At 36.8% G+C, this 57671-nt stretch carries 48 protein-coding genes, 5 tRNA genes and 1 rRNA gene (1 of these 54 running past the window's edge); 7 read left to right on the top strand and 47 right to left on the bottom strand.

Annotated features, from left to right (window positions below; genetic code table 11):
• From purB to SBH76_RS10570, 23 genes are all read right to left on the bottom strand, one after another.
• A protein-coding gene (purB, locus tag SBH76_RS10680) for an adenylosuccinate lyase (RefSeq protein WP_317977795.1) crosses the window boundary here: on the bottom strand, positions 1 to 50 show its 5' end (the start). The gene continues 1381 nt to the left of window position 1, outside the view; only the first 50 of its 1431 coding nucleotides appear in the window; its start codon is at positions 48 to 50; its stop codon lies off the left edge, out of view.
• Positions 51 to 59: 9 nt separating this feature from the next.
• A complete protein-coding gene (gene purC / locus SBH76_RS10675) occupies positions 60 to 767 on the bottom strand; it encodes a phosphoribosylaminoimidazolesuccinocarboxamide synthase (RefSeq protein WP_007591028.1) in 708 nt (235 codons plus the stop codon).
• Positions 768 to 946: 179 nt separating this feature from the next.
• Positions 947 to 1543, bottom strand: coding sequence for an ECF transporter S component (locus SBH76_RS10670; RefSeq protein WP_007591025.1), 597 nt, complete (start codon positions 1541 to 1543; stop codon positions 947 to 949).
• Between the two features lie 133 nt (positions 1544 to 1676).
• Positions 1677 to 2516, bottom strand: coding sequence for a hypothetical protein (locus tag SBH76_RS10665; protein ID WP_317977794.1), 840 nt, complete (start codon positions 2514 to 2516; stop codon positions 1677 to 1679).
• Positions 2506 to 3207, bottom strand: coding sequence for an ATP-binding cassette domain-containing protein (locus SBH76_RS10660; RefSeq protein ID WP_317977793.1), 702 nt, complete (start codon positions 3205 to 3207; stop codon positions 2506 to 2508). The genes SBH76_RS10665 and SBH76_RS10660 overlap by 11 nt, the downstream gene beginning before the upstream one ends.
• Positions 3200 to 3571: a GntR family transcriptional regulator gene (locus SBH76_RS10655; RefSeq protein WP_317977792.1), complete on the bottom strand. Its 372-nt coding sequence runs from the start codon at positions 3569 to 3571 to the stop codon at positions 3200 to 3202. The genes SBH76_RS10660 and SBH76_RS10655 overlap by 8 nt, the downstream gene beginning before the upstream one ends.
• 95 nt (positions 3572 to 3666) lie before the next feature.
• The gene (locus SBH76_RS10650; protein WP_317977791.1) at positions 3667 to 4533 is read right to left on the bottom strand and encodes a hypothetical protein; all 867 of its coding nucleotides are present in this window, start codon (positions 4531 to 4533) and stop codon (positions 3667 to 3669) included.
• Between the two features lie 104 nt (positions 4534 to 4637).
• The gene (locus SBH76_RS10645) at positions 4638 to 5288 is read right to left on the bottom strand and encodes a thiamine diphosphokinase (RefSeq protein ID WP_317977790.1); all 651 of its coding nucleotides are present in this window, start codon (positions 5286 to 5288) and stop codon (positions 4638 to 4640) included.
• A gap of 9 nt (positions 5289 to 5297) precedes the next feature.
• Positions 5298 to 5957, bottom strand: a complete 660-nt coding sequence (gene rpe / locus SBH76_RS10640) for a ribulose-phosphate 3-epimerase (RefSeq protein WP_007591010.1) — start codon at positions 5955 to 5957, stop codon at positions 5298 to 5300.
• Positions 5954 to 6856, bottom strand: coding sequence for a ribosome small subunit-dependent GTPase A (gene rsgA / locus SBH76_RS10635; RefSeq protein ID WP_007591009.1), 903 nt, complete (start codon positions 6854 to 6856; stop codon positions 5954 to 5956). The genes rpe and rsgA overlap by 4 nt, the downstream gene beginning before the upstream one ends.
• A 7-nt stretch (positions 6857 to 6863) precedes the next feature.
• On the bottom strand, positions 6864 to 8969 hold the full coding sequence (pknB, locus tag SBH76_RS10630) for a Stk1 family PASTA domain-containing Ser/Thr kinase (protein ID WP_317977789.1): 2106 nt from the start codon (positions 8967 to 8969) through the stop codon (positions 6864 to 6866).
• Positions 8970 to 8973: 4 nt separating this feature from the next.
• Positions 8974 to 9702: a Stp1/IreP family PP2C-type Ser/Thr phosphatase gene (locus SBH76_RS10625; protein ID WP_317977788.1), complete on the bottom strand. Its 729-nt coding sequence runs from the start codon at positions 9700 to 9702 to the stop codon at positions 8974 to 8976.
• A gap of 16 nt (positions 9703 to 9718) precedes the next feature.
• Complete coding sequence (gene rlmN / locus SBH76_RS10620) at positions 9719 to 10759, bottom strand: dual-specificity RNA methyltransferase RlmN (RefSeq protein WP_034211556.1); 1041 nt, start codon at positions 10757 to 10759, stop codon at positions 9719 to 9721.
• The gene (rsmB, locus tag SBH76_RS10615) at positions 10752 to 12086 is read right to left on the bottom strand and encodes a 16S rRNA (cytosine(967)-C(5))-methyltransferase RsmB (RefSeq protein WP_317977787.1); all 1335 of its coding nucleotides are present in this window, start codon (positions 12084 to 12086) and stop codon (positions 10752 to 10754) included. Before rsmB ends, rlmN begins: the two co-directional genes overlap by 8 nt.
• A 2-nt stretch (positions 12087 to 12088) precedes the next feature.
• On the bottom strand, positions 12089 to 12796 hold the full coding sequence (locus tag SBH76_RS10610) for a zinc metallopeptidase (protein ID WP_007590995.1): 708 nt from the start codon (positions 12794 to 12796) through the stop codon (positions 12089 to 12091).
• A gap of 26 nt (positions 12797 to 12822) precedes the next feature.
• Positions 12823 to 13761, bottom strand: coding sequence for a methionyl-tRNA formyltransferase (fmt, locus tag SBH76_RS10605; protein WP_317977786.1), 939 nt, complete (start codon positions 13759 to 13761; stop codon positions 12823 to 12825).
• Positions 13758 to 14258 (bottom strand): peptide deformylase, encoded by a 501-nt coding sequence (def, locus tag SBH76_RS10600; protein ID WP_007590987.1) that lies wholly within the window; start codon positions 14256 to 14258, stop codon positions 13758 to 13760. Before def ends, fmt begins: the two co-directional genes overlap by 4 nt.
• Before the next feature lie 11 nt (positions 14259 to 14269).
• The gene (gene priA / locus SBH76_RS10595) at positions 14270 to 16501 is read right to left on the bottom strand and encodes a replication restart helicase PriA (protein WP_317977785.1); all 2232 of its coding nucleotides are present in this window, start codon (positions 16499 to 16501) and stop codon (positions 14270 to 14272) included.
• Entirely contained in the window at positions 16482 to 17861 is a 1380-nt protein-coding gene (locus SBH76_RS10590; protein ID WP_317977784.1) for a UDP-N-acetylmuramoyl-tripeptide--D-alanyl-D-alanine ligase, read from the bottom strand. Before SBH76_RS10590 ends, priA begins: the two co-directional genes overlap by 20 nt.
• Positions 17858 to 19345, bottom strand: a complete 1488-nt coding sequence (locus tag SBH76_RS10585; protein ID WP_317977783.1) for a UDP-N-acetylmuramoyl-L-alanyl-D-glutamate--2,6-diaminopimelate ligase — start codon at positions 19343 to 19345, stop codon at positions 17858 to 17860. The genes SBH76_RS10590 and SBH76_RS10585 overlap by 4 nt, the downstream gene beginning before the upstream one ends.
• Positions 19346 to 19382: 37 nt before the next feature.
• Positions 19383 to 21053, bottom strand: a complete 1671-nt coding sequence (locus SBH76_RS10580) for a formate--tetrahydrofolate ligase (RefSeq protein ID WP_317977782.1) — start codon at positions 21051 to 21053, stop codon at positions 19383 to 19385.
• 30 nt (positions 21054 to 21083) lie between these two features.
• Positions 21084 to 24125 carry a DNA translocase FtsK 4TM domain-containing protein gene (locus SBH76_RS10575; RefSeq protein WP_317977781.1) on the bottom strand — a complete coding sequence of 1014 codons (3042 nt, stop codon included), beginning with the start codon at positions 24123 to 24125 and terminating at the stop codon, positions 21084 to 21086.
• Positions 24126 to 24196: 71 nt separating this feature from the next.
• Positions 24197 to 25348 (bottom strand): NAD(P)H-hydrate epimerase, encoded by a 1152-nt coding sequence (locus SBH76_RS10570; protein ID WP_317977780.1) that lies wholly within the window; start codon positions 25346 to 25348, stop codon positions 24197 to 24199.
• Between the two features lie 242 nt (positions 25349 to 25590).
• Between SBH76_RS10570 and SBH76_RS10565 the strand changes: the two genes are divergently transcribed.
• A complete protein-coding gene (locus SBH76_RS10565; RefSeq protein WP_315037058.1) occupies positions 25591 to 25977 on the top strand; it encodes a hypothetical protein in 387 nt (128 codons plus the stop codon).
• A 53-nt stretch (positions 25978 to 26030) separates the two neighbouring features.
• Here SBH76_RS10565 and proC read toward each other — a convergent pair whose 3' ends face one another.
• The 7 genes from proC to SBH76_RS10530 form a co-directional block, all read right to left on the bottom strand.
• On the bottom strand, positions 26031 to 26816 hold the full coding sequence (gene proC / locus SBH76_RS10560; protein ID WP_317977779.1) for a pyrroline-5-carboxylate reductase: 786 nt from the start codon (positions 26814 to 26816) through the stop codon (positions 26031 to 26033).
• Between the two features lie 8 nt (positions 26817 to 26824).
• Positions 26825 to 27736 carry a LysR family transcriptional regulator gene (locus tag SBH76_RS10555; RefSeq protein WP_007590976.1) on the bottom strand — a complete coding sequence of 304 codons (912 nt, stop codon included), beginning with the start codon at positions 27734 to 27736 and terminating at the stop codon, positions 26825 to 26827.
• A 1-nt stretch (position 27737) separates the two neighbouring features.
• Positions 27738 to 28388 (bottom strand): SGNH/GDSL hydrolase family protein, encoded by a 651-nt coding sequence (locus SBH76_RS10550; protein ID WP_317977778.1) that lies wholly within the window; start codon positions 28386 to 28388, stop codon positions 27738 to 27740.
• A 126-nt stretch (positions 28389 to 28514) separates the two neighbouring features.
• Entirely contained in the window at positions 28515 to 31502 is a 2988-nt protein-coding gene (locus SBH76_RS10545; protein WP_317977777.1) for a hypothetical protein, read from the bottom strand.
• Positions 31468 to 33804, bottom strand: a complete 2337-nt coding sequence (locus SBH76_RS10540) for an efflux RND transporter permease subunit (RefSeq protein ID WP_317977776.1) — start codon at positions 33802 to 33804, stop codon at positions 31468 to 31470. The genes SBH76_RS10545 and SBH76_RS10540 overlap by 35 nt, the downstream gene beginning before the upstream one ends.
• A gap of 175 nt (positions 33805 to 33979) precedes the next feature.
• Complete coding sequence (gene xdh, locus SBH76_RS10535; RefSeq protein ID WP_317977775.1) at positions 33980 to 36559, bottom strand: selenium-dependent xanthine dehydrogenase; 2580 nt, start codon at positions 36557 to 36559, stop codon at positions 33980 to 33982.
• Positions 36560 to 36865: 306 nt separating this feature from the next.
• Positions 36866 to 37663 carry an AraC family transcriptional regulator gene (locus tag SBH76_RS10530; protein WP_317977774.1) on the bottom strand — a complete coding sequence of 266 codons (798 nt, stop codon included), beginning with the start codon at positions 37661 to 37663 and terminating at the stop codon, positions 36866 to 36868.
• A gap of 142 nt (positions 37664 to 37805) precedes the next feature.
• On the opposite strand from SBH76_RS10530, the gene SBH76_RS10525 reads away from it, so the two are divergent.
• Genes SBH76_RS10525 through SBH76_RS10510 form a run of 4 tightly spaced genes read left to right on the top strand, consistent with a single transcriptional unit; the run spans position 37806 to position 41322 of the window.
• Complete coding sequence (locus SBH76_RS10525; RefSeq protein WP_314098823.1) at positions 37806 to 38840, top strand: FecCD family ABC transporter permease; 1035 nt, start codon at positions 37806 to 37808, stop codon at positions 38838 to 38840.
• Positions 38840 to 39595 (top strand): ABC transporter ATP-binding protein, encoded by a 756-nt coding sequence (locus SBH76_RS10520; protein ID WP_317977773.1) that lies wholly within the window; start codon positions 38840 to 38842, stop codon positions 39593 to 39595. The genes SBH76_RS10525 and SBH76_RS10520 overlap by 1 nt, the downstream gene beginning before the upstream one ends.
• Before the next feature lie 16 nt (positions 39596 to 39611).
• Positions 39612 to 40667 (top strand): ABC transporter substrate-binding protein, encoded by a 1056-nt coding sequence (locus SBH76_RS10515; RefSeq protein WP_317977772.1) that lies wholly within the window; start codon positions 39612 to 39614, stop codon positions 40665 to 40667.
• Position 40668: 1 nt separating this feature from the next.
• Positions 40669 to 41322, top strand: coding sequence for an alpha/beta hydrolase-fold protein (locus SBH76_RS10510; RefSeq protein ID WP_317977771.1), 654 nt, complete (start codon positions 40669 to 40671; stop codon positions 41320 to 41322).
• Positions 41323 to 41367: 45 nt separating this feature from the next.
• Here the strand turns inward: SBH76_RS10510 and SBH76_RS10505 are convergent, their stop codons facing one another.
• The 4 genes from SBH76_RS10505 to SBH76_RS10490 are packed head-to-tail and all read right to left on the bottom strand — an operon-like array spanning position 41368 to position 46649.
• Positions 41368 to 43548, bottom strand: a complete 2181-nt coding sequence (locus tag SBH76_RS10505) for an alpha-galactosidase (protein WP_317977770.1) — start codon at positions 43546 to 43548, stop codon at positions 41368 to 41370.
• A gap of 16 nt (positions 43549 to 43564) precedes the next feature.
• Entirely contained in the window at positions 43565 to 44377 is an 813-nt protein-coding gene (locus tag SBH76_RS10500; RefSeq protein ID WP_128675241.1) for a carbohydrate ABC transporter permease, read from the bottom strand.
• Between the two features lie 8 nt (positions 44378 to 44385).
• On the bottom strand, positions 44386 to 45276 hold the full coding sequence (locus SBH76_RS10495) for a carbohydrate ABC transporter permease (protein WP_314757358.1): 891 nt from the start codon (positions 45274 to 45276) through the stop codon (positions 44386 to 44388).
• Between the two features lie 59 nt (positions 45277 to 45335).
• Positions 45336 to 46649: an ABC transporter substrate-binding protein gene (locus tag SBH76_RS10490; RefSeq protein ID WP_317977769.1), complete on the bottom strand. Its 1314-nt coding sequence runs from the start codon at positions 46647 to 46649 to the stop codon at positions 45336 to 45338.
• A 305-nt stretch (positions 46650 to 46954) separates the two neighbouring features.
• On the opposite strand from SBH76_RS10490, the gene SBH76_RS10485 reads away from it, so the two are divergent.
• The gene (locus SBH76_RS10485; protein ID WP_317977768.1) at positions 46955 to 47851 is read left to right on the top strand and encodes an AraC family transcriptional regulator; all 897 of its coding nucleotides are present in this window, start codon (positions 46955 to 46957) and stop codon (positions 47849 to 47851) included.
• Positions 47852 to 47899: 48 nt separating this feature from the next.
• On the opposite strand, the gene hcp is transcribed toward SBH76_RS10485, so the two are convergent.
• The 5 genes from hcp to SBH76_RS10460 form a co-directional block, all read right to left on the bottom strand.
• On the bottom strand, positions 47900 to 49750 hold the full coding sequence (hcp, locus tag SBH76_RS10480) for a hydroxylamine reductase (protein WP_317977767.1): 1851 nt from the start codon (positions 49748 to 49750) through the stop codon (positions 47900 to 47902).
• Positions 49751 to 49903: 153 nt separating this feature from the next.
• Positions 49904 to 50575 carry a Crp/Fnr family transcriptional regulator gene (locus tag SBH76_RS10475; RefSeq protein ID WP_314757356.1) on the bottom strand — a complete coding sequence of 224 codons (672 nt, stop codon included), beginning with the start codon at positions 50573 to 50575 and terminating at the stop codon, positions 49904 to 49906.
• The gene (locus SBH76_RS10470) at positions 50533 to 51567 is read right to left on the bottom strand and encodes an ATP-binding cassette domain-containing protein (protein WP_317977766.1); all 1035 of its coding nucleotides are present in this window, start codon (positions 51565 to 51567) and stop codon (positions 50533 to 50535) included. The genes SBH76_RS10475 and SBH76_RS10470 overlap by 43 nt, the downstream gene beginning before the upstream one ends.
• Positions 51564 to 52262 (bottom strand): GTP-binding protein, encoded by a 699-nt coding sequence (locus SBH76_RS10465; RefSeq protein WP_007590952.1) that lies wholly within the window; start codon positions 52260 to 52262, stop codon positions 51564 to 51566. Before SBH76_RS10465 ends, SBH76_RS10470 begins: the two co-directional genes overlap by 4 nt.
• Positions 52263 to 52276: 14 nt before the next feature.
• Positions 52277 to 53497: an ABC transporter substrate-binding protein gene (locus tag SBH76_RS10460; protein ID WP_317977765.1), complete on the bottom strand. Its 1221-nt coding sequence runs from the start codon at positions 53495 to 53497 to the stop codon at positions 52277 to 52279.
• Positions 53498 to 53751: 254 nt separating this feature from the next.
• On the opposite strand from SBH76_RS10460, the gene SBH76_RS10455 reads away from it, so the two are divergent.
• Complete coding sequence (locus tag SBH76_RS10455; protein WP_317977764.1) at positions 53752 to 54618, top strand: DMT family transporter; 867 nt, start codon at positions 53752 to 53754, stop codon at positions 54616 to 54618.
• Between the two features lie 46 nt (positions 54619 to 54664).
• Here SBH76_RS10455 and SBH76_RS10450 read toward each other — a convergent pair whose 3' ends face one another.
• The 8 genes from SBH76_RS10450 to SBH76_RS10415 form a co-directional block, all read right to left on the bottom strand.
• Complete coding sequence (locus SBH76_RS10450; RefSeq protein WP_317977763.1) at positions 54665 to 55603, bottom strand: GTP-binding protein; 939 nt, start codon at positions 55601 to 55603, stop codon at positions 54665 to 54667.
• Between the two features lie 4 nt (positions 55604 to 55607).
• Positions 55608 to 56669 (bottom strand): NAD(P)-dependent alcohol dehydrogenase, encoded by a 1062-nt coding sequence (locus SBH76_RS10445; protein ID WP_317977762.1) that lies wholly within the window; start codon positions 56667 to 56669, stop codon positions 55608 to 55610.
• Between the two features lie 341 nt (positions 56670 to 57010).
• Positions 57011 to 57096 (bottom strand) — tRNA-Leu (locus SBH76_RS10440).
• Between the two features lie 7 nt (positions 57097 to 57103).
• Positions 57104 to 57177 (bottom strand) — tRNA-Asp (locus tag SBH76_RS10435).
• A 26-nt stretch (positions 57178 to 57203) separates the two neighbouring features.
• Positions 57204 to 57276 (bottom strand) — tRNA-Asn (locus SBH76_RS10430).
• 27 nt (positions 57277 to 57303) lie between these two features.
• Positions 57304 to 57377 (bottom strand) — tRNA-Ile (locus SBH76_RS10425).
• A 19-nt stretch (positions 57378 to 57396) separates the two neighbouring features.
• Positions 57397 to 57468 (bottom strand) — tRNA-Glu (locus SBH76_RS10420).
• 118 nt (positions 57469 to 57586) lie between these two features.
• Positions 57587 to 57671, bottom strand: a 23S ribosomal RNA gene (locus SBH76_RS10415); the annotation flags it as partial.

Below are 57671 nucleotides of genomic sequence, written 5' to 3'. Positions count from 1 at the left end.
TTTGCACTTGCATATCTTTCTGAAAGCGGACTAATATATCTATCTTTCAAGCCTTCCTCCTATTGTATACCAAGTCTTTTAAATACTTCGGCGTAGGCATCTTCCACTCCGCCCAAATCTCTTCTGAATCTGTCCTTATCCAGTTTTTCATGGGTTTGTTTATCCCATAATCTGCAGGTATCAGGTGATATCTCATCAGCAAGGATAATATCTCCCTTATATCTGCCGAATTCTATTTTAAAATCTATCAGGTCTATTCCAAGACCGTCAAAATAATCAATCAGTGTTTCATTTACTTTGAAAGCGTATGAGGCAATCTTGTCAATCTCATCCTGAGTTGCAAGATCAAGCGCCAATGCATAATAACCGTTTATAAAAGGATCTCCAAGATCGTCATCTTTATAGGAGAATTCCAGAGTAGGAGTTTTTAGCTTGATTCCCTCTTCCATACCGAGCTTTTTGGCAAAGCTTCCTGCAGAGTAATTTCTCACTATTACCTCAAGCGGTACTATCTTTACAGCTTTTACAGCAGTCTCTCTGTCGTTAAGCTCTTCGATATAATGAGTAGGAACTCCCTTCTTTTCCAATAGTTTAAACAAATGATTTGTCATACGATTATTAATCGCACCTTTTCCCACTATTGTTCCTTTTTTCTCTCCGTTAAATGCTGTGGCATCATCTTTATAAGAAACTATGAGCACATCAGGGTCCGCAGTCTTAAATACTTTCTTGGCTTTTCCTTCATACAGTTGCTCCAACTTCTCCATTGTACACCTCCATTTGCTTTCAAAATCTACAATATCCCTCTGTCCACCGATAAAACAAAGCGGGCAGATACCACGGTTGTATTATATACCACTATAAAGGATGTGGCAATATATTAGAAAAAAAAGGATATCTCTATTCACCCGAGAGCAAATAGAAATATCCTCTAAAACGGAGTATGCTATTTTATTTTAAGGAATAATCCCGACTTAATAAGCACCGGTCTGAGTGCAGCATAAAGTATTACTATCAATACGGTACTTACTATTGCATTTATAAGAGTTGTACCTGCCGCCCATGTAGCCATGATCTTTGCGGCATCCGCCTGAACTCCCAAAATATATACCTTATACAAATATCCCACTATAGGATCGAATATAACATTAAATCCTAATCCACAGATTGAAGATATTGCAGTCCACTTCATAATGTATTTTGTATCATGATTTTCTGTAATATGAGCAATTTTATGTGCCACAAAGCCTGCGATAAGTCCGATGCAAAGCTTTAATATAAATGTTTTAGGTGCGGAAGTAATATATACCGGATCTAAAATATCGGCTATGGTCATTCCAAGGCTTCCCGCTATACCGCCATATACTCCTCCAAGCAATATCGCCGCAATAACACAAAAAGCGTTTCCGATATGTAATGCCGTCATATCGCCTGATATTGTAGGAATCGGTATCTTTAAATATGTGAAGCTCACATAACATAATGCCGCCATAAGTGCTGTTGCTACAAGTTTAAAAACCGTACTGTCTTTTGTTCTTTCCATGATCTTTCCTCCATCATTTTGGGCTGATATCAGTATATAAAAATAGTGGTATGATTAAAATATCCAGTTTAAATAGTTTTAATCATACCACTTATATTATTTGAATATATTTTTAATTTTTTTATTTTAATTATTATTCCAAATTCAGTTTGTATCTGAGTATGCGATAGCTTATTAAATAGGCAATTACAGCTATTATTATATTCTTTGTACTGATTAAAATCATTGTAATAACACTATATATACTTGGACTATGTATAAAAGGCCCGTATACAATTGCTTTTGTTATCACTTCTATTATTGCGTCAACAGCATTAAATACTCTGTTCATAACTATAAATATTATTACACTCATCAGGATTTTATTTGAATTAAACAGCTGCCCGATTGAAACTGCTAAAAATAAAAGCAATGTATTGAAAACTGTTTGTATAATTGCAAACAAACAGCCAAAGACTATTCCAAGTACAATTCCCATACCGGTTAACATTGTAAAATCACCCAGTACTGCACCTTTAAATCTTGCTATATAAAGCATCAAATCTCCAAATCCGTCTGTTACCAATATATATCCACCCAATATGATACTTGCTGATACAACAACCATCAGCGTTACAATTGTTTGTACTACTACCGCCGGTATTACCTTACCCAAAATAATCTCATGTTTCTTTAAAGGCAATGTATTTGTAAAATATCCTACACCTGAATACATGGTTTTATAAAACCTGACTCCTATATATATATTCATACCTATTCCTGTGACAATCAATATAACTACGTATAAAATAAAAGTTATATACGCCAAAAAAATCGATAATATACCTTCCGCCGAGTCATTAATTCCGAAAACCAACATCGGAACTATTACTACACAGAAAATTATTCCCGTAATAACCGCAAGTGCTATTGCTGTGAGTAAAAGTGCAGATTTCAATTGCTTAAATTCATATTTTATCAATTTACGAGACATTAAATACCTCCCTGAAATATTCATCTATAGAACAGCCTTTTTCATTTCTTATCTTTTCCGCCGCATCATATAGTACGATTTCTCCGTCTTTTATAAATACGACTTCATCAATTATCCTTTCCACCTCGGGAGTAAGAATTGTAGATATCAAAACAGTAGCATTCCTATTGTAGTTGCTTAAAATTATTTTCAATATATAATCCCTTGCATCATTGTCTACATCTAAGAAAGGTTCGTCCAAAACGTAGAGCTTTGCATTTCTACTCATAATAAGTATAGCTTGCAACTTTCTTCTGTTTTCTTTTGACAAAGCTTTTATCTTGAATTTATCCGGAATCTTTAAATCATTAAACATTTCGTAGGCTTTGTCTTTGGAGAAATCCTCATAAAAATCGGCATGCATAGATATTGTATCTTTTATAGTCATATTTTCCTCAAGAAAAATTTTATCCGGAAGATACGCAACATAGGATTTTGTTATTTCATTCGGTTCAACTCCGTCAATACTCACTACGCCCTCAGTCTGATTTAATACGCCTGTAATTATCTTTATTAAGGTAGTTCTGCCTCCACCCTTCGGACCGAACAGTCCGACAATTTTTCCGGCCGGTATATTCAGGTTTATATTATTCAGTGCCTGTTTAATTCCATATTTTTTACTGACAGCCTTTAAACTAAGTAAATCAAGCATTTTTATCATCCTCCATCTTCTGTATATTCTTAAGTATTTCCTCTTTTGAAAATCCCATATTAACCATATTTAAAAAATATTCCGTGGTATATTCTTTTGCCAGTTCTTCTTTGCTTTGCTTAATTATTTCTAAATTAGTTGTAACTTCACGGCCTGTATTTCTTATAGTGTCTACCAGTCCCTCTCTTTCAAGCTCCGCATACGCCCTTTGGACAGTATTGGGATTTACATTCAATACATTTGAAAGCTCTCTTACGCTCAAAAGCTTATCTCCACATCCTATCTCACCTGAAAATATCTGCATTCTTATATAATCAATAATCTGCAAATACACGGCTCTGTCGGATTTCACCTTCCATTCCATATACTCCCCTTCCGTTTATTGTACTGCCTCTTTAATACACTATAAGAATAACCAAATTTTTAATATTTGTAAATGAACTTTTTATTAATAATGATTTACATTAATTCTTTGGCCAAATTATCCTGCTCCTTTTTCCTTTTTAGTCCTATTTTTACAATGATATAGCTTAGAATGTAATATATTATTATCAATACGGTATTTTTTAATATTGATGCCGTTGTTCGTACATAGCATGTAATCTCACCTAGTCTAATATCCCTCAGCTCTTTCGGGTAACTGCGAATTACTCTCATAATCAAAGGTTCTGTAAACGACTCGGCAAAAAGCAAAAAACATATAGCCGGAAAAAGAATTAACGCAATCACACCACCTCTTTTTTTAAATAACTTTCCTATAGAAACACATAACCACAAAAGCAATGTAGTGGCAAAAATTGCGACAAGTTTGGCCATAAAAATCTCAAATGCAAGACTCCCCGTTCCGTAACTTCCATTATAAATATCCAAAAAAGCAATCTCTGAATAACCCACTATATCACCAAAAGAAATTCCATATCCATAGCCATATCTTATTGCATCGAGTCCACCCATTATTCTTTCTGTCGCTACAAGCAATGCAACTCTTATCAATATCTGAAATATTGCCATAGGAATAAATTTACTTAAAATAAGTTTATTTGCAGATACCACATTTGCAGAATACATATTTCTGTAAAAAATATCGCCTCCCAGTATATACAAACATAATGCTGCTAAAGGGTATAGAAACTGCAAAAACATATTAATAATACCGGTGATAAAATGCCATAGTACAATTGCTCCGGTGCTCTTTACTCCTATAATTAAAAATATAAGATGCGTAATAAAGCAAATGATTCCTGTAATTATAGCTATTGATAACAATGTATATTTTAACGGTCCCATTAATTGCTTAAATTCACTCTTTATCATCTCGGTAAACATAGTATTCTCCTGTAGGCATTTGCTCTCTGTATTTATTATACTATATCATATTAAAAAGTATAATAAAAAACAGACTTTCAAAATGAAAATCTGCTTTATATTATCTAATCTCTGCTCTCAACCACCAATAAGTCTCCGCTAAAAGCGGCTTCCAACTTATCATCTTTAATCTCATTACTTATATAAAGGCTTGGAGTAGCTATATTGTCAATTATTCTGTTTTTTATGGGATACTTAACTCCCTCAAGTTTCTCCATAAAGTTTTTTCCTTCAAGTGAAAAAAAGCTTATGTATTTTCCCCAAAGTTTCTCTCTTTCCAATGTGAAATGATTTGATATGACATATATTTTATTATATCTGTCATATATGGTTATATCCGCTCCAAGTTTTTTATACTTTTGTAGTATCAAAATATTGGCAAAAGCATGATCAAACCTCTTTCCGAGAGCCCCAAAAACTGCTATGTTTTTTATACCGTCTTTTACAGCCCTGTCAACAGCAAGTTCGCTGTCTGAAAAATCCTTTATAGGATCATGCTTTACTATCTCAACATTCAGGTTTTCATATTTTTTCAGCCTCTCCTCATCAGAGAGTGTATCAAAATCTCCGACCATTATATGGGGGGTTACATTTATTTTTTCAAGCTTTGTAATTGCAGCATCCACACTGATAATAACATCTTCTTTATTTTCGGCTATATAATTTTCCAATAATGATAAGTCAATATCTCCGCCGGTAACAATTATTGCATTCATTTACAATATCTATACCTCTCCAAGTGCATCATTTAAAGCTTTTATATTCTTTAAAATATCACCTTTAAACACTGAAGAACCTGCCACAAACTCATCGACTCCGGCATCTGAAAGAGCTTTTATATTATCTACACCTACTCCTCCGTCCACCTGTATCAACAGTTTAGGATTTTTCTTTTCTCTCATTTTTGAGAGTTCTCTTATCTTATCCAAACTGTAGGGAATAAATTTTTGACCCCCGAATCCCGGATTTACACTCATTATAAGTACCATATCTACTTCGGAAACGATATTTTCCAAGAGTGAAACAGGGGTTGCCGGATTTATGGATATACCGCTTCTAAGTCCCAGTGACTTTATTTGTGATATAGTTCTGTCTATATGCTTGCAAGCCTCAAAATGTATAGTTATACCGTCGGCTCCGCTATTATAAAAATCTTCAATATATCTCTCGGGATTTTCTACCATCATATGTACATCAAAGAAAAAATCCACGGACTTTCTTAACGAACTTATAACAGGCATTCCGAATGAAATACTCGGTACAAACATTCCGTCCATTACATCAAGATGTAATACTTCTATATTTCCTTCTTTTAAAAGCTTCATCTGTGATGATAAATCAAAGAAATCAGCTGCAAGTAATGATGGTGCAATATTCTTTTTCAATACTTTCTCCTTTCAGAAAGCTCTTCATACATTTTTTTATAGCTTTGATACCTTGATTCACCTATCAGGTTTTCTTCTAAAGCCTGCTTTACGGCACAATCCGGTTCGTTTATATGCATGCAGCCTGCAAATCTGCACTTACCCTCATATTCTTCAAACTCATGGAAGTGAAACCTGAGCTCCTCCTTATCAAATGCAGGTGACTCCACACTTGTAAATCCCGGAGTATCAAATACAAAGGTATCACTGTCAATCATAAAAAGTTCGGAATGTCTTGTAGTATGTCTTCCTCTTTCTATTTTTCTGCTGACGGTATTTGTATCCATATTTGCTTTCGGTGCAAGTATATTTGTTATAGAGGACTTTCCCACTCCCGATGCTCCGGCAAGTACACTTACCTCACCTTTAAGAGCCTCTTTTAAATCTTCAAGTCCGTTTTCTTCAAAGGTTGAAGCTATAATATTTTTAAATCCCGCATCAGTATATATTTTTGCATATTTTAAGGCTTTATCCATGTTAAGATCAGTCTTGTTCCAGCATATCTCCACCTTTATACCGGCATTTGACATATTTATCAGATATTTATCCAAATAGTAAAATGCAGGCGAAGGTGATTCCACCGCCAAAACAAGCACAACTTTATCTATATTGGCTACTGCAGGTCTTATCAGGGCATTTTTTCTTTTATGTATCTTTACAATATTCCCTTCAAAATCTTTTGTATCCGTGATTTCAAAGTCTACATTGTCACCTACCAAAGGCTTTACGCCTAATTTTCTGAAAATGCCCTTTGCCTTGCATTCAAAAATCTGGCCTTTTCTTTCTCCTTCATCAAGGATTATACAATAATAAAAACCTGCAATACCCTTTATTATCTTTGCAAAATAAATTTTGCTCATATCTTCTTTACTCAACTCTAAAGAACTCCACTGTATATGATTTCATTACCTCACCACTGTCTACATTTACGATTTCCACCTGTCCCTGGTCTACACCGTTGGCTCCTACAATTGTTCTGAATCTTACCGGAAGTATGGTGTCACCTGTAACGGTTCTTGCTTCCATCAATGTGGAATATACATCACTTCCGTTTACAGTCTGCTTAAGTCTTATCATGACCTTTACACTTGTAAATCCCGAACTCGGTCCTATAACATCCTGCAATGAGTAATTCGTATCTATTGATGCCACATATCTGTAGCTTGCGGCTGTGGTTGCAGGCGCAACCGTGGCCTTTGTAGTCTGTGCCTGCTCTGAACTCTCACTTTGTGATTCGCTTGACTCGTCCACACCTGTACTTACAGCATAGTCGATACTTGTACCGCTGTCCACACTTGAGCCTGCCGCTATCGACTGTCCGGCTATAATTCCTGCCGCTATACTTTGACTGTTTTGTTCAGCTCTTGTTCCAAGTACAAGTCCGTTGCTCTCAAGTAAAGCTTTTGCATCCGCTTCACTCATATTTATAATATTAGGCACAATAACCTTTGTCACCTTCTTGCCGCTACTGACAATCAGAGTAATTCTGTCACCGTTTTTAGGCTTTGTCGGGCTGTAGGATATTACCTTTCCCTTTTCAATAGTATCGGAATTCTCCTCTTTTGATTCTACTGAAAAACCGTTTTCCTTTAAAAGAGCCTCTGCCGCCTCCTTAGTCTTTCCTGCAATACCGAGCTTTGTTATATCCACCGTATCGGAGCCGAGACTTATTACGACACTTACCTTTGAATACTTTGAAACCACCTCATCGGCCTTAGGATCCTGTGAAATAACATTTCCCTTTTCTACAGTATCCGAATATTCACTTGATTTTACCTGCATCTGAAGATTGTTGTCTGAAAGCTTCTTGTCGGCCATCTTCTCTGAAAGTCCCACTACATCAGGCATTACAGTCTGTGTGGAGTCAAGCGTACTTTGAGAAGTATCACTCTTTTTACCTCCGAATACTCCGGTAAATCTTCCGACAAAGAATACTAAAAGTATAACTATGATTACAGCTACAATGACTCCGACAATGGACATGATTCTGTCCATCTTTTCATCTTCCTCATCATAATCATCGTCATCATTATCAACTTCATCATTGTCATATTCTTCATCTTCCATATCATCTATAGGCTCTACCTGATTTAAAACTGCAGTATCCTCAGACTTTATTACCTTTGTAGCTCCTGTAAGTGCATACGGCTCATCCGGATTTAGCAATACATTTTCCAAATCATCCAAAACTTCAGTGATATTTTGATATCTGTTTGCCGGATCCTTCTTTGTACACTTTAATATAACTCTTTCCAGATTTGCGGATATCTGATTATTATATATATGCGGAGGTGTTATAGCCTGCTCAAGATGTGCCAGAGCTATTGAAACAGTGGAATCTCCTGTAAAAGGGACTCTTCCTGTAAACATCTCATACATTGTGATACCCAAAGAATAGATATCACTCCTTGCATCGCATCTTCCGCCTCTGGCCTGTTCCGGCGAAATATAATGCACAGAACCTATAGCATTCGCATTTAATGTCTGCTCCGATACCGCTCTTGCTATACCGAAATCCGCAACCTTTATTTTGCTTTCATCCGTTATAAGTATATTTTGAGGCTTTATATCTCTATGCACTATATGCTGTGCATGGGCCGGCTTAAGAGCCTTTGCCACCTGTATGGCAATGCTTACACCCTCTGTAATATCCAGCTTACCCTTTATTTTTATATATTCTTTCAGAGTGATACCGTCTACAAGCTCCATAACTATAAAATGATACTTGCCCTCATCCACAACATCGTAGATATTAACAATATTCTCTCCTAAAAGTCCTGCAGCCGCCTGAGCTTCTCTTTTAAATTTTTCTACGAACTCGGCATCCGAGCAAAATTCTTCCTTTAAAACTTTTATTGCTACAGCTCTGCCAAGCTTTAAATCCTTGGCTCTGAATACATTTGACATGCCTCCCGAGCCTATTTTTTCTATAATTTCATATCTTCCTTGCAAAACAACTGATTCAAGATTCATAATACTACCCCTCATTTATATCTATAAGCAAAATTGATATATTGTCACTTCCGCCTGATAGATTTGCCTCCTCTACTAGTCTTTTTGCACTTGACTTTACACCGGCACTTGAAGATATTATATTGAAAATCTTCCTGTCATCCACCATATTTGTAAGTCCGTCCGAACACAATAATACATACTCATTTCCGACAAGATCCACCTCAAAGCTGTCTATCAATACCCTTTCTTCCGCACCTACAGCTCTGGTTATCTTACTCTTATTCTCTTTATATTCAGCACTCTCTCTTGTTATTTCACCTTTTGAAACAAGCATTTCCACAAGGGAATGATCCTTTGTTATCTGTGAAATACTGTTCTCATCAAGTACATAGCATCTGGAATCGCCTACATTGAATACATGCAAAGTATTATCTATAATGCTTGCCGCCACAACGGTTGTTCCCATTCCCGACAGATTGGGATTTTTACTCCCCTCCGCAAACAGATTTGCATTTGCATATTCTATGGCTCCTTGTATTGCCGTCACCGGCATTTTTATTGTATGTTCAATATATGTAAGCATATAGCCTATCAAAGACTTTGATGCATAGTCTCCGGCCTTTTCTCCTCCCATTCCGTCAGCCACAATATATAAATTCGGCAATACTCCTATCGGTGTATCACTTATATATACCGTATCCTGATTTATAAGTCTTTTTCTGCCTACATCGGTCAAAGCAACCGAATACATATTACACCTCCAATTTTTAAGAATTCGTTTCTGATTGAATAAATCTCCTTCTTAATTGTCCACAGGCACCGTCTATATCTCTACCCATCTCTCTTCTAACTGTTGCATTTACCCTATGTTTCTCCAAGAAATCCCTAAAAGCTTTTATCTTAAGCTTGTCGGACTGTTTAAAATCTCTCTCTTTTATAGGATTTACCGGAATCAGATTGATGTGAATATTTCTTCCGTTTACAAGTTTTACAAGATTCATCGCCTCTTTTATATTATCATTTACACCTGCCACAAGTGAATACTCATATGATACTCTTCTTCCGGTCTTTTTAAAATAATAATCACAGGCTGAAATAACATCCTTTAATGCATATTTATTCGCAACAGGCATTATAGTCTTTCTTATTTCATCATTCGGTGCATGTAGGGAAAGCGCCAAAGTAATACTCAGACCTTCATCTGCCAAAGCTCTTATTTTCGGTACAATACCGCAAGTTGATACGGTAATATTTCTCTGGCTTATATTAAGCCCCATTTCACTGCTTATAATTTTTACAAATTTCACTATATTATCGTAATTGTCCATAGGCTCTCCCGAACCCATTACAACAATATTTGATATTCTCTCTCCGAGAAGTTTTTGTATACTGTATATCTGATCAAGCATTTCCGAAGCCGAAAGATTTCGTACAAGTCCGTCAAGAGTGGAAGCACAAAACTTACATCCCATTCTGCATCCCACCTGAGATGATATACATACCGAGTTTCCATGCTCATATTTCATTCTTACACTCTCTATGATATTTCCATCCTCAAGTGCAAAAAGATATTTTTGTGTACCGTCAAGTTTTGACTTAAATACCTCTACAGCCTTAAGATTTGTCAGGCTTGTACTTTCCTTCAGCTTTTCTCTGAATGCCTTTGACAGGTTTGTACATTCATCAAAGGAGGATATAAGTGATTTATGCATCCACTCAAACAATTGCTTTGCCCTAAACTCAGGCTCATTCATCTCCTTTACAAATGTCTTTAATTCATCTAAATCCATTGACTTAATATCAGTCATTATCTCTCCTAAATACTGCAATAAAAAATCCGTCGCAGTTGTCTCTTCCGGGTAAAAGTTTCATGTACCCGTTTTTCAGTTCGCTCTCTTCAAGCATTTTTATCGTTTCTTTGTCCATTCTCTCAGTAAGATCCACAGCTTTAAAATCAGTGTGATTTTTCAGAAACAAAAGCATATTGTCTTCATTTTCCGCTTTATTCAGTGTACAAGTGGAAAATATCAACTCACCGCTTTTCTTAACATACCTGGACACATTATCAAGTATCTCTTTTTGCAGATCTGAAAGTGATTTTAAGTCTTCCTCTTCAAGTCGATACTTTATATCAGGCTTTTTCCCTATAATACCTATTCCGCTGCATGGTAAATCGGCCAAAATCAAATCGGCATCACAAAATCTCTCATCAAAAATTCTTGCATCCGCAACAACCGGAATAATATTTGAAAATCCCTGTACTTTTGCATTTTCTCTTATCAATTCAACCTTATTTTCACTTACATCACATGAATATATCTTTGAGCTTTTATCAAGCTTATCTGCCAGTAAAAATGACTTTCCTCCCGGTGCGGCACATACATCCACACATTTTTTAATATCTCGGGCTCCAAGTACCTTTGATATCATAGATGATGATGTATCTGTGATATAGCATTTTCCGGACCTTATAACCTCAATATCATCCACTCTGTCAAATCCTGTAATATATAATATATCCGGATTAAGCCCGGATCTTTTGGCCTTAATATTCTTAGCTTCCAGCTCTTTTATTACATCTTCAACACTTGATTTTGAAGTATTTACTCTTACCGACAAATGCCCGTTCTTAAGAAAGTATTCCAAAGTTTCATTGAAATACTTACCGGTATTATCTCTTACTATATTTAAAATGAGTTCAGGCATTGAGTACCTGATACTTAAATCGTCAAATTTCAGTTCTTCTTTTTCACTGCTTATTTTTCTGAGTATTCCGTTTACAAAGCCTGTAAGTCCCTGCAATCTTCTCATCTTAACAAGATTGACCGCCTCATTTATTACCGCTCTGTCAGGAACTCTGTCCATATAAAGCATTTGATATACAGACATTCTCAGTATCTCTCTGATTACAGGTTTTACACGCTTTCCGTTGTTGTATTTTTTTATAATATCATCCAGCTGCAGTCTGTACTCAACCACTCCATGGACCACTTTTGAAAAAAATCCTCTGTCAGCCTTTGATAAGTATGAATATTTTTCAAGAGCCATATCAATCACCTTATGACTGTACTCTTTTTCTACATCTATCAATAACAGAGCTTCCAAAGCTAAAGCCCTTATATTTGTTTTTTCCATTATCAGTTCCTTCTTCTGCTTCTACCGCTGAATAAAAGCATAAGTCTAAGCATTTGCAATACTCCTGCAGCCGCTGCCGCAACATATGTCATAGCCGCCGCAAAAAGCACCTTTCTTGCACTCTTATCTTCCTTATCAAGCAGAATTTCGTTGTTTTCAAGCTCTATTAAAGCCCTTCTTGAAGCATCAAACTCTACCGGCAGAGTAATAATCTGGAAGATTACTGCAAGTAAAAACATCGCTATACCTATCTGAATAAGTATATTTGATATATTTCCATATCCAAGTATAAAGCCTATACATATAAGAGGCCATGAAAGTCTGCTTCCAAAGTTTGCCACCGGTACAAATGCACTTCTTAAGTTTAAAGGTACATATCCGACATTATCCTGTATTGCATGTCCGCATTCATGTGCCGCAACTGCAATTGCCGCTACGGATGTCGATCCGTAAATCGCTTCGCTTAAACTTACAGTCTTATCTCTCGGATCATAGTGATCTGTAAGTCTGCCTGAAACAGGTCTTACGGAAACATCGTATATTCCGTTTGCTCTTAAGATTCTCTCGGCAACTTCTCTTCCTGTAAGTCTTGACTGTGATGCCACTCTTTCATATTTTGCAAATGTTGCCTTCATTCTCCATGAGGCAATAAGTGTTATTAGCATACCTATAATCACAAAAATATAGGTTATATCAAATCCGTAATACATAAGCTCCTCCTCTTATATCAGGTCTATTATCCCGGCTTATATCCCTGTTCTATTTCTCTTCCCATCAGGAAGTCCTTTGCAGACATCCTTTTTTTACCTTCAAGCTGCAAAGATAAAACTTCCAGGATACTTTGATTACATATTATAAAAATCCTGCTGTTAAAGCTATATATTTTGCCGTAATTTTCACTTAAGTTTATATTTGGTAATTCAGATATATTCTCTGCCACCTCGGCTTCCCATATCTTAAGCACCTTGCCCTGATACCTTGTATATGCACTTGGCCACGGATTCATTCCTCTTATCAATCTCTCTATCTCAACTGCACTTTTATTAAAGTCTATCTCACCCATGCTCTTTGAGATCATCTTTGCATATTCGGTAGTCGCCTCTCCTTGAGGTGTAGGCACAATGCTGTCAAAATTTGCTATAGTATCCACTATAGCCTCGCCGCCAAGTACCGCCAGTTTGTCAAACAGTGAACCTCCGGTCTCTTTTTTGTCTATCTTTATTTCATATTGTTTTAAAATATCACCTGTATCCAGACCTTCATCCATCAACATGGTTGTAATACCTGTTTTTTCTTTTCCGTCTACAATTGACCACTGTATAGGAGCGGCGCCTCTGTATTCAGGCAAGAGTGAGGCATGAATATTTATACATCCAAATTTCGGTATATCAAGAACAGCCTTCGGTAAAATCTTTCCATACGCCACCACCACAAAAAAATCTGCATTCTCAGACTTAAGTCTATCAATAAGTGCTTCATCCTTCATCTTTGAAGGTGTAAGCACCGGTATATTAAGACTTAATGCCAGTTCCTTTACAGGCGTAGGGCTTAATTCTCCTCTGTTTCTTTTCTTATCTTCTCTTGTAAGTACAAGGCTTACCTCATGTCCTGCCTTTACAAGTGCTTTAAGCGGTTCAACCGAAAAGTCCGGCGTTCCCATAAAAACTATTTTCATTCTTCATCTTCCTCATCTTCGTACATTCTTTCAAGCTCTTCATTGTCTATAAGTTCGCCTTCTACAAGGTCCACATACAACTCACCCTCAAGATGTCCGCATTCATGACATATAGCTCTTGCAAGTAATCCTTCTCCTTCAAGAGTATATTCATTCATATCTATATCGAATGCTTTTACCACAACATGGTTAGGTCTTTTAACCACTCCGCTCTTTCCCGGAACACTGAGACACCCCTCATATCCTACCTGCTCACCGTCCTGTTCAAGTATAACGGGATTTATAAGTACATGTACATTTTCAGGCTCTGTCTCTATTACGACTATACGCTTTAAAACTCCTATCTGAGGTGCCGCAAGGCCTACACCGTTAGCCTCTCTCATAGTGTCTATCATATCATCTATCAAAACTTTCGTTCTGTCATTTACTTCTTTTACTTCTTTACATTTTTTGTTTAACACGCTGTCGCCCATTACTCGTATTGCTCTTATTGCCATTATCTATCTCCTTAATTAAAGTCATATATCGCACCGACATTTCTGTAAGTGCCAAGACTTTCTTCTATCTTTTTTTGTATATCTAAAAGTATATCATAATTAGCATTTTTTATGTATACCAGTTTTCTGTAATAGTCCTTGACCTTGCTTACGCTTGGATCTGTAGGTCCTATTATCATTGATTTTTTAAATGCGGCTTCCGACTTTATAACTTTTACAGTCTCACTTGCACATTTATTTAACTCTTCTTCCTTGATACTGCTAAACATTACCGTAAGCATATGACAGGCAGGCGGGTATCCTCCAAGACTTCTGTAAGCTATCTCATTGTCAAAATATCTTTTATAATCCTGTGCCGCTGCCGCCACAATTGCATAGTTTTCAGGCTTGTAAGTCTGTATAACGGCCTCTCCGTCCTTTGCTCTTCCCGCTCTGCCTGCAGCCTGTGTCAAAAGTTCAAATGTCCTTTGTGCACTTGTATAATTACTTACATAAAGCGAGGTATCCGCGGCCATTATTCCGACCAAGGTTACATTTGAAAAGTCATGACCTTTTACTATCATCTGAGTGCCTATCAAAATATCCGCATCACCGTTTGCAAAATCTCTTATCATATCATTGGCGCTGTTCTTTTTTGAAACACTGTCGGTATCCATTCTGAGTACCTTTGCATTCGGGAATTCCGCCCTTGTCATCGCTTCAAGCTTCTGAGTTCCGGTACCGAAATTTGCAATATACTTTGAACCGCAGCTTGGACAGTTTTTTGGCAGGTCTATTGAATATCCGCAGTAATGACATACAAGTTTGTTATTATTGTGCAATGTCATGGTAACATCACAGTGCTTACATTTTATAGCTTCACCGCAAGATCTGCATGATACAAAGCTTGAATAGCCTCTTCTGTTCATAAACAGCATAATCTGCTCATGCTTTTTTAATCTGTCCTCTATAAGAGTTCTAAGTTTTTCACTGAAAATACTTCTGTTTCCTCGCTTCAGCTCATCCCTCATATCAACGATGCTTAGCTTCGGCAAAGATGTATTCTTAGCTCTCACTTTTAATTCCAAAAGCTTTATCTCTTTTTCCATTGCCCTGTTATATGTCTCCGGTGTTGGAGTCGCCGATGCCAAAACCAGGGATGCATCGGTAATTTCCGAAAGCTTTTGTGCCACATCCCTTACATTGAATGTAGGTACATTCTCATTTTTATAGGCTGAATCATGCTCCTCATCTATTACTATAAGTCCCAGATTTTTTACCGGTGCAAATATTGCAGACCTTGGTCCTATTATTACATCCGCATCATCGTTTTTTATTCTTTCAAACTGATAGAATTTTTCATTCTTTGAAAGTTTGGAATTTATAATTGCAACTCTGTCGCCGAAATGCTCCGCCATCCTAAGCACTGTCTGATATGTCAATGATATCTCCGGTATAAGAACTATTGCCTTATATCCTTTTGATATTACATACTTTATCATATTTATAAAAACCAAAGTCTTTCCGCTACCGGTAATACCGTGTAAAAGATAGGTATTCCTGCTGCAAATTTCAAAGTCTGATTTAAAAGTATTTACAGCATCTTCCTGCTCGACATTTAAAGTATACTCCTTGGGCTTTATTACTTCATTAAAGTCCTCTATTCCCAGAGAACGAAGTATGGGCAAGAGTGGATTTACATTTCTTTTCTTTGAACCTATTACAATATAGCCTTCCTCCGCCATTTTCTTTAATGTAGTGGAATTTACTTTAAGCTCTTTAGTTATAAAGCTTTGTGACAGGCTTGTTTTTGTTTTCAGTTCTTTTAAAACTCTTGCCTGTGCTGTTTTTCTTGACTTTATAAGTTCTTCTGTTTTTTTATCAAGAGCCTCTGCATCAATATTTAAGAAAATCTCATTGCTGACTCTTTCCTCCGCCTCCGACTTTACAGGCATTACCGTTGCTATTGCCTTATCAAAGCTTACACCATATCTGTGTTTTATCCATATGGCAAGGCTTAAGAGATTTTCATCAGTACTAAGTTCTCTTTCAGGTATTGAAAGTATGGGTTTTAATTTTGAAGTATCTACATTTGTACTCTCTCTTATATCAATTACATAGCCTTTTTTTACTGTTTTTCCGAATTCAATCAAAACAGGACAGCCCGGAATTATATTATCCCTCAAGTTTTCAGGGATAATATATGTAAATGGTCTGTCCACATTTGTATTTGCTATTATTATATCAGCGAATAAATCTTTCATAATTTTTTATTTTATCTACGACATCAAAAAGTCTCATACTGTTTGAACCCTTTAAAAGACATACATCTCCTGCATCGAGATATCCGGAAATAAATTTCTCCAAACTCTCATTATCTTCAAAGCTCTTTGTATAAATATCTTTATTGATACCTTTTATAATTTCCTTTGCCAATTCTCCAACGGTAAATACAGCATCAAGCTTCACATTCTCATTGATAAAATCACCGATTTCTCTGTGAAGTATTCTCTCATCTGTACCCAGTTCCTTCATATCCGCCAATATTGCAATTTTTCTTTGTGCATTAAAATCTTTAAGTATTGAAATAGAGGCTTTCATGGAATCAGGTGAGGCATTATAGGTATCATCTATAACTGTCAGCTCTTTTAATTTTATCAGCTCCTGTCTGTGAGAAAATCCCCTAAACTCCTCCAAATGTTTTGCCGCAGATTCTACCGAAAGATTGTAGTGATCAGCTACTGCAATTGCCGCCAAAGCATTTGAAATCTGATGCTCACCGAAAACATTCAAATGCACTCTTACCTTCTTTTCTCCAATATGAGCTGTGAACTCAGGCATTGCATTATTAAACACTATATCGGTTGCATAGTAATCACAGGATGTATTTCCTTTTGCACTGAAATACTTATATTCTATACCCTTTTCTTTAGGCGGATCAGAAAGCATATCATTATCGGCATTTAAAAATACCACACTGCCGTTCTTCATCCCGTCCATAATATGGAACTTCTCGGCTCTTATATTTTCTCTTGTATGCAAATTTTCAATATGTGCCGTACCTATATTGGTGACAAGAGCGCAGTCGCAGTTTACTATTTTTGCAATTCTTTCCATCTCGCCGAACTGACTCATTCCAAGCTCTATTACGCCTATCTCTTCGTCATTTATTCTGCTTAAGGTAATCGGAACACCCACCTGTGAATTGAAGTTATTAGGTGTCTTAAAGACTTTCAAATCAGAAAGGGCAAGTGCCACCATTTCTCTTGTTGTAGTCTTACCTACGCTTCCTGTAATACCGACCAAAGGCAATGTAAGCTTGCTTCTGATATACTTTCCAAGCTTTTGAAGTGCCTCTGTCGTATCATTTACAAGTACTATATTGAAATCGTCTTTAAGAAAAATATCTTTTTCTGAACTTATTGCCACTCTGCAGCCCATGTCGTATACAGACTCCAAAAATTTATGGGCATCATTTTTCTCTCCGACTAACGGAACAAAAAGACTGTCTTTATCAGCCTGTCTTGAGTCGATGACTATATTTGAAAATACTGCATTTTCATTTCCCGAGATAATTTCTCCGCCTGTGGCAAATGCAAGCTCCTTTATTGTTGTATCATTCATCTTTTTATCTTCTCCAAGCACTCATCCACCACTTCTCTGTCTAAGAAATGAGTTCTGACTCCGTTTATTTCCTGATAGTCCTCATGTCCTTTTCCGATTATTGCGATAAGATCTCCCTGCTTTGCATTCTCTATAGAATAATAAATTGCCTCTCTTCTGTCAGGAATTGTAATATATTCACCGCCTGTAGGCTTTAGTTTTGATATTATATCTGCGATTATATCCTCTGTTTTTTCATATCTGGAATTATCGGCAGTCACTATTGAAAAATCGGCCAGTTTTCCGCAGATTTCTCCCATTGAATATCTTCTGTCCTTTGATCTGTTTCCGCCGGAACCGAATACTATTACAAGTCTCTTAGGATTATAATGTCTCAAAGTATGTATAAGGCTTTCGGTACTGATTGCATTATGTGCATAGTCAATTACCACATTGAATTCATGTGAAGTATATGCTACTTCCATTCTTCCGTTCACTTTTGTATTCTTTAGTGCCGTCTTTAAATCATCAGCTTTTACTCCAAGTATAATGGCTGCAGCAAGCGCAGATATTGCATTATATACATTAAATTCTCCCGGAATTCCGATGTAAATATCCGAAACTGTTTCAGCTACATTATATTTTTCTCTGACCTTATTTGAACAGCTTATAGCTATCTTTGTGCCTAAGAAATCCTTGTTTGATATATATTCAATATTTTTTGCTTCAAAATCTCCGCCTTTTCCGAATGTATACTTTTCGGCGGATGTAGACTGTTTTAAAACAAAATCCGAATGTTCGTCTTCTATATTTACAATTGTTTTATCACATTGTGTAAAGAAAAGTGATTTATACATCAAATATTCATCAAAATCTTTATGTTCATCAGGTCCTATATGATCATGTGATATATTTGTAAATATTCCGGTGTCAAAGCGGATACCTTCCGTTCTCTTCATCTTTACTGCCTGTGAAGAAACTTCCATCACAACATATTCACAGCCTGCATCCAGGCACTCTTTAAATGTCTTATGCAACTCATATGACTCAGGCGTGGTATTCAATGTAGGTCTGTGCATATCTCCTATGGTTATTCCGTTTGTACCTATAAGTCCTACCTTGGCATTTTGCTCAAGAAGGTTTTTTAACATATGAGATGAAGTTGTCTTTCCCTTTGTACCGGTAATACCTATAATCTTCATTTTTTCAGCCGGATGTGAAAAAAAAGCGGCAGAAAGTCTTGCAAGTGCCACTCTGGTATCTGCTACCTTTATAACACATACATCATCTCTTTTTATATCTCTTTCCACCACTATCGCCTTTGCACCTTGCTTAACTATCTCATCGATTACATCATGAGTATCAAATCTCGCACCTTTTATACATACAAAGATACAATCCTTTACTGTTTTCTTTGTATTAAATACCAAATCGGAAAAATCGTCATGTAATTCTCCCGATATTATCTCCATATCAAGTCCCTTGGCATTTTCAATCAGTTTCATCTTTTCTCCCTTTTACAGATGTTTACTTTAAGGTCTTTTAGAACAATCCTACTATATTTCCGTTATCATCCACATCTACCGCTTCTGCAGCAGGGACCTTCGGAAGTCCCGGCATGGTCATAATATTTCCTGTTATTGCAACCACAAAACCTGCTCCGGCATTCACATATACTTCTCTTACATTTATCTCAAAGTCCTCAGGTCTTCCAAGTTTCTTAGGGTCATCTGAAAGTGAATACTGATTCTTTGCCACACATATCGGCAATTTATCAAAGCCAAGTGCTTTTGCCCTATCAAGAGCCTTCTTTGCTGCAGGTGAATACACTACATTCTTTGCTCCGTATATTTTTGTTGCAATAGTATAAAGCTTATCTTCAAGACTCATATCATCAGGGTAAAGCAAAGTAAACTCGCTCTTTTTGTTTTCAAGTGTATAAAGAATCTTTTGGGCCAACTCTACTCCGCCCTTTCCGCCTTCTTCCCATACCTTTGAAACGGCAAACTCGCAATTTCTGCTTTCACAAAACTCTCTTATAAAGTCAACTTCAGCCTTTGTATCACTGACAAAATTATTTAAAGTAACCACTACAGGAACTCCGAAAAGTTTTATATTTTCAATATGCTTTTCAAGATTTACTATACCCTTTTTTAAGGCTTCAAGATTTTCATTTGATAAATCTTCCTTTGCCACTCCGCCGTTATATTTAAGCGCTCTTACAGTAGCTACTATTACCACACAATCGGGAGCAATTCCCGCCTTTCTGCATTTTATATCAAAGAACTTCTCCGCTCCGAGGTCCGCGCCGAATCCCGCCTCTGTAAGTGCTATATCGGCCATTCCCATTGCAATCTTTGTAGCTCTTAGTGAATTACATCCATGTGCTATATTTGCAAAAGGTCCGCCGTGAACAAGTGCAAGTGAATGATTAAGAGTCTGTACGATATTCGGTTTTATTGCATCTTTTAAAAGCGCCGCCATAGCTCCCACAGCTTTTAAATCTTTGGCAAATACAGGCTCTCCTTTAAAATTATATGCCACTATAATATTTGAAAGTCTTTCCTTCAAATCAGCCATATCCTTTGACAAACATAATATTGCCATTATCTCAGATGCCACCGAGATTACAAAATGATCTTCTCTTACAACTCCGTCGGTCTTATTTCCCAGACCTACAACTATATTTCTAAGTACTCTATCATTCATATCTATGCATCTTTTATGAATGATTGCTCCTGTATCTATTCCAAGTGCATTTCCCTGCTGAATATGATTGTCCAACATAGCAGCCAGAAGATTGTTTGCGGATGTTATGGCATGAAAATCTCCTGTAAAATGAAGATTTAACTCATCCATAGGTACCACCTGCGCATATCCGCCTCCGGCAGCTCCGCCTTTTACACCGAAACATGGTCCGAGAGAAGGCTCTCTAAGCGCTATTACAGCACTCTTTCCCATCTCTTTAAATGCCTGTCCAAGACCTACAAGAGTTGTAGTCTTACCCTCTCCTGCAGGAGTAGGATTTATTGCCGTTACAAGTACAAGCTTACCTCTTTTTTTATCTTCATGAGCTTTTAAAAACTCTTCGCTAAGCTTTGCCTTGTACTTTCCGTACATTTCCAAGTCATCGGCATCTATCCCGTATTCTTTTGCCACTTCGGCAATATTTTTCATTTCTATACTTCTTGCAATCTCGATATCGCTACGCATATATCCTCCTAAAGATAAGTTCCCGGATATTTATAAAATATCCAAGAACTCGTCCATATTCATCAATATTTCTCTTTTCTTTGTTCCGGCTTCACCACCTACAACCCCCGCACTTGCAAGCTGATCCATTATTCTTGCGGCTCTGTTAAAGCCTATTTTAAAGTTTCTTTGAAGATTACCTATAGAAGATTTGTCCTTTTCTATTATATATCTTCCTGCAGCCTCAAACAGCTCATCTCTTTCAGAAATATCACTTCCGGCACTTGACGCATTCTGTGTCTCTTCAATCTGTTTGATTGTATTCTCATCATATGCCGCCTGCATTCCTTGATTTTTAAGGAAATCAACCACTGCAGACACCTCTTCATCGGATACAAATGCACCCTGTACTCTCATAGGTGTTGACGAACCGTATGGTGCAAACAGCATATCACCCTTTCCAAGAAGCTTTTCTGCACCGTTACTGTCAAGTATGGTTCTGGAGTCTGTACCTGAAGATACGGCAAAGGCAATTCTTGAAGGTATATTGGCCTTTATTATACCTGTAATGACATTTACGCTTGGTCTTTGTGTAGCTATAACAAGGTGAATTCCGCATGCTCTCGCAAGCTGTGCAAGTCTTACTATTGCATCTTCAACCTCATTGTTTGCAACCATCATAAGATCTGCCAACTCGTCTATAATTATAACTATCTTCGGCAATTTCTCAGGCAAGCCTTCAATATTGCCTCTTCTTCTCGCCTCTTCTATTCTCTTATTATATGCTGTAAGATCCCTTACACCTGTAGCCGCAAACTTCTTATATCTCTCGCCCATCTCGGCAACGGCCCAGTTGAGTGCCGAAGCCGCCTTCTTAGGCTCCGTTACAACAGGTATCAAAAGATGAGGTATGCCGTTGTATACCGAAAGCTCTACAACCTTAGGGTCCACCATGATAAGTTTTACATCTTCAGGTGAATATTTGTATATAATACTCATTATCAAAGTATTGATACATACCGATTTTCCTGAGCCGGTAGCACCTGCAATAAGTACATGAGGCATCTTTGCAATATCCGAAACTATTACTTTACCTGAAATGTCCTTACCTACCGCAAATCCGATACTTTCATTTCCGTTTTTAAAAGCTCTGCTCTCAAAAAGATCTCTTAAGAATACCGTCTGCTTTTGCTTATTCGGTACCTCTATACCTATGGCGGATTTGCCCGGTATAGGTGCCTCAATTCTTATATCACTTGCCGCCAATGCAAGTTTAATATCATTTGCAAGTGAGAGTACTTTAGATACCTTTACGCCCTGTTCAGGTTTTAACTCATAAAGTGTTACAGACGGTCCTACACTTATATCTTCCACCGTTACATTTACATCAAAGCTTGCCAATGTCTCCTGCAATGTAATTGCGGTATTTCTGTATTCACTGTCCGATATTGCCTCTCCCACTTCAGTATTCTTGTTTAACAGAAATGTACCCGGATATGTATAAGGTCTTTGAACTTTCTTTGCAATTTCATTTCTTATCTTTCCCTGTGGTGAATTGGCTCTTTGCTCCTCCATCTTCTTTTGCAATGCTGAAGTATCCGAAACTATAACCTTTCCGCCTGCAGTTACCAAGGTTCTCTCACCGTCATTACTTATCAGAGTGTTTTCGTTCCTATTCTCGGTGCGAATCTCTTCCTTTTTTACATATTCATTATTTACAGGCTCATTTTGCCCTGCCTTGTTATATGTGTAAGCATCATTATAAGAATTATCGCTGTGTAATCCGCTTATAGGCTCATCATATACATCGTCATAAGCTTTTATAAACTCAATACTGCTTTCAGAGTTTTCCGCTTTTCCGTCTCCACCGGATAAACTGTTTGCATCATCAATATATCTGAAGTCTTCATGTGTATCGTCATCTGTGATTCTGATAGTTGACACTGGCTGCTCATAGATATCTATTTCATCTTTTCTTGCCAGTATCTCATTGGCTCTTCTCAATGTCTCTTCATCAATATCATTTTCAAACTTTGACTCTTCTTTTCCTCTGTTTATATTACCATAGAAGGTATCAGGTCTTTTATTTACAATAATTGAAGACTGTGTATTTGATTTTCTCGGCTCATAACTTGCCTCGTATTTACTGTGAAATGCAATATCGTTTGAAGAATTTGCATCCGAAGCGTTTTTTTCAAAGTTTTCATCATTCTTAGCATCAAAGATCCCGCCTATAGGCTCATGCATTTCTGCATTTGCAGTTGGAAGATCCACTACATGCTTCTTTTTCTTCTTTGAAAAATCTATAGCACCGAGATTAATATTCCCCTTATTCGGACGGTAATTATATCCTAAAAGTTCTTCAATATATCCTTCGCTCTTATTTTCAAGGTCAAGTTCTTCAAACTCCTCCTCATACTCGGGATCTTCTTCATATTCGAATTCTTCAACAGCCTGCTGTTCTCTTCTTTGCTTTCTTTGCTCCATTACCCTTGCCATATCTGTCTTAGCTCTTGATATGGTCATCTGTCCCCCGGTTTTTACTATGGAAACAAATGATTTTCCGGTTAATATTACGATTGATATTATAAGTACGGCAATAAAGAAGATAATAGCACCGATTTTTCCAAGTACGGATGATATAAGAAGTCCTAATCCTCCACCGATAAATCCGCCATACCATCCTTCAGTGTAAAATCTCATAAGTCCGAATTCTTTAAGATTTGGTATTCCGAAAAGTGATATAAGTGCATCAACAGCAAGCACGGCCATCAAAACACCCGCAAATTTAATTTTTGCAAGACTTGATCCGATATTTGACAGTAAAAATGCTCCACCTACAAATACAAACATAGGCACTGCAAATCCCAGTATTCCGAATATTCCTAACTGAAATATTCTAAGATATTTCCCCACTACTCCCATAAGCCCGAAATGACTTAAAAAAAGTACCAATGATATACAAACCAGTGCAATCATCAGAATTTCCGAATTAAGGAAATCCAACTGCTCATTATTATCTATTTTTTTCTTAGCCCTGCTGCGGCTACTTGTTTTACCTGTTTTTTTTGTTGTTTGTTTTCGACCTGCCACTTCAATTCTCCACTTCCATAAAGTCTACTCTTAAGTATACATAATATGGAAATCATTTGCAATATTTTGCATTATTTATCTTCTATTACTATACCTATATCCATATTTACAAGTTCACCTATATGTTTTGAAGCTTCATTTGTAATAAGACCTTTCTTTAAAAAGCCTATACTTACCGTAATATCCGAATTCACACATATATCAGCCTCCCCCGTATCACCGTTCATTCCGGAGTTTATATCGGCACTTACCACACTTGCATTTGAATCATTTATTGCTTTTATAAGGGAATATACCGGTTCTTTTACCTCACCGCTAAAACCTGTACCGTATATACAGTCAAGAATATAATCATATGAATTAAATTTTTCAAGCAAAGCGGCATAGTCCATACTTTCATCCAAAACAGTGTACTTTATACCGTTTTGCTTACAAATATCGAAATAATACTGCCCGTCCTCTGAGAACTTATCCTTTATCAAGAGTATCTCCACATCTATTTCTTCCGTATTCAACAAATCCGCAACCACATATCCGTCACCTGCATTATTTCCGCTTCCGGCAACAACAAGTACCTTATCACCTATATTCCAGTCTCCTACATAAAATATTGCTTCACCTGCTCTGTACATAAGTTCTTTGCTGTCTACAAAATTTGCAATTGTATAGCTGTCGGCATCTCTCATCTTTTTTACAGACAGCACTTTTTTTTGCTCAAAAGAATCAAAGAATTTTTTTACCAGTTTTCTGTAATCTCTCTCCTTTATTTCCATTCCCTTGGCACCCATAAGTTCAAACTCCACACCCATTTCCACAACTCTTGTGTCAAGTGTTTCAAAACCGTTTTTTCTGTAAAAATCCAGTCTTTTCTTTCTCTGTTTAAAATTATCGCTTTCTTCTTCAACCGGTTCTATCGCCAGCGAAAGCCTCGGATGCATCTTCTTGTACTCACGCAATATTTTACTTCCGTATCCGCTCTGCCTCAATGAATTCTCAATAGCAAAATAGAAAATATATGAAAGCTCATCCCCCACCAATGTATGTATAAACCCGAGCCATTTATCATCATCATAAATTGACAAAAACTCCACACCTCTGTCATTGCCGACCAACACCATGATATAAAAAGGTATTCTCTCTTCAAAAGGGAAGGCATCAAAGTAAAGTTGTTTTATTTCTTCCAAGTTTTTTGTATTCTCATCTATTATCTCAAATCTGATCATTATTCTCCTATCCGAAAACATGGCTTTTATTCGCTACCATATCTTTTCTTTATTGCTCCACGTACCGACATAATGAGTCGTAAATGTTTCATTTAAGAATTTTAATTCAATCTTTCGAAACTATTTTTCTTTTTTTTAGATATAAAATGCTATTTTGTTTGACATTTTTGATAAATAGGTATAAAATCGTTTCTTGTTAAACTTAAGGCTGATTACTCAGTCTATTTTGGGAGGTATTTAAAATGTTAAAATTAAAATTATTTTCAATCGCTGCAATAGCTATGCTTGCTTTTACTGCTTGTGGTTCAAGCTCACAAAAAGCTGATGCTTCATCTGCTGTAGAGTCAGCTGCAAACGAAGTTTCTTCAGCTATGGAATCAGCAGCTTCAGAGGCTTCTTCAGGTGTTGAGGCAGGTAAGGCTGATGCTTCTTCAGCTATCGAGTCTGCAAACAGCGAGGCTTCTTCAGCTTTAGAGTCAGGTTTGTCAGAAGCTGCTTCAGCTTTGGAGTCTGCAGGTGTTGATGTTTCAAGCATTAATGACGCTGCAAACGAGATGGCTTCAAGCCTTGCTAATGATGCTGCAAATATTGCTTCATCTGCTGCAGAAGCTGCTACAAAGGGTAACTGATATAAGAATAAATCGAGTAAAAAAGTCAGGCTGCATTATGCAGCCGGCTTTTTTTATTTCTTCGATTTTAATGTGGCTGCACTTATTGCTTCTATCACTCCTGCTCTGAAGCTGTAATCTTCAAGCGCTTTTACACCTTCTATTGTAGTACCTGCAGGTGAGCAAACCAGATCCTTTAATACCGCCGGATGGATGCCTGTCTCAAGCAATTGTGTCGCACTTCCAAGTACCGTTTTTGCAGCCATCTTTATTGCCACATCTCTTTTTAAACCGTGAAGTACACCTGCATCGGCCAATGCCTCTATAAACATTGCAACATATGCCGGACCTCCACCTGAAAGACCTGTAACAACAGGGAAAAGTCTCTCTTCTACCCATTCCACAAGTCCTATTGCCGAAAACATGTCTTCAACAGTTTTCTTTTCCTCATCAAGTGCATTGCTGTCACTGTCAAGAGCAAATACTCCTTCTCCAACTATTGCAGGAGTATTCGGCATTATTCTAAGTACTCTTTTATCACTTCCAATCCACGACTTTATAGTGCCACTCTCAAGCCCAGCCACTATTGATATAATCAATTTATCTTTCAGATTTTTTGCGATTTTTTCAAAAAGTGCTTTTGCATGTATCGGCTTTACGGCTACAAGTACAGCATCCGAATTTTTTACAAGATCCAACTCGTCATTGTATACATTAAACCCGTCTTCTTTTGCTTTTCCCATTGTCTTTTTATATGTATCAAAAGCACCTATATCTTTTATGTCCAACGCCTTTTTGGTAACAAAACCTTTGGCAATGGCTGAACCCATATTTCCAAAACCTATTACACCTATTTTCATTGTATCTCCTATTCCAATATCTTATCTTTAAACTTGGATACCTCTTCCAAATACTTTTTGCCAAGTTCACTTATTGCTATATCTTTTCTCATAATATAGCCTATAGTCATCTTCTCATCAGAATCAAGCTTTACGGCCATGTACTCGTCACCGTTTAACTCTTCACATATTATACCTGAGCAAAGTGTATATCCGTTTAAGCCTACCATAAGATTAAGCAATGTCGCTCTGTCATTTGCCTTTATAAGTTTATGGTATTCATAGGTTGAAAGTACCTCTTCAGCAAAGTAAAAAGAGTTGTACTCTCCCTGTTCAAAAGAAAGGCATGGATAATCCATAAGTTCTTCCATTTTTATCTTACTCTTATTTGCCAAAGGATGATTCCTGTACAAATAAACATAAATACTGCACTCCATAAGCGGGGCAAAGACAAGATTTGATTCATTAAAAAGTTTTGTCAGAATATTTTTATTAAAATCATTCAAATAAAGTATTCCTATCTCACTTTTAAATGTCTTTACATCATTGATAACATCAAATGTCTTCGTCTCATGTACAGCAAATTCATATTCATCCATACCGAATTGCTTTACCAGATTTACAAAAGCACTTACTGCAAAAGTATAGTGCTGCATTGATACACTGAATTTCTTTTTTAGCTTCGGACTTGAAATATATTTTGCCTCTATCAAATCAAACTGCTCAACTACCTGCCTTGCATATCCTACAAATTCACTGCCTTCCGGTGTAAGAAATATGCCTCTGTTATTCCTTGAAAAAAGTTTTATTCCTATTTCAGATTCCAATTCTGCAATTGCCGATGAAAGGCTTGGCTGCGTAATAAACAGATTTCCTGCGGCCTTATTTATTGAGCCGGCATTTGCCACTTCTATAGCATATTTTAATTGAGTTAAAGTCATACTATGCCTTCAATTCTTTACTTTCCAAAGTATTCTTTATAATTTCGCTTACCTTCTTTGCAAGTGATTTATGTGAGTCTGCAGTTAAATGCATAAAGTCGATATCATTCATAGTGACACATGAAGCCGAATCAAAAAATCCCACTCCAAGCTCCTTTGCTATAAGTTCATACTCTTTTGCAATTTCGTAGGACTTATCGGAGCATATACCCATATTTTTGCCTACATCTGAAAGTTCACATTCTTTTAATATCGGTCCCGGTGCAATTACAAGTATATTCGGCTTATCCCTCCAAACTTCCGCCTCCAGTGCCTTTTTTACAAGCCTTCTCATTCCAAGAGCAATATTTGCGGCAGTCAAAGAAAATCTTTGCTTACAGTCATTTGTTCCAAGCATAATAACAAGCATATCAATAGGTGAATGAGTCTGTAAGCATGGCAAAAGATATGTAAGTCCTGAAAGCCCCTCATTAAAAGGATCGTCAAGGCATGTGGTTCTTCCGCAAAGCCCCTCTTCCAATATTCTATATTCATTGCCAAGAAGCTTAGCCGCTACCATAGGCCATCTGATTTCTTCATTAAATCTGCCCCCTGTAGCAGCATCATATCCCCAGGTATTTGAATCTCCAAAAATAACAACTCTCTTTTTCATATTTCTTCCTATCTGTTATCATAGTTTTCTTCTATTATACTAAAACTTCACAGTCTTTTTCAATACAGGTAATTTATCAAAATGAGCTGTACAAAACTTTGTACAGCTCGATTGTATTTAATATATTTATTTCTTTTTCTTTTTATAATAAAGATATCCTGAAATTATTACGGCGACAGCCCCTATAAAGGAAAGTATAATAATATATTTATTTATACTCTCAGTCCTGATCAGAACAATTTCTCCCTGTGGACTGTCTACTTTAAAGCTCAGATAAGACCCGACTTTGGTTGTATCTGCTTTTATAATACCGTTTTCAGTCTTTATTCCTACGGCATTTGCCTTACCGTCCTCATTTAAAACTCTAAGCTCAATACCCTCATTAATATATTTTCCTTCAGGTATTATGCTGTATTTATATGCCTTAATCACATCTTTATCTGTTTCAGGTACGGCGGTCTCTTCAACTTGAATACTTGTCCCTTCATAGAATAATGCACTTGCAAGTAAAACAGGCTTACCGTTTACATTTGTATCTGCCGAAATATTTTTATTCCATCTTTCCTCAACCAAATGTATATTTATATTTCTCTTTATATTGTTTAATTCCTTATTTTCCCAGTATGTATTATACCCTTCAACCTCCGGAGCCTTCGGAATATCGGCACCGCTGACATATGAATTATAGGCTACATTTACAGTCTTTATAATATCATCTCCCACAAAGTAATTTACTCTTAGCGTTTTAAATCCCTCAGGAGTATTATTATCCTGTAAAAGTTCCTCATATGAGACAATACCTGCTTCGGAGTTTAAAGTTATATCATTTATCGCTCCGACGCCTTCATCAACATATCTGTTCGCACTTACATAGGAGTCTTTTAAAACATCTCCGGCAATACTTCCAAATCTTCCGGAGTTGGTACTTACTACAGTACTCATTGCGGTATTCCCTGTCAAATCTCCTGCAATTCCTGCAATTCCTCCTATATAATCTGTTCCTTTTACATCTCCAAGCATATAAGAATCTTTAATAAGATTTTTGCTGTAACCTGCAATTCCTCCTATATAAGATCCGTTTTGTGAACTGACATCGGCAAAGTTTTTGTTTGCAATGACTGCCCCATAGTCGGCTTTTGCCACTATGCCTCCTGCGTAGTCATTTTTTACATTTATTTCACCTTCATTTGTATTTGACCGGATCAGTGCATATACATTATTTGAAAAATTAAGAGACGTCTCTCCTCTTTTATCAACATCATCTTTAATGTCTGTTTCCGTGATAATGCTGTCCTCCGGATCTATGCCTACTCTACCTACAATTCCGGCTGTATTTATATCACCGTTTATAATTGCCCTGTTTGCAGAGTTTTCCAGTCTGCCGTATACATATTCCTTAGGCGGGTTCACAGATACGTCAAAATAAATTTTTCCGTCATCAATTTTCTCTTTTAGTCTGTCCCCTCCGTTTTGAATAGTTCCTCTTATATTGTCAATTTCATTCCTTACTCCGTCAACACTGCCCTTTATATCCTGTCTGCTGCTTCTTAAGTCTTGTCTTGCTTTATTTATCTCAGCTTCAAGCTCATCTTTTTTTCCGCTTACAGTGTCATAGGAATTATCAAGATTCTGTCTTAAGTCACTTTTCTCATCATCCAGATAGTCAAGTAACTCATTTGATTTTGAGTACAAATCGTCAATCTCATGAGTAATTGCCTGAAAGTCGTCTGCAATATTGTCGGCACTTTCTTTTTTATCTTCAATATCACTTTTCATTCTTTTAGATATCTCATTGATATTTTTTATAGCTGCAATAAGATTTTGAAGTTTGGTGTTTCTGTCGTTGATGATATCCTTATAGCTTTCTCCATGCCTTAAATCTCCAACATTATCTCCTATATCTGAAATATCGGAGTTTATATTACCGGTTATACTCTTTATATCATTATTTTTTTCTTTCAATCCGGCATCAAATTTATCAGCTTCTTCACTGTGGAAATTTTTTCTTTCATTTATACTCTCTTCAAGCTCATTTTTTTTGGAATCAATGCCGTCTACATTATTCTCCAATATGGTTGCATTTTTATCCACCTCGGCCTCAAAAGCATCCAATAACTTTGAGAGAGTTTCAGTCTGTCTTTCAAGACTGTCTATAGTATCCCCTTCATATGAAATCTCTATATAAGGCTTTAATAATCCGGCTATACCTCCTATATCCTTCCTGCCGTAAACTGAGGCTTCATTTATACAATTATTTAAAGCTCCAGTCTGTAAGCCGACTATACCTCCGACTTTATATCCTATATGAGAATATCCTACCTTTTCACTGTTGGTACAATCTCTTATAATTCCGCTTGATACTCCTGCAATTCCGCCTATCATCTCCTGCTTTACATCATCTGTAACGGTATTTAAAGCGTTAATACCCGGTACACTTTTCATTTTATCATCATCAGGAAGTACACTCTCATTATCACCTGCAATTCTTCCAAGGTTTTGTGAACCTACAATACTTCCCTTATTATATCCGCAGATACCTCCGACTATTTTTGTACCTGTTACGGCAGCATGATTTTTTGAGTTGATTATAAATCCGCTTTCATCATTTACACCGGCTATACCTCCTACTCTTTTATAAGCCGTTACATATCCGGCAAAACTCACATTCTCTATAACGCCTTTATTGGTTCCTACAACTCCTCCTACAACCGTCTTACCTCCGTCAGGGCTTATATTTCCTTCCACATGAAGATTCTTAATGCTTCCCTTTGTACCGAGTACACTTATAAGACCTGCACCTGTACTTTTTTCACTTACATTAAGTCCCTTTATTGTATATCCGCTGCCGTCAAGAGTTCCGGAGAATATTGAAACAGGCTTAAAATCCTTATCGGACAGATCAATGTCATTTGTTAAAACATAGGTCTTATTTAATGTAAAATTCTCAACAGTAGAACCTTTTGAAAGACTTATGAGTTCATCGGCACTGCTTATATTTATAACATCCTGTGTATTTTGCACAGAGTTAATATCGACATTTGCAGTCGCATATACCGGTAAAACATTTCCGAATATTAAACTAAGACTCAGTAATAATGATATTTTCTTCTTCATCTTCTCTTTTATTCTCCTCCTCATTTATTTTTCTTGAAAACGATGTCTTGTCAATAATGAAATCAAAAGTATAAAGCAATACAGGCAACACCACCATTACCATTATCATCGAAATAACAACTCCCTTTCCAAGAGTTTTTCCAAGAGATGCAATGGTCGGATTTGATGTGATATTTCCTATTACAAATCCTGAAGCCGCCATAATACTTCCCGATGTGACTATTGTAGGGAAGGCCTCATTTAAAGTTCTTGATATTACATTCTTTCTGTCTGAAATCTCTTCTCTTAGAGCCAGATATCTGCTTGTGATAACAATTGCATAATCAATTGTCGCTCCCATCTGTATTGAACTTACTATCAAATAACTTAAGAAGAACATATTCTCACCCGTCAGATACGGCAAACTGAAGTTTATCCATATACTTCCCTGTATGGTAAGTACCAATATAAAAGGCAATGCCGCATTTTGGAATGTAAAAAGCAATATAACGCCAACCAAAAGTGCCGTTACAATACTGATCCTTAAATTGTCACCTCCAAATGATTTGCTGATATCATAATCACTTGAACTGTCGCCGACAACATATGCTTCATCATAATATTTTTTTGCTATTTCTCGCACATTATCTATATTGCTAAAGGTATCTTCACCTTCAAGAGGCTTATCCCATATAAGTAAAATTCTTGAATACTTTTCACTTTCCAGCTGTTTTCTTGCATCTGTTATACTCTTATGTATATCTTCTATATCGCTGATAGTATCCTCATCTATATCAAGACCGCCCTCTTCAATTTGGTTATATAAAAAGTCCACCATATTTATTATAGGTATTTTATAGCTGTCAATGCTCTTCATAAACGCACCATACTGCTCATTCTTTAATGCATAGAATCTGTATGCGGCCTTTACAAGATCCACATCAACATCTGCAACCTCTGCAAGTTCCCTCGGATTTAGACTGTCTGTAAGTACATATTCGCCGTTATTACCTACTTCAATATTTGCAAGACCTGTAACTCTCTTTACACCTTGAATATTTGAAACTTCTTTAAGCAGTGCGGCCTCCCGTAAGTAGTCCTCCTTCGGAATTACTATCGCCATTATATTGCTTCTTCCAAACTGCTCCTCAATCTTTTCTTTCGCCTCAAGATATTCGGTCTTCTTATCAGACTCTATGGAATTTACATCAAATATATATCCGGTTTTGTTTGAGAGTATAACTCCACCGACTGTAATAACTATAAATAAAGGAAGTATTACTCTTTTCAACTTTAAAATTCCGCTTCCAAATACTTCTATATTGGGTACAAAATTTTTATGCATTGATTTTTCAATCTGTTTTTCAAACATCATTATCAGTGCAGGCATAAATGCAAATACTGCAAGCATACTGAATATAATTGACTTAAGCAAAACTCTTCCAAGGTCCATACCTATCTGAAACTGCATTGTCATCAGTGCCACCATACCTGCCATAGTGGTAAGAGAGCTTGATGATATCTCGGGTATAGCCTTTGCAAGTGCTTTTATAAGAGCATGCTTAGGCTTATACTCACTTCTTTCCTCCATAAATCTGTGAAAAAGTATTATTGCATAGTCAATAGCAAGTGCCAACTGCAATACCACACCTACAGCCTTTGTCACAAACGAGATTCTTCCGAATATAAAATTTGTACCTATATTCAGTACTATCGCTATGCCGAATGTAAGCATGAAAATCAGTATTTCCATATATGTTTGTGAGGTGAACAATAACACTGCAATTATTATGATTATTACCAGGACAAATATAACCTTCATATCCTTGTTCAAATCTTTGGCATCATCCTTATCAATAGTTGTATATACAACATTGTCATAAGCTGAAACTAAATCTCTGACCTTGACTATTGCGTCCTGAACCAATTTTGAACTTTCAACATCGTCAAAGCTGATGGTATAAAGAGCTGAAAAATTCTTATAATAATCTTCAATATTCTTATTTTCATAATCCTTATCGGACTTATCATAAAAATCTACTTTTGAAACTCCCTTAATATCCGCAATTTCTTTTGATACTTCAAGAGCTTTTTCGTAATCAACATTGTAAATCATAACTTTTGCCGTTCCGAAAGTTGTAAAGTTATTATCCATAATATCAAGTCCCTGCTTAGTTTCGGAGGTCTGCGGTAAATAGTCTGATAATTTATCACTTACCTTTACCCATGATGAACTGAACACTCCGAATACTGCGGCAAGAATAAAAAATACCAGAAAAGCTTTTCTTTTATTCACTATAAATGAAGCAATCTTTTCAAACATCTTTCTCTCTCCTATTCTTTATACTTATGTATATTTTTAGACATGTGACTATTATTTTGGTATTATAGTACATTTAAGAGCTTTTTTCAACATCTGTTTATTATTTTTTAAGCAAATCTTTTTTAAATAAAAAAGTTGGGATCCATATTGAATCCCAACAAAAATTATTCCTTATTTATTTTTTCTTTTTATTTGTATAATATGTGTCATCCATAGGTAATTTCGGTCTTAATTTGCCGTCTCTCTTATAGTATGCATTCTGTACTGCCGGTGCGGTAGGAATTGTTGCAATCTCACCGATACCCTTTGAACCGTATGCCACTCCAAGGAGCTCTTCCTTCTCCACATATATCGCCTCAATCTCAGGTATATCTGTAGCTCTCATAAGACCAAGTGTTCCATACTTTGACTTGACCATACAATCTTGAAGCTTAAAGTCCTCTGTAAGTGCATATCCGAGTGACATAAGCACTCCACCCTCTATCTGACCCTGTATTGAAATAGGGTTTACCACCTTTCCTGAGTCATGAGCGGCATAAACCTTTTTAACCTTACCGTCATCATCAAGTACAACAAGATGTGTAGCGAATCCGTATGCAACATGAGACTTAGGGAAAGGTACATCTGCACCGAGCTTATCTGTAGGCTCAAAGTACTCTGCATAGTAGTCTTTACCGTTAAGCTTATTTAAATCTCCGCCAACAGCATCAAGGTCCTTTTTAAGTTCAAGAGAAACTCTTCTTATGGCCTCACCGCTTATAAGAGTCTGTCTTGATCCTGAAGTAGTACCTGAATCAGGATCAAATTCAGAGTTACATCCCATATTTTTAAACTTGTACTTCGGCAAATTCAAAGTTTCCGCCGCCATCTGTATAAATATTGTTGCGCAACCCTGACCGATATCGGAAGCACCGCAATATATCTCTATAACACCGTCATTAACAATAAGTTTTGCACGTCCTGTATCAGGAAGTCCTACACCTACGCCGGCATTCTTCATAGCACATGCCAAGCCTACATTCGGATAGTTTGCTTCATAAGCATCTTTTACAGCTTCCAATGTCTCTTTAAGAGCTGTTGAACAGTCTGCTATCTGTCCGTTAGGCAATACCTTGCCCGGTTCGATAGCATTTCTGTATCTGATTTCCCAAGGTGATATTCCAACCTTTTCTGCAAGTAAATCTATAATGGACTCAAGCGCAAACTCACTCTGGCACACTCCGAATCCTCTGAAAGCGCCTGCAGGAGGGTTATTTGTATAGTATCCGTATCCTCTTATATCATGATTCTGATAGCAATATGGTCCTACCGCATGAGTACATGCACGCTCAAGTACAGGTCCGCAAAGAGACGCATATGCACCTGTATCAAAATAGATATCACAGTCAAGTCCTGTAAATATACCGTTTTCATCACATCCAAGAGTAAATGTACCGTGCATTGCATGACGCTTCGGATGGAATGCAAGCGACTCGTCTCTGCTAAACTTCGCCTTAACCGTTCTTCCAAGCTTATATGCACAAAGTGCCGCTATATGCTGAACGGAAACGTCCTCTTTTCCACCGAATCCGCCACCTACATACTTGTTCTCTACAACAACTTTTGACGGATCCCAGCCGAACATTATAGCTACTTCTTTTCTTGTATCGAATACACTCTGATCGGTACTGAAAATCTTTACACCGTCCTTATACGGCATTGCTATAGCACACTCCGGCTCAAGGAAGGCATGCTCTGTAAAAGGTGTATCAAATGTCTCGGTAACAGTATACTTTGAATTTGCGATTGCTTCCTTTGCATCACCTCTTTTAACATGTCTTGACTGACAAAGGTTTCCGTTTGGATGAACCTTAGGTGCATTCTCCGCCTTAGCCTCATCTATATTTCTTACAGGCTCAAGTACCTCATATTCCACTTTAACTAAAGTCTTAGCCTTCTTTAATATTTCTTCACTCTCCGCCACAACAAGACACAATGCATCACCGACAAATCTGGTAACTTCACCCTTTGGAATCATAACGTCCCAATCCTGCTGGATGTGTCCAACCTTATTATTCGGTACATCCTCGGAAGTATATATTGCAACCACACCTTCAAGCGCTAGAGCCTCTGAAACATCTATATCAAGTATTCTTGCTCTTGGATACTTTGTTCTTACTGCCGATACATGGAGCATATTTTCAAGTTCCACATCATCAACATACTCACCGATACCGAGAACCTTGTCTCTTACATCAATTCTGAAAGCATTTGAACCTACACCGTAGTCATCACCCTTTTCAAGCTCTTCATCAATCTTTCTGTCGCCTCTAAGTATCTGAGCCGTAAGGTCAATACCCTCAATAATCTTCTTATATCCTGTACATCTACAGATATTTCCCTTTATCGCCTCTTTGATTTCGTCTTCTGTAGGATTAGGATTTCTGTCAATAAGAGCTTTACCTGACATTACCATACCCGGAATACAGAATCCGCACTGTACAGCACCTTTTGATCCGAATGCATATACAAATGCCTCTTTTTCAAAGTCGCTTAATCCCTCAACAGAAACAATGTTCATTCCCTGTGCTCTTTTTGTAGTCATAACACAGGCTCTGGTAGCTTTTCCGTCAATTATAATGGTACAAGTACCGCAAGCTCCCTGACTACATCCGTCTTTTATAGATTTGAGCTTTAAATCGTCACGTAAAAATCTTAAAAGTGACACTTCTTTTTCAGTTTCAACCAATTTACCGTTAACTGTAAAACTGTACATCAAAATTCCCTCCACGATGTATTTATATGCCATTAAATACGTTGCTGATTTTATCTTTTTAAAATCGCGGCATATATGATTGTTTGTAAATTTAATTCGGGTTTATAACAATTAATTTCAGATTTTTGAACACAAGATCTAAATGTTATTTTTACCAAAAAAAATTTTAGATATATCTTCCTTAAAGAAAATATCCCGTAATCTTATTCACATTTTTCAACAATGTATTGTCGACATTATAGCATAATTTTTAGAATAAATAAACTTTATTTTATTTATGTATTCGATAATAAGCAACATTTTGCCCTATTTCCTTAATGTTTGACTTGGTGAGATACCAAAATATTTTTTATATAGTCTACTGAAATAAAGCGGGTCACGATACCCCACATTTATGGCCGTTTCAGTAACGGATACCCCCGACAACAGCATATTTACAGCCTTTTTTAGGCGTAATCTTATAAGATAATCTATAGGTCTTATATGATAAATCTTATTAAATGTATACGAAAAATGAGCCTTGTTCATACCTGCAATATCGGCCAGATCTTCAAGGCACAAATTTTTATTATAGGATTTTTCCATAAATTCCACGGCATTTTCTATCTGTAATATTTCCCGATTTATCATAGAATAGCCGAATGAACTTAGAATAAGTTGTTGAGCAATAATACTGTTGTGCACATGATCGTCAAAACTTGCTCTCTCTACACTTGCTTTTAATTTAGACAACAATTCTTTTGAAATATCCTGACCAAAACCGGATATTTTATATACCGAGTTCATAATATCACTATAACCATGCCATGGAACTTCCGGATCGTAATATATATTTAAATGTATAAAAGGCTCATCTGTAATTACATCAAAAGTTATTTTTCTGTTTTTTGCACCGTGAATAACTACGTCAGGCGTAGCTGTAAAACTTTTATCATTAAAATTAATATCCGCTCCGCCTTCCAATGTATATATGAAAGCACTGTGAGTAGTATCATAAGAAATATGCTCTCCCTTGGTTTTTTCCTGTAGAGAAACTCCTGTAATCAGATACTTTCTGCTGCTGTATTCTCTTTGACAATCCAATAAAAACTCTTTTTCCTTCACAAGCCCTCCTTTTATGGACTATATTTTTAATAATAGTCCATATCTTTATATTATTCTATATTCAAATTTTAAAAATATCAATTATAATATCATTGTTAGGTATCACTAACTATATAATATGAAAGGTTTTATAAATATATTTATGTCAAAGAGTAAAAATGACTTTAAGTTTATACTGCTGCTTATGGCGCTGTGTGTATTTCTTCTCTTTTCAATGCTCGCAGGAATTTCACTTGGTGCGGTAAGAATAGGCTTAAAAGATACTTTTAATATAATTTCAAACAGTATATCAGGTAGTGGGAGTATAAGTGCTTTCTCAAAGTCTACAGTTGCCATTGTGTTGAATATGAGGGTTCCCAGAGTAATAATGGGGCTTTTTGTAGGAGCAGGATTGGCACTTTGCGGAACAATAATGCAAACTACCGTCAATAATCCCATTTCAGAGCCGTATATACTTGGAATTTCTGCCGGTGCTACGTTTGGAGCCACTTTGTTTATTATACTCGGTTTAAAATCTTTGACCGGAACCGGTGCATTTTTCGGCTCCGTCATTTCAACCGGAATAGTACTTTTTATAGCATCTCTTGGTAAAAAGATTACTACAACAAGTCTTATACTTTCAGGTGCCGTTGTAAATGCTCTATTTAGCGCATTTTCCAACTTTATAATTTCAATAGGTGCCAATTCAGACAGCATGATGACAATAAAATTCTGGACTATGGGTTCGCTTGCAAGTGCTTCATGGAAAGATATAGACCTGCCTTTATTTATTATTCCCGCATCCTTTATATTCTTTATAACACAGTACAGAGTTTTAAATACGATGCTTATGGGTGATGAGGTTGCTGTCACTTTGGGAATAAATTTACATAGATACAGGTTTATATATATGATTTTTATATCTATGATAACAGGAATTTTAGTCTCAAAATGCGGAATAATAGGTTTTGTAGGTTTGATAACACCTCATATATCAAGGATTCTTGTAGGTACCGACCATAAAAAAATCATACCGCTTTCAGCAATTCTCGGTAGTCTTTTTATACTTTGGTCGGATATACTTGCAAGATGTCTTATCGATAAAGCCGAGTTGCCTATAGGAATATTTACATCTTTAGTAGGCGGTCCTTTCTTTATTTATATTGTTATACAAAATCAGAGAAAGGGGCAAAGATAATGAATTTAATTTGTAATAATATATCATACTCCATAAAGGACAAAACAATATTGCATAATGTCTCTATAGATGTTAAAGGAAATAAATTCTATTCAATACTCGGACCGAACGGATGCGGTAAAACAACTCTTCTAAAAACCATATACAGAATTTTAAAACCTTCCTTTGGTGAAATTTTATTGAACAATAAAAATATGGAAGATATACGTTTGAAAGATTCAGCAAAAGAAATGGCTGTCGTTGCACAGTTCAATGAAATAAATTTTGATTGCAATGTAGAAGATATGGTAATGCTTGGCAGAACACCTCATATAGGATTTATGCAGACTGAAAAGCAGATCGATTATGATATTGTAAAGGATGCATTGAGAAAAGTGGGCATGCTTGATAAATCCGATCGCTCCTACCTCTCCTTATCAGGTGGTGAAAAGCAACGTGTAGCACTTGCACGTGCCATTGCACAAAGACCGAGCCTGCTGCTTCTTGACGAACCTACAAACCATCTTGACATAAAATATAAAATCGAAATTTTGCAAATTATAAAAGATTTGAATATAAATGTGCTTGCCGTACTCCATGATATACAGCTTGCATGTAAATATTCAGATTACATATATCTTATGAAGGGAGGTGAGATAAAGTACGAAGGCAGTCCTAAATCAACTATAACCAAAGAATCTATGAAAGATGTATATGATATCGATTGTAAAATATCATGGGCTGATGATAATCAAGCCTTGATAGAATATATTTAATATGAAAGGAATTAAAATGAAAAAAATATTTAACATAGCTCTAAGCACATGTATTTCTCTTGCACTTGTAGGATGTGCAACAGCCTCAAACAATAATTCTGCAAGCAGTACCGTAGCCGAAACAAGCTCAGCTGTAGCGGAAAGTACTTCCGTATCTGAAAGTTCAACCGCGGATGAAAAGAAGTCTTCTGAAACTGTTTATCCTGTCAGCATTACAACTTATGATGCTGACGGTAAAGAAATCACTCAGGTATTTGAAAAAGCTCCTGAGCGAATAATAACCAATAATCTCTCATCTACAGAAATGCTTATCGACCTCGGATTACAGGACAAAATTGTAGGTATGTTAAATCCCGATAATGAAGTTACAGGTGATTATGCCGATGCCATTGCTGCTATACCTCATATCGGTGACAAAAAGAGTGTATCAAAAGAAGTTGTATTGTCCAATAATCCTGATATTATAATAGGAAGAAATATGATGTTTTCAGATAAATCTTTGGGAACCATTGCCTCCTGGAACGAAAACTCTATACCTATATACACTCAAAAAGCATCTGTTTCCAATATGAAGCAAAGTATTGAAAATGTTATTGAGGATATAAGAAATATAGGAATAATCTTCAATGCACAGGAAAAGGCAAATGCATATGCCGATGAACTTGAGAAAAAAATCAATGCAGTTTCATCTTCAGATAAAAACTCAGGTGAATTAAAAAATGCCCTCATCATGTGTGCATACAATGATTCAACCTTCGGTGCTTACAAGTCTGCACTACAGGAAAGTATACTGAATACATTGGGATATACAAATGTTGCAACCGGAACTTCCGACTTAACACTTGAAAATCTTGTTACAATGGCTCCTGAAGTGATTATCTATGTTACAAGTGACAGAAATAAAGATTTGGATGCAAATGCAGTGGAGCTTATGAAGAATAATACCGTTCTAAGTGATGTCCCTGCAATAGCAAATAATAAAATCATGACTATCTCATATGATGAGTTTATGGACTACGGTACTTCTTCCGTTAAAGCCCTGGAAGATATAAATACCTTCCTGAATAAATAAAATGTTTGAAACTGAAATAAGCTTACCAAAAAATTATGATAAAACAAAGAGTTATCCGCTTATACTTTTAAATGACGGTGAAATATTCCGTTTAAAGGCTTTAAAAGATAAAGCAATAATTATAGGGCTAAAAGCTCTAAACAGATTGGACGCTTTTACACCACAGCCTGCCAAAAATATAAGACCAGGTATGCCTGATTTCGGTGGGAGTGCAGATAAATATCACCATCTGATTTTTGAAACTTTTTTGCCTGAAATTTTGTCCGAGTACAATATAGATTATGAAAGAATTGTATATGGCGGATATTCTCTTGGCGGACTGGCAGCAGTATATTCACTTTCAACTATTGATATACCGGGTATGGTATTTTCACTTTGCGGTTCATTCTGGTATCCGGATTTTATAAAATACTGTGAAGATACCGATTTTAAAAACAAAAAAGCTTCCGTTTATTTGCTGAACGGAAAAAATGAGGGAGATAAACATAATAATATTTTAGAAAATGCACCAAAGATTGCTAAAGATTTACACAGTATAATTAAAGAAAAGATTATGGATGTTACCTCTGTATTTGACAATTACGGACACCATGAAAATCTTGAAAGCAGGTACAGTAATCTGTGCATATGGCTAAGTGAAAAACTTAAAGTTTAATACTAAAAAACAGTAAGCCAATTTTGCTTACTGTTTTTTTCATTACTATACTCTTTTTATTTCAAATCTGAATGACTCGTACTCTTCTTTAATTCTCGGAATTAAAACTCCACCCTTCATCCAAACTTTTCCTCGCCTCTTTTCACCTGCTATCTCATAATAAGCATTGTCTTCAAGGCCTCTCGGATAAATATAAATATTTGATTCATTCGCCTCTACAGCCTGTACCACTGCACTTAAAAGACCGAATGATTTATCCTTTGAAAGAACCTGCCAAGCAGTTACTCTTGATTTATCATATGGACTTGTAATTCTGTAGTAATCGCCTTCATGTATAAGCTCATCATATTTCAGATAGTCCTTAACCTGAGACTTTACCTGCTCCTGCTCTTTTTCAGATACCTTGTTTAAATCAAGCTCATATCCGAAAGTGCCTCCCATGGCTACGGTAGCTCTTGTTTCAAAAGGTGTTTTCCTTGTAGTTTGATGATTAGGTGATGCGGATACATGTGCACCTGCACTTCCGATAGGATATGCAAATGAACTTCCGTACTGTATTTTCAATCTTTCAACAGCGTCGGTATCATCACTTAACCAGATTTGAGGATGGTAGTAAAGCATACCGAGATCATATCTTCCGCCGCCACCTGAACATCCTTCAAACATAATATTCGGATACTTCTTTGTAAGTTCACCAAGTAAATCATAAAGACCGAGAACATATCTGTAATGGAACTCTCCCATATTTTTTACAGGAAGTTTTGCTGAATATACCGCTGACAAGCTTCTGTTCATATCCCATTTGATATACTCAATATTGGCATTGTCAAGGATCTTTACCATCATGTCTTTAATATAATCTCTTACATCTTTTCTGGTAAAGTCAAGAATAAACTGCTCTCTGCCCTTTACACCCTTTCTGTCCGGTACTCTAATCATAAAATCAGGATGCTCTCTATAAAGTCTTGTATCCTCATTTATCATCTCCGGCTCAAACCAGATGCCGAATTTCATATCTATTGCATTGATACGATCAACCAATTCCTTTAATGATGAACCAAGTTTCTCTTCGTTTACATACCAGTCACCAAGACCTCTTACATCATCATATCTTTCTCCGAACCATCCGTCATCCATAACCAAAAGCTCTATTCCAAGACTCTTTGCCTTTGATGCGATATCGAAGATCTTGTCTGCATTAAAGTCAAAATATGTAGCTTCCCAGTTATTTATAAGTATCGGTCTGTGCTTATGTACAAATTCTCCCTGCTGAAGGTTTTGTCTTACCGCATCATGGAATGAATGTGTCATTTTCTCAAAGCCTGCATTTGAATATGTAAAGGCAACCTCAGGAAGTACAAGCTCTTCACCTGCATTCAATATATATTCAAACTGCTCAGGATGAAGTCCTACAACAAGTCTTGTCTGATTTACCTGATCTATTTCAGCTTCGATTATAAATGAACCGCTATATACAAATGCAACACCCACACATTCACCAAAAGTTTCTGTAGCATCCTTTTTTGCAAGTATTGCAAAAGGATTTTGCTGATGGCTTGAGGTACCTCTCTTGCTTTCAAGTACCATCTTTCCGTGCAAAAGCGGACTTCTCTCAAACTCTCTTTCCATAGCATGCTTTCCATGGAAATGTATAAGATCAAAATCACCGTCCACCATATCTATACATGCTGAAAGTGCCTTTTCTATCTTGAGTTCATTTGCAGATGTATTTACTATTCTGACAGTTCTTGTAATAATATCATATTTTTCAAGTACACCATACAAAAGCTCTACTCTTACTCCACTTACCTTATCTATAAGGTTTACTTTAAGACTCTCACCCTCTTCCTCATTCCAAAAAAATGCAGGAAGTCCCGGCAAATCATACTTTCCCTTTTTGATTTCACATGAATCATATTTTAATTCCACTACATTTGTACCGTCAGGATTTATTACCTGAATGCAGTCAACTCTGTAATCTCCGTTTCCAAAAGTAGGATATTCCTGTGGATATACATCCAAAGAATAGCTTCTATCCATTGTTTCATACGGATTTCCGCTAAACCCTCTGTCTATACTGCTGATTCTATAAGACATATCATCACTGTCTTCTATTCTTTCACCATACCATGTGTGGAAAAGATAACCTAAATCATCAAATTTCATCTGATATGATGTATTCTTTGTTGAAAGAGTAATTAAATTACCGTTTAATTTAATAGACATAAAAACCTCATTTGTTTTATAATTTTCCGCCTGATGTCGCTATACCTTCTACGAACTGCTTTTGGAATATCAGATATAGAATAATCATAGGAATACAAGCAAGTAGTGAAGCTGCCATCAGTTGTGGATAGTTGTTTGTATACTGTCCCTGCATTTTGGCAAGTGCTGCTGAAAGCGGCATTACATTCTTATTTACGATCATCGGCCACATAAGATCCTTGTATGCAAAAACAGCTGTGAAGATACCGAGTGCAATCATTCCCGAACGCACAAGCGGCATCATGATAAGCAAAAATGTCTGTCCGATATTGCATCCGTCTATTCTTGCAGCCTCTTCCAGATCTCTTGGAAGTGACATAAATGTCTGTCTAAGAAGGAATGTTCCAAAAGCCGATACAAGTCCCGGAAATATAAGGGCAAATATTGTATCAAGCATTCCAAGCTTACTTACCATAAGGTACTGCGGAATAATAAATATCTGACTTGGAACCATCATTTGGAAAAGTACAAGTCCGAAGCACACAGTTTTACCCGGAAAATCAAGTCTTGCCAATGCATAACCTGCTATGGTGGATGTCATCACCGCAAAAAATACTCTTCCGACTATAAGCAATAATGTGTTCAGATATAATTTCATAAAGTCCATATTGCCTATAACTTCTGTGAAATTTGAAGTTATCCATTTTGCAGGAAATATAGTAAACGGATTCACAGATGTAGACTCTGTTACCGTTTTAAAAGCTGTAAGTGCCATCCATGCAAAGGGTACGATCATAGTTATGGATACCATGATAAGTATCACATGAATTAAAAGTTTATTTAATTTCATATCTCCTCCTAATTATAATGAACCCATTTTTTCTGTGCCAACATCTGTAATGCGGTGATAATAATGATAATTAACAATAAAATTACCACAACTGCAGCTCCCATTCCCTTATCCTGATTTCTGAAAGCATACTGATAGAATAAGAATACTAAAGATTGAGTCTTTGGCAGTGCCGGATTATTTCTGTCCATTACCATGTATATAAGGTCAAATACCATAAATCCGCCTATTACTCTTGTAATACTTACAAAGAATATGGTAGGTGAAAGCAGCGGTATTGTAATATTAAAGAACTGATGTATTCCGCTTGCCCCGTCAAGGCTTGACGCCTCATAGTAGTCACTTGGTATTTCCTGTAATCCGGAAATAAAAAGTATCATATTATATCCGATTATTGACCATATACCTATTATGGCAATAGAATATACAGCCAGATTAGGGTCTGATATCCAGTTTACTTTCAAATGGAAAATATTGTTTATAAGTCCGAACTCGGAATTGTAAAGCCATCTCCATACCATTGCCACCGCAGCAGGTGCAGCCACCATTGGAAGGAAGAAAACAGTACGATAAATACCTCTTCCCTTTATTTTTCCGTTTAAGAATACCGCCAATACCAAAGCTATCGCTATTGAAAAAGGCACTTCAACTATTGCATATTTGAAGGTATTTATAATCGCCTGCCATATCTCAGTCCCTTGGAAAAGTTTTATATAATTTCCGAATCCTACAAATTTATTTCCCTTTCCAAAATCTCCTGTTTTGAAAAAGCTTTGATATATCGTTCTAAATGTAGGGTAAATATTGAGTACCAATAGTCCTAAGACTGTCGGAAACATAAAAGCCCATCCCCATCTTAGCTCACTCTTTTGTCTTGGTGTCATCCTACTTTTATTCATATATTCTCCTTATTACAAAGAGCCGCTACAAATGTAGCGGCTCCGGGTAAATGCATCAATTATTCCTGTGACAACAGTTCATTCATATCAGATGCGGCCTTCTTACATGCCTCATCTATACTTACCTTATTGCTCCAAGCCTCTACAAGATTTGCTGTGTTCTTGTTTTCCCAAACTACTGTCGCTCTTGAGTGTGGTCTGATTACAAGGTCACTGTCATTTAACATTGTCAAATATGGCTCAAGGTTAAACTTATCTGTATTGTTTTTCCACAAATCAGATACACCCTCATATGCCGCCATTGTTACACCAAGCTTTGCCTGCTTCTCCTGATTATCCTTTGTTGAGAACCACTCGATAAGCTTCCATGCAGCCTCAGGATTCTTTGTACCGGCATTTGCAGCCCATCCGAGACCGTTATAAAGACTTACTCTCTTACCTGTAGTTGCATCCTTTGGAAGTACAGCTACATCACAGTTTGCAACAAGATACTCATTCTCTTTAAACGGAGCAACCATCCATGAGCCCTGTGGGAGCATAGCGATTTTACCTGACTGTAAGAGTACATCTGTACCTGTCTCAGACATTACGGTAGCATCAGGCATAGCATCTTTTCTGAGCTTATCAACAAACTCCATTGCCTTTATAGTATTAGGGTCATCCATTCCCGATTTTTTCTTATCATCTGAAATAACCTTACCACCCATTGAATATACTATATTGTACCATCCGTCCTGGTTGTTTGAAGGATTCATAGCTGTACCGAACTGGCTTCCGTCAGGCTTTGTGAGCTTTACAGCCGCATCATAGTAATCATCCCATGTCCAGTTTTCATCAGGATATGCAAGACCTGCCTCATCAAACATAGTCTTATTGTACCAAAGTGCTATTGTATCCACATCCTTTGGTATAGCATATGTCTTACCGTCATTTACGTATAACTCCTTAACATCTTCAGGGAATTTATCCATCTCAATCTTATCGCTTGCCTTGATTTTGTCTGTAAGATCCATAAGGATATCATTTTCCATATATTTTTGTGACTCATTTGAGTGCATCCAGAATACATCCGGCATATCTCCGCCTGAAGCACCCGCCTCAAGTAATGTCCAATATGCGTCCCATGAGATTACCTGAAGATCTACCTGATATCCTGTTTCTGCAGTAAAATCATTTATGATTTCCTGTAATCCCGGCTTCTGTCCGTTATCCCATATAGCAACTGTAATCTTTCCGCCGTCAGCGCCGCTTTGTGAGCTGTCTGCCGCTGCAGATGATTTATCGGCTCCACCTGATGATGATCCGCCACAAGCTGCCAAAGATAATACCATCATTGATGATAGTGCTAAACCAAGTAATTTTTTCTTAATCATTTTAAGTCCTCCCTTAAATTTCATGGTCTTATAATAATATAATTATTTTTTTCATGCATTTCAAAATGTTATATAAATTTGTCAATTTGTAATTGGTTTCAAGTTCTTTGTTTATTATTACCTGTTTAAGGTGCATTTATACGGTGTTTTAACTTTTATACTATATTCAATGATTGTTATTTCGTAAACTAACTATAAAATTGAATGCACTTACACAGATTTATTATTGCAATTAAAACTTCAACAAAATAAAATATATCCTATGAATATATTTTCAATATGTATTTATATTAAAATGGAGAATTATGGAAGGTATAAATTTTAAGCTTTTTAACGATCAGACATTCTCTGATTGCTTTATAAATTTTGCAGGTCATGAAGAATGCAGTCCCGGACACAGATTCGGCCCTGCTATAAGACCCTGCTATATAATACATTTTATATTAAACGGTAAAGGAAAGTTTTTTTGCTCAAATGTAGAATATGATTTGTGTGAGAATCAAGCTTTTTTAATAGAGCCCAGCGCAATGACTTTTTATCAGGCTGATTTTGAAGATCCCTGGCATTATCTTTGGATTGCATTTAAAGGCGATAAAGCCGTTGAAATAATGAACCGTATCGGTATAAGTTCTGCCAACCCTGTTTTATCCGGTGACAGAGAAAAAATAATAGCTATTACAGAGGCGATACTTGATACGGATTCAAGCGGATTTAAAGAGGAATTAAAAAGACAGTCACTTTTATATGAGTTTTTAAGTGCTATATGTCCCGATACAATGTATTCGGAATCTTTAAGTCAATCGACAGAGCTTAGAAATAATAATTATCTGGTAAGAGCCGTAGAATTTATTCAGAATAATTTCTACAATCAAATAGGTGTTACCGATGTTTCCTCTCATTTAGGTATAAGCAGAAATTATCTTTTTACACTTTTTAAAAATACAATGGGACATTCACCATCTGAATACCTGACGTATTGCAGACTTAACAGAGCCTGTCATATGCTTGATGACTCCGCTCTGTCTGTAGAAAATGTCGCATATTCATGCGGCTATGATTCTCTATCTGTTTTTTCAAAGGCCTTCAAACACAAATACGGTATGACGCCCTCAGCATACAGAAAATTAAAGTATGAAAATGATAAAATGTCGGATCTTGAGTTTAACAGATTTATAAAGAGAATGGATAAAGATACAAAATAAAAATTACCCGGATCATTTAGATCCGGGTAATTTTTTAATTTATATAAATTATCCTAACTGATTTAATCTGCCGATAAGTTCATTTACATCGATACCGTGTACCATAGCTGCCTCTGCAAGTGACTCCATCTGTGATGATGGGCATCCGAGGCAGTGCATACCGATATCCATAAGAACGCTTGCTGCAGCAGGGTTCTCTGAGAGTACCTCACCGATAAGCATATCAGGGCTGTACTTTCCGTCAGCAACTTCCTTCTCAACCTTTCCGAAGAAAAGCTCGATATCATCCTCAACTGTTCCGATACCTGCAATACCGAAGTTCTCAACCAAAACCTTAGCTACATTTGGTGAAAGGAATCCCGGAAGTGTTGGTCCAAGGTGAATGTTCTTTACACCTAAGTATAACAGTGCAAGTAAAACGATAACGGCCTTCTGCTCATACCATGCAATATTGAACTCAAGAGGAAGATCATTGATATCTTCAAGTCCGAATACTTCCTTAAGCTTAAGTGCGATAACTGCCAAAGAGTAAGAGTCATTACACTGACCTGCATCAAGTACTCTCGGAATACCGCCGATATCACCAAGGTCAAGCTTATTGTACTTGTACTTAGCACATCCTGCTGTAAGAATAACAGCATCCTTTGGAAGAGCCTTAGCAAAATCTGTGTAGTAATTTCTGGCCTTTGAACGTCCGTCACAACCTGCCATTACAACAAACTTTGAAATAGCACCTGACTTAACGGCATCAACCACCTTATCTGCAAGTGCAAGAACCTGTGCATGTGCAAAACCGCCTACGATATTTCCGCTCTCAATCTCTGTTGGAGGTGCACACTTCTTAGCCTGCTCGATGATCTCTGAGAAATCCTTCTCCTCACCGATATCACCTGCGATATGCTTACATCCCGGATAACCTGCTGAACCTGTTGTATAAAGTCTGTCAATATAGCTTGCCTTAGGCGGTACGATACAGTTTGTAGTCATAAGGATCGGTCCGTTAAAGCTCTCGAACTCTTCTTTCTGCTTCCACCATGCATTACCGTAGTTACCCTTAAGGTTTGAATACTTCTTAAGCTCAGGATAATACTGACCTGCAAGCATCTCTGAGTGAGTATAAACATCTACGCCTGTTCCCTGTGTCTGCTTTAAGAGCATCTCAAGATCTCTTAAATCATGTCCTGAAACAAGGATACCCGGATTTGTACCTACACCGATATCAACTGTTGTAATCTCAGGATTACCGTAAGCTGTTGTGTTTGCCTTATCAAGTAAAGCCATTCCGTTTACACCGTACTTACCTGTCTCAAGTGTAAGTGCTACTAAATCATCCGCACTCAAGCTGTCATCAAGTGTTGCAGCCAATGCTCTCTGTAAGAATGCATCTACCTCACCGTCATCCTGTAAAAGTGCATTTGCATGCTTTGAATATGCTGAAAGTCCCTTAAGACCGTATATAATAAGCTCTCTAAGGCTTCTGATGTCCTCGTTTTCTGTTGCAAGCACACCTACTGTAGCAGCCTTTGTAAGATACTCACTCTCATCATATGACTCCCAAAGAGCCGCCTCAGGAAGATTATCCTTATTTGAGAGTTCATTTAAAAGTTCCTTCTTAGCATCAAGAGTCTTCTTGATTCTTGCAATAATAGCATCATTGTCAAAGTTGGCATTTGTAATTGTGATGAAAAGGTTTAAAGTAACAAGGTGATTTATTTCCTTGCTTATTTCTTTTCCTTCTGCACGAAGTCTTGTTGTAACTGCTGATATACCCTTACTTACATATATAAGTAAATCCTGCATATTTGCAACTTCAGGCTTCTTACCACATACACCTACCTGTGTACAACCTGTGTTACCTGCTGTCTCCTGACACTGATAACAAAACATTTTGTTTTCCATTTCTACCTCCTCTTACTATGACTGTTCTACAGTCTATGAGCAATCTGTTCTACAGATTTAAGTTTATTTTTCCTTTGCATCTTGTGCATGAGTGTATAATAACAGAAAGAAAATCTAAAAACTGTAACTTTGGTTACTGAGCAATGTTTTTTTTTAAAGACTTTTCAGTCCCTCCAGATTTTTTACTATAAGGTCTTTTCTCACAACCTTTATATAGCCGTCTTCCTGCATTTTCATAAGTTCTCTTGAGAGTGAAGGTCTTGCGGCATTTAAAAAGTCCGCAAACTCTTCTCTACTCATCTTTAAAGTAACTCTGTCTCTGTCATTCATATTCTGCAATATAAATCTTGCAATCTTTTGCTTCAATGTTGAACATGACAGCACCTGTAATCTGTTATTTAAATAGTATGTCCTCTCCGCAAATATTGTGAGCAAATTTGAGAGCATTTTATTTTGAAGTGCTGAAGGCTTATCCCCAAGTCTTGTAAGATACTCTTTGGGTATCTCCAAAATCTTACTTGGCGAACTTGCACATGCATAATTTGCATACTCATCATGATTTAAAAACAAAAAAACCTCTCCGAAAAGCTCTCCGGGGTTTGAAAACATACCTAATATACTTCTTTTTCCGTTCACGGAGTCATTTCCTACAGATACACTACCCTCAACCAACATGGTAATGTATCTTGGTTTGTCTCCCTGATTGAAAATCATCTCACCTTTTCTGAAACCGAGGATATCGGCCTTTGCCTCTTTTAGGCAAAGCTCTATCTCTTCTTCAGTCATTCCCCTAAAGAGTGGGGACTGTGTATAACTTCCTGACATATATCTCCTTCAAGCGTCATACCCGCACGCAACCTTTTTCTAGATTCTTGCATAATTCCGTCAATATAATTCAGTTGCACTAAAACTTCTTTTTCTTCTGCCGTAGTTTCTATTATCTTATCAATTCCGCCGTTTTTGATAACGATTCTCTTATCCGCCATCAATGCCAACAGAGGATCATGAGTAGCCATAAGGACTATCTTATCCTGTGATATCAAAAGGTCTAAAGCCTTCTTTCTGTCTATTCCGGCATTTTCAATCTCATCAATCAAAACGATGGGTGAAGAACTCAGCACTGCAGTATCGGCAATCATAAGAGCTCTGGATTGACCTCCGCTTAGAGCTGTAACTGCTGTCTCCGGTGCAAAACTTTCTCCGGCAAGTTTATTTGCTTCATGTAGGATCTTCTCAACTACAGTATCGATATCTTCGACCATTCTGCTTTCCGCATGCATAGTTATAAATTCACGGGCTGTAAGATCCATAACAAAGTTCATATTTTGTGACAATTGTGCAACTAATTTATTATTTGTAGAATATCGCCATTTCGGATCCGGCTTTTTACCATTTATATATATGGTTCTACCGGTAGGGGTATCATTTTGTGCTGCCCATTCAATGTCAGCCAACAATCTACTCTTTCCGGATCCTGTAGGTCCAACTATAGACACAATTTGTGAAGAAAAAATGTCAAATTTTTCACAATTTTCTTTTTCTCCACTTTTGTTATGACCTGGAAAAATAGTTAAACTTTCTATTTTTTCTTTATTATCACCAAGGAATTGTAGCATTTGCTTGATGAATATGTCAAGCCGGATTTTTAATTCATCCTTATTTATTGCTGTTTCTTCAAGTTCTTCTTCGGTAAATCCATCCAAAAATTCAGAAAAAGTTGCATCCAAACTTTCAGTGATATCAAAGCCTGCGCTCTCAAAGAAATCTGCAGCAAAAGGATATTTTTCCAGTAACTCTTTTAATTTTATTTCACTCATTTATTTGCCTCCCATTGCATCTTCTTGGTATTACCTAATTGGTAATCTTCTCCTATTCTGGTTTCTCCCAGACAATAAGAACACATTGCCGAAGGCATTGCAAACCTGAGTTTCATTCCCTGTACCGACTCAATATTTACTTCATTGTCATATATTAATGTAGACAACTCGAATGCACCCTGACCGCTGAGTCCGTTTACATTCATTACCATGGCTCTCGGATTTACCGCACTCACTCTACCGCTGAATACTTCTCTCTCCGCCTGACTTACTATATCTCCCTTTGTTATGACTACGATATCCGCCGCCTTTAACATAGGTCCTATTTTTTTAGGTGTATTTATACCTGAGAGATTATCTATTACACATACACCTTTTATATCTGTAATATAAGGTGAACATCGATTACAAAGTCCTGCCGACTCTGTAATAAGCAGATCCAGACCTTGTTCCCTTCCCCATTTCACAACATCTTCGATATTTGATGCAAAGAAATGATCGGGACAAAGTCCTCCCGAAAGTCCTTTCTTTACAGGAATGTTTGCCTTTTCATATATTATATCGTCATCGGTATATAAACAGTCAAACTTTACAACTCCCGCCTTTATACCTCTATCCTTCATTGCTTCAATAGTTTTTAAAATAACCGAGGTTTTTCCCGACGAAGGAGGGCCTGAAAATATAACTAAATTCATATATTAATCTCTCCTTATTCTGTCTGACCGTAAAACCATTTTTCAGTATTTGAAAGGATTTCCCCGATATCATTTGAATGAATAAACTCCCATCCTGCCCAAAGGAAGTTTTGATCTTCTGCAAGTTTATTATCATATTCAGGATTTGTCTGTGGGAATTTACCGTCTGCACCCAATATATCCGCCACTTCTTTTGATAAGAGAAAATCTATTAAAGGCTTACTGTTATCATAGTTTTTCTTTCTTGTCAAAAGGAATACAGGACTTATTATAGCTCCGTCCTTTGGCCAAACCACTGTAAGGTTTGAATTTTCCTTTATGGTCTTTGAGAAGAAATAAGGCATAATACTTACTGCAGGTGTATTGAAATCTTTTCTTCCTCCTGTCTTTACCATCTGTGCCGGATGCATAGACTTTAAAAGACCTCTTCCAAGCGCCTCAACAGCTTTTCTTCCGTAATTTGAATATATTCCAAGCATAATCGCATTAAACATATCCAAATCCGAAGTAGGAAGCGCTATGGAGTTTTCAAATTCAGGCTTAAACAGATCCTCCCATGAGGTTGGCAAACTTCTGTCTCCAAGTACATCCTTATTTACAATAAAAATTGCAGGAACAACGCCTATTATAGAATATTCTCCTTTCGGATCCTTTAAGGAAATCATTCCGTTATCTAGAGATTTATTTAATTTTCCCTGTCTATAATCTACAAAAACACCCTTATCTCTAAACTTGCCCATCAACTTCTTATCAAAAAACAAATTAAATCCTGCCGACATATATACATCCGACAAATCGTCTTCCGTCTTTGCATTCCTTATTTCTTCTTCAATAACTTCCATTCCCATACTTGCGGCATTCAGATTGTAGTTTATTTCATAGTCCTGACTTTCCACAAACTTTTCAAACTTTTCTATAAACTGCATTCTTACAGGACATGGCAATATTCCCTTTATAGAGGTCTTTGCATTTTCATCCTGATTTCTTACAATACCGTTATTATCAGACATTACAGTCTTTCTCTCAATGGCCTCTACGAGTTGCTTTTCAAATACCTCAACATTAATATTCTTACTCTTTAAAGCGGTTTCAAGACTGAGAAGTTTTCCCATTGATTTTCTCATCATATCATTCTTTAAATTCTCAAATCCTGCACCTGCCAATACTTCTATAAGCTCCGGGTACTTTTCTGTAACATCATATACTTTATCTTTTATATCAAAGTATTTATTCATATAAACTCCTTTAACTGATTAAACAAAGCCGGATAAGTAAGTCCCGGCTAATACTATAGGTAAATCATATTCTAGTTTGAGTACAACAAAAAATCTGTAACCGATGTTAAAACAAACAAGTATTTATTTTGTTTATTGTATACATCATTCAGCTTGATAGTCTAAAAAGTTGTTTTAGGAAATATATATTTTACAACAAATATGCGTTATAATAAAGCTTATATCAATATTTTTTTATTATTTGGGGGAATAAAATGAATAGAGAAAAGATTCCGGCTTTTGTTGCATTATTTACTGCTACATTTTTCTGGGCTTCAGCCTATATTTTTGTAAAACAGCTTTTAGAAGATGTGTCACCTTATATGATATTGTCTTTAAGATTTTCTTTTGCAGCAATAATACTTGTATTTATTTATAATAAAAAGCTATTGAAGATAAATTTTAAAATATTAAAAGCAGGTATAATAATGGGTATATTTCTTTTCGGAGAATTTTTTACATTTACAGTCGGCTTACAGTATACAACAACCTCACGTTCATCTTTACTTATTGCATCATATATTATACTCCTGCCCCTTGCATACCTTCTTATAATGAGAAGAAGACCCTCATTATCCGATATAATTGTTTCAGTCACCTGCATGATAGGCGTATTCTTTATTTTAGGTAATAATCTTGGAAGCTTTCATATCGGTGATATATATTGCATACTTTGTGCTGTTGACTATGCTTTGTATATTGTTATTTCATCTAAGTACTCAAAACTTTATGATTCCGGAATATTGAATGTATTGCAGGTTTCCACTACAGCCGTTCTTTCTATCCTGTCATTAGTTTTAATCGGAAATAACAGTTTTGCCTTAAATCTTTCAGACAGCTTTCAGTTAATATATCTTACCGTATTTTGTACAACCTTACCTTTCTTTTTAATACTGTACGGTATGAAACATGTATCCGCAACAACAAGCGGAGTATTGCTCTCTCTTGAAAGTGTGATGGCTGCTGTTATGGGAATAATACTTTTACACGAGTCTTTTACTCCGAATCTCATTATAGGTGGAGCAATTGTAATATTTTCATTTATACTGTCCGAAGTTTTACCTAAAATTCTTAAGAATTGAATCGGATATATTTTATTAAAGCAAAAAGGGCCGACAATCAGCCCTTTTATCTTTTATGCGCCCCAAACGGCAGTATCTTTACATTCTTAGAATTTTCAAATAATACTTTTCTTATTTTTTGTTTTCTGATTCTGTTTCCTATAAATACAGCTTTTGAATCCTCAGAAGATTCTGTTAAAAGAAGTGCATATCTGCCGCCTGCCACATCAAAAGTGATGTTTCCTGAATCTGTTGATATATTGCCCTTAGCCCTGACAATATCACCATATTCTCCCCTTATAATATTTTCCATAAAACATACAAAGCTTCCTATACCTGATGCCTTTACTTCAGATAAAGAAAATGTATCAAGCATATCCGATGTATCATCAGTTTTTTGTACAATCTTTTTACTTCCGTCCGGATAAGTGCAGAGAATCTCATCCCACCACTCCGTCCGGTACTCCGAATAATGTCTGTCCGTTACAACAGATTCCGGATCTATACTTTTAACCTCGTTTATCAGTGAAGCTCTTTCTCTCTCTGAAAGGTTTTCAGTCTTTGAAAGTATTACCTGACCTGCACTGCATATCTGATCTTTGAATATATCCGGAAATTCATTGCCGTAGCTTCTTATCCCCTCTATATCCAATATACATATCGGGGATAAGAGTCTTATTTTTTCATATTCTATCCTTTGCAGATTCTTGATTATATTTCCAAGCTTAGCCACACCTGTCGGCTCTACAACCAAATAGTCAGGAGAAATAGTATTTGCAATGGTTAAAACCGACTGTGCAAAATCCTGTTTTGTAGAACAGCATATGCATCCCTCCGTCAGTTCCCAGATATTTATAGTCGAATCTTGAAGCCTTTCACCGTCTACACCAAGATCTGAGTATTCATTTTCCAGAATGGCAAATTCCTTACCGGTCTTTTTTGAAAGAGCCTTTATAAATGTAGTTTTCCCGGCCCCTAAAAAACCGGATACAATCAAGATATCCATGGGATTAATCTTCTATCTTAACTACAGGCTTAATAAGATCTTCCGGCTTATCTCTCATCAAGAACAAAGCTTCTTCGATATGATCGAATCCGTTAAATACATGGCTGCTAAGAGGTGCAAGGTCAAGCTTACCTGCAGCTACCAATGAACCGAGCTTCTCCATACGAAGTCTACCACCCGGCATAAGACCTCCATTGATAAGTTTATGTCCCATTCCTACTCCCCACTCTACACGTGGAATAGCAATGCTCTCACCTTCACCAAGGTAGTTTACATTTCCGATTCTTCCGCCCGGCTTAAGACATTTAACAGCCTCTGCGAATGTATCTACAGTACCGCCTGCAATGATAATCTTATCAACTCCCTTACCTCCGGTCATATCAAGAACCTGCTTATCGATAGGTCCTTCTCTGTATCCGATGAATTCTGTTGCTCCGTAGAATTTAGCGGTATCACGGCAAACTTTTCTTGTTCCTACACCGATAATTCTTGAAGCACCACGAAGAGCCGCGCCTGCAACCGACATAAGACCTACAGGTCCGATTCCGATTACTAAAACTGAATCACCGTACTGAACATCTGCAAGCTCTGCACCATGAAAACCTGTAGGAACCATATCTGAAAGCATACATGCATCTACAGTATTTATACTCGACGGAAGTAAAGCAAGGTTTCCGTCAGCATCGTTTACATGGAAATACTCTGAGAATACACCGTCTTTGAAGTTTGAAAACTTCCATCCTGCAAGCATTCCGCCTGAGTGCATAGAAAATCCTGCCTGAGCCTCAAGTGAATTCCAGTCAGGTGTAATTGCAGGTACCAAAACTCTGTCACCCGGTTTAAAATCTTTTACCAATTCACCTACTTCTACAACCTCTGCACAACCTTCATGTCCCAATATCATGTTGTGACGCTCACCGATAGCACCTTCCCAAAGTGTATGTACGTCTGAAGTACATATAGCGAGTGCCAACGGTCTACATATAGCATCCATAGGACCGCATTTCGGTCTCTCCTTCTCAATCCATCCTGACTCACCGATCTTCAGCATTGCATAACCCTTCATATCATTTCCTCCTGGTATAATTGTTTTGTCCTTAGGTATTTGGGATATGATACCGTTTAAACTATCTCCCACTCCATTTATGTGGACATATTCTTGTTAAAGAATTAACTATATTATATCAAAAGTATACAATAAAATCAACAGATTTATATTATTATTTTTGTATTTCTATACTATTTTAGTATACATTACTTTGACACATTATTGACAGCATTTTATATAAGATCATAAAAAAGAGTGGATTAAAAATCAACCCACCCCAACATTTGACAAAGAACCATTAAAATAAACATAAAAAAAGCACAAATCCTTTATTATAAGGACTGTGCTAAATTTCAAACTGCCGCAGACCGGAATCGAACCGGTACGGGTATTTCTACCCACGGGATTTTAAGTCCCGGGCGTCTGCCTGTTCCGCCACTGCGGCATAAAAGCGACCCGAATCGGACTCGAACCGACGACCTCCGCCGTGACAGGGCGGCGCTCTAACCAACTGAGCCATCGGGCCATAATATTAAGATATAAATATCTCAGCTCCCTGAGTAGGACTTGAACCTACGACACTGCGGTTAACAGCCGCATGCTCTACCGACTGAGCTATCAAGGAATATTGCCCTTAGAAAACTAAGGGCAGTGGAGCTTCAGGGACTCGAACCCGGGACCGATCGGTTATGAGCCGATTGCTCTAACCAACTGAGCTAAAGCTCCCAATAAAGGCTTTCGCCAATGACCCCAACGAGATTTGAACTCGTGTTACCGCCGTGAAAGGGCGATGTCTTAACCGCTTGACCATGGGGCCGAATACTGTGATATTCTACTCTGTGAAGAATAAATTGTCAAGTATTTTTTTATAAAAGGGAATGCACCCTCAAAACTGCCTACCAAATTCCGAGCTATTATAAATTTTTTCCTATCTTTTGGTTAAACCCTCGACCTATTAGTAACCATCAACTCAATACATTACTGTACTTACATCTTGGCCCTATCTACCTCGTAGTCTTC

It is taken from the genome of Lachnoanaerobaculum sanguinis, assembly GCF_033242365.1.
GTDB classification, from domain to species: domain Bacteria; phylum Bacillota; class Clostridia; order Lachnospirales; family Lachnospiraceae; genus Lachnoanaerobaculum; species Lachnoanaerobaculum sanguinis.
The sequence above is the reverse complement of the archived record's forward strand: the minus strand, read 5'-3'. Positions and strand labels throughout refer to the sequence as shown.

Bases quoted from the DNA above. Each gene is read 5' to 3' on its own strand.
- SBH76_RS10655 (WP_317977792.1), bottom strand. From the start codon at position 3,571: ATGGAATGGAAGGTGAAATCCGACAGAGCCGTGTATTTGCAGATTATT.
- proC (WP_317977779.1), bottom strand. From the start codon at position 26,816: ATGAAAATAGGTGTAATAGGTTTTGGAAATATGGGTTCAGCCATTGCC.
- SBH76_RS10465 (WP_007590952.1), bottom strand. From the start codon at position 52,262: ATGAATTTAGTTATATTTTCAGGCCCTCCTTCGTCGGGAAAAACCTCG.
- def (WP_007590987.1), bottom strand. From the start codon at position 14,258: ATGGCAATAAGAGCAATACGAGTAATGGGCGACAGCGTGTTAAACAAA.
- SBH76_RS10515 (WP_317977772.1), top strand. From the start codon at position 39,612: ATGAAAAAAATATTTAACATAGCTCTAAGCACATGTATTTCTCTTGCA.
- SBH76_RS10510 (WP_317977771.1), top strand. From the start codon at position 40,669: ATGTTTGAAACTGAAATAAGCTTACCAAAAAATTATGATAAAACAAAG.
- SBH76_RS10665 (WP_317977794.1), bottom strand. From the start codon at position 2,516: ATGTCTCGTAAATTGATAAAATATGAATTTAAGCAATTGAAATCTGCA.
- SBH76_RS10590 (WP_317977784.1), bottom strand. From the start codon at position 17,861: ATGAATGATACAACAATAAAGGAGCTTGCATTTGCCACAGGCGGAGAA.
- xdh (WP_317977775.1), bottom strand. From the start codon at position 36,559: ATGTACAGTTTTACAGTTAACGGTAAATTGGTTGAAACTGAAAAAGAA.
- SBH76_RS10475 (WP_314757356.1), bottom strand. From the start codon at position 50,575: ATGTCAGGAAGTTATACACAGTCCCCACTCTTTAGGGGAATGACTGAA.
- SBH76_RS10670 (WP_007591025.1), bottom strand. From the start codon at position 1,543: ATGGAAAGAACAAAAGACAGTACGGTTTTTAAACTTGTAGCAACAGCA.
- hcp (WP_317977767.1), bottom strand. From the start codon at position 49,750: ATGGAAAACAAAATGTTTTGTTATCAGTGTCAGGAGACAGCAGGTAAC.
- SBH76_RS10645 (WP_317977790.1), bottom strand. From the start codon at position 5,288: ATGAATGCAATAATTGTTACCGGCGGAGATATTGACTTATCATTATTG.
- priA (WP_317977785.1), bottom strand. From the start codon at position 16,501: ATGAAAGATTTATTCGCTGATATAATAATAGCAAATACAAATGTGGAC.
- SBH76_RS10580 (WP_317977782.1), bottom strand. From the start codon at position 21,053: ATGCGTAGCGATATCGAGATTGCAAGAAGTATAGAAATGAAAAATATT.
- pknB (WP_317977789.1), bottom strand. From the start codon at position 8,969: ATGAATCTTGAATCAGTTGTTTTGCAAGGAAGATATGAAATTATAGAA.
- SBH76_RS10545 (WP_317977777.1), bottom strand. From the start codon at position 31,502: ATGAAGAAGAAAATATCATTATTACTGAGTCTTAGTTTAATATTCGGA.
- SBH76_RS10540 (WP_317977776.1), bottom strand. From the start codon at position 33,804: ATGTTTGAAAAGATTGCTTCATTTATAGTGAATAAAAGAAAAGCTTTT.
- purC (WP_007591028.1), bottom strand. From the start codon at position 767: ATGGAGAAGTTGGAGCAACTGTATGAAGGAAAAGCCAAGAAAGTATTT.
- fmt (WP_317977786.1), bottom strand. From the start codon at position 13,761: ATGAAAATAGTTTTTATGGGAACGCCGGACTTTTCGGTTGAACCGCTT.
- SBH76_RS10625 (WP_317977788.1), bottom strand. From the start codon at position 9,702: ATGTATTCGGTTGCTTTGACCGATGTAGGCAGAAAAAGACTTATAAAT.
- SBH76_RS10550 (WP_317977778.1), bottom strand. From the start codon at position 28,388: ATGAAAAAGAGAGTTGTTATTTTTGGAGATTCAAATACCTGGGGATAT.
- SBH76_RS10585 (WP_317977783.1), bottom strand. From the start codon at position 19,345: ATGAAACTGATTGAAAATGCCAAGGGACTTGATATGGAGATAATATCG.
- SBH76_RS10455 (WP_317977764.1), top strand. From the start codon at position 53,752: ATGAATAGAGAAAAGATTCCGGCTTTTGTTGCATTATTTACTGCTACA.
- SBH76_RS10505 (WP_317977770.1), bottom strand. From the start codon at position 43,548: ATGTCTATTAAATTAAACGGTAATTTAATTACTCTTTCAACAAAGAAT.
- SBH76_RS10490 (WP_317977769.1), bottom strand. From the start codon at position 46,649: ATGATTAAGAAAAAATTACTTGGTTTAGCACTATCATCAATGATGGTA.
- rsgA (WP_007591009.1), bottom strand. From the start codon at position 6,856: ATGAGCAAAATTTATTTTGCAAAGATAATAAAGGGTATTGCAGGTTTT.
- SBH76_RS10650 (WP_317977791.1), bottom strand. From the start codon at position 4,533: ATGTTTACCGAGATGATAAAGAGTGAATTTAAGCAATTAATGGGACCG.
- SBH76_RS10520 (WP_317977773.1), top strand. From the start codon at position 38,840: ATGAATTTAATTTGTAATAATATATCATACTCCATAAAGGACAAAACA.
- SBH76_RS10500 (WP_128675241.1), bottom strand. From the start codon at position 44,377: ATGAAATTAAATAAACTTTTAATTCATGTGATACTTATCATGGTATCC.
- SBH76_RS10660 (WP_317977793.1), bottom strand. From the start codon at position 3,207: ATGCTTGATTTACTTAGTTTAAAGGCTGTCAGTAAAAAATATGGAATT.
- rlmN (WP_034211556.1), bottom strand. From the start codon at position 10,759: ATGACTGATATTAAGTCAATGGATTTAGATGAATTAAAGACATTTGTA.
- SBH76_RS10450 (WP_317977763.1), bottom strand. From the start codon at position 55,603: ATGGATATCTTGATTGTATCCGGTTTTTTAGGGGCCGGGAAAACTACA.
- SBH76_RS10570 (WP_317977780.1), bottom strand. From the start codon at position 25,348: ATGATCAGATTTGAGATAATAGATGAGAATACAAAAAACTTGGAAGAA.
- SBH76_RS10470 (WP_317977766.1), bottom strand. From the start codon at position 51,567: ATGAGTGAAATAAAATTAAAAGAGTTACTGGAAAAATATCCTTTTGCT.
- SBH76_RS10460 (WP_317977765.1), bottom strand. From the start codon at position 53,497: ATGAATAAATACTTTGATATAAAAGATAAAGTATATGATGTTACAGAA.
- rsmB (WP_317977787.1), bottom strand. From the start codon at position 12,086: ATGGAAAAAACAAATATAAGGGCTTTAGCTTTGGAAGCTCTGTTATTG.
- SBH76_RS10445 (WP_317977762.1), bottom strand. From the start codon at position 56,669: ATGAAGGGTTATGCAATGCTGAAGATCGGTGAGTCAGGATGGATTGAG.
- SBH76_RS10495 (WP_314757358.1), bottom strand. From the start codon at position 45,276: ATGAATAAAAGTAGGATGACACCAAGACAAAAGAGTGAGCTAAGATGG.
- SBH76_RS10555 (WP_007590976.1), bottom strand. From the start codon at position 27,736: ATGACTTTAACTCAATTAAAATATGCTATAGAAGTGGCAAATGCCGGC.
- SBH76_RS10565 (WP_315037058.1), top strand. From the start codon at position 25,591: ATGTTAAAATTAAAATTATTTTCAATCGCTGCAATAGCTATGCTTGCT.
- SBH76_RS10610 (WP_007590995.1), bottom strand. From the start codon at position 12,796: ATGTATTACGGATTTGATATAACCTATATTTTTGTGATTATAGGTATG.
- SBH76_RS10485 (WP_317977768.1), top strand. From the start codon at position 46,955: ATGGAAGGTATAAATTTTAAGCTTTTTAACGATCAGACATTCTCTGAT.
- SBH76_RS10525 (WP_314098823.1), top strand. From the start codon at position 37,806: ATGTCAAAGAGTAAAAATGACTTTAAGTTTATACTGCTGCTTATGGCG.